Genomic DNA, 57,671 nt, shown 5'->3' with positions numbered 1-57,671 from the left:
GACAACTATGAATATATTTTAAATCTGGTTGAAATGAATCATTATGAACGCGGATTTTCTCATTAAAAGCGGAAATAGGATTATCCGCTTTTCATTTTGAGCATTTCACTACGCATTTTTCATAAGTAAATATATAATAGGATGTACATTAAGATTGAGAGGTATATTCTATGATCAAGTTAAGTGTATTAGACCAATCACCTATTTCAGATGGTAGCACAGCAGCCCAAGCTTTTTCACATACAGTTACGCTTGCACAAGAAATTGAAAAACTCGGCTTTACACGTTTTTGGGTATCCGAACATCATAATTCCGTAAGCTTAGCTGGTTCAAGTCCAGAAATACTTATTTCTCATATTGCCGCAAAAACAGACCGTATTAGAGTCGGTTCAGGTGGTGTTATGTTACCGCATTATAGCCCATATAAAGTTGCTGAGAATTTCCGTGTTCTAGAAGCACTGTATCCGAACCGCATCGATCTCGGTGTTGGTAGAGCTCCTGGTGGTATGCCAATAGCAACTCGCGCACTTCAAGAAGGGAAAATGGTCTCACTTGATCAATATCCAGAACAAATTGCAGACGTTGCAATGTACTTACATGATCAAGTACCAGAAAACCATCACTATGCAAACTTAAAAGCCACTCCAGTTATCCCAACATCTCCTGAAATGTGGATGCTCGGTTCTAGCGGAGAGAGCGCTAAAATTGCTGCAAACAACGGAGCTTCTTTCGCATTTGCGCAATTTATTAATGGCTTTGGAGGCCCTGAAGTTATGAGGGCTTACCAAGAACAATATCAGCCTTCATTTTTAGGAGATAAGCCTAATTCAATCGTTGCCATTTTTGTTATATGCGGAGAAACAAATGAAGAAGCGGAAAAAATTGCTTCTAGTTTAGATTTATCAATCTTATTATTAGAGCAAGGAAAACGAACTACTGGTACACCTTCTATTGAAACTGCTCAAAATTATTCATACAGCGCTTATGATTTATTCCGTATAAAAGAAAATCGTCAACGTATGATTGTTGGTGATCCGTCTTCTGTAAAAGAAAAAATAATAAACTTAAGCAAAGCATACAATACTGACGAATTTATGATTGTCACGATTACTCATCAATTTGAACATAAATTAAAGTCTTATCGCTTATTAGCAAATGCTTTTAATTTATAATTCTAAAAAGAGATGCATCACATATGATGCATCTCTTTTTCTTACTACTTATTGTTTTCATTTCCTATATATTCAATAGCTTCTTTTAATAGCTCTTCAAAGTTAATAGGATAATCATGATCTAAGTCAGGGACAACTTTATACTTATGTTCTATATTCTTCTCTCTTAATAGTTGTACAAATTGCTGCGTGGATTCGAAACAATCTTCATCTTGATCCCCGCATACTATATATCCTTTTATATGTTTATCCTGCAGCACTCTTAGCAACTCATCCCATTCTTCAATCTCGGGAAGCCATGGTGCCATAAAAACAAAACCATCAACCTCTATATCTTTTTGCAAAATCGTATATAAAGCTACTCTTGCCCCTGCAGAAAAACCACCAATGATTACATTTTCTACTGTATGGTTTTCTATAAACTTATTGTAATGCCCTTTTAATTCTTCTTTCCCTCTCTCTATATCATCCCAAACAAATCCATCTGAAAACTGAATTTGTGAAGACTGTGGTAAAGCTAACGTGTAATCTTGTGTCAAAACTGATTTCCAATATGGCTCTACTATTTGAATATTTTCTTGGTCACCGTGCAATGTAAGTAGTAGATTTCCTTCTTTCTTGCTGTATATATATTTCACATCTGGTCTTTCCTTTTTATGTGCTAATTCTTCTCTTTCATTACATAATTGCACCATTGTATGAAATTCTTCAAATTTATGTAGTGATTTTAAATCTTCGTCGGAAATTAAATACTCATTTCCATACCAGAATCCCTTTTCTATAATGGCCTCTCTCATTAAATGTAATGCTTCTTTTTCAAGTCCCGATGCACTTGCGAGTGCATACTTAAAATTATATATTTGCGCCTCATTCCCTATTACACCTGTAGCGTTTTCCATTATATAATTGTACGCTTCAAAACTTCCTTTATTTGCATAACAACGTAACGTTTCATTTAATAATTGAATGTAAGTCATGCTATTTTTCATGTACCAATTCCCCCGAAACCTTTTATAATATTTTTTGCGAATCTTTATACCACTTTGTATAACCCACGCTAACAATACCTTATTCTCAAAATGATGCTTAATAGTTACTCTTCCCTGTCCAATACATTTAGTATAAATAATAATAGACTGAAAAATCAATATTTTAAAAAACAAAAAAAGACAACAATATATGTATTGTTGTTTTCATTACATCTACCCGCTCTTTTGTTTTTTTCTATCTGGTTTACTTGAAACTAAATAATGTTTTTCTGAAATATATAAGTCTCTTTTTAAGCTACGATTTAAGTAAGGTCCTAGCTTCATTCCGCATATGAGGCGATCTTCGCTACCTTCAACAATTGGGAACATTTCTTTTTCTGTTACGTATTGGTCTACTGCTTTTTGTACGACATCAATTTCTTTCACTAGGCTTAAATTTTCTGCTGTATGTTCAAATACCTCAAGCGTTTCCTTCGTTATGAGAAAATCATTTGTTGGAAATGCAGGTAAATACGGTTTTAACAAATCATAATTTACTGTATAATCTTCATTTACTAATACTGTATAAACGATATTAGCATTCGTTTCTAAAAACTGAGCCATCGCTTGTTCTAATTCATCTTTCGTAATTTCCCGCTCTTCTTTTCCAGTTCTGAAAAAGCGAAACATCGCATCGCCTCCTTTTTACTATATTATAGCATAAAAGAAAACTGAAAAATCATAAAAAAACCCATTGAAATAATTTTTCAATGGGTTTCTATTATATTTATCGTTATTTTAAGAATGCACTTAGCATCCATACATGCTGTTCTAATGTTGTATGAATTGCTAACAGCATGTCAGCTGATGTTTCATCACCAGCTTCACCTGCAACTTCCATACCTTCTTTTAATTCTTGAATAAGTGCAGAATAATCATTCACTAATGTTTGCACCATTTCTTCTGCAGATTCTTTGCTTGTCCCTTCGCTGACACTAGATGTTGCGAGATATTCTTTCATTGTCGCTAATGGTTTACCTTCTAAAGCTAAAATACGTTCTGCTAACTCATCAATATACGTTCCAGCCTCATTATAAAACTCTTCAAATTTCTCATGTAATGTAAAGAAGTGTGGCCCTGTCACATACCAGTGATAATTATGTAGTTTAACATATAACACATTCCAGTTTGCTACCTGCTTGTTTAATACTTCAACAACATTTGTTTTCGTACTCATACAATCACTCCTCTTATCATTTTGTAATGTTTATCTTTTAATAACCCAATTACATTTTACCATACATTCCCTTTCCTTTCGAACAATTGGCTTATATGTAACAAAGTTTTAACACCTTTAATGCTTCCCTAATATCATTAAATTCATGTATTTTTTCAAACACTTCATACGTCTAATTGTCCAAGCTCATACATATGCATAATAGTACATCAAGCTCATCATAGTAGAAAGAGGGATAACATGGACAATCAACAATGGCAAGTAGCAAAGAAAGTAGCCGCTACTTATATCGGAACTGTCGTTGGAGCTGGATTTGCTACTGGACGAGAAATTGTTGAATTTTTCACAGTGAATGGATTATACGGGACCATTGGCATATGTGTAAGTGGATTTTTTTTTATTTGGCTTGGCACAAAGATGATGTTACTTTCATCACAAATCGGGGCATTTTCAGCGCAAGAATTTAACAAATATTTATTTGGGGATGTATTTGGGAATGTTGTAAACACATTATTATTACTCGTTTTATTCGGCGTAACGAGCGTTATGTTATCAGGGGCTGGTGCAGTATTTGAAGAGCAACTTCGCTTACCAAGACAACTCGGTATTCTTATTACAGTTATCGCTTGTCTTATTATAAGTAGCCGCGGATTACAAGGTGTTTTTGAAGTAAATACACTTGTCGTACCTATTATGATGATTTTTATTATCGGACTTGCTATTACAACCTTTTTTCACGGTACACCTTCCATTAATAACACTATTCCTGCAGAGAACTGGAATATGAAATGGATTACTAGCCCTATTACATATGTCGCCTTAAATCTTTCTCTCGCCCAAAGTGTTCTCGTCCCATTAGCCAGTGAAGTAAAGGACCGAAAAGCTATTTTTTGGGGTGGGATTTTAGGTGGTGCTGGACTTTCTTTAATTTTATTATGCAGCCATTTAGCAATCTTATCAGTCGATCAATTTTACCAATATAACATCCCAATGGCTGAAGTCATAAGAAGATTTAATGCAACTTTTCACTTCTTTTTCGTTCTCATTATTTTCGGTGAAGTTTTCACAACTTTAGTTGGTAATGTGTTCGGAATGACAAAACAGATGCAATCTATTACTGGGTGGAAAAATAACAATATTATTTTCTTCATTTTACTAATTAGTTATTGCTTTAGCTACATCGGTTACAGTGACTTACTTCACATTCTATATCCTATCATCGGATGGGTAAGTATTGTTATACTGCCAATCATTGCGTTTAAACAACTTCAAAAAACATAAAAAAGCATCCATGTTATTGGATGCTTTTTTACGCTCATTCACAATCATCACATACTTCCCAGTACGGTCCCATTTCTAATGCTAAATATGGCTTTAACTGCAACCGAATCATTCGACTAGGCATGCGCTCTAAAACAAATTGAATACCTTCTTCATCTTCGTCTAATTCAACTTTTGAAATCGCAATTCTTTGCATAGTCGTAATGGGAATTCCATCTTTATATAAAGTGATTTTCACCTCATCGTATTCATTAAAATATAATTCGACACTCATTTGATTTTTCAGTATTTCATCAACAATTTTAAATGTATTATTTTGTTCTTGGATTATATATTTCCATCCGCCTCTATCTTCTTTCGGAGCTGTTTGAAATAATGTCTCCAAATCCTCGTATAGCATAAGATAACCCCTCTCTTACTAAAAAACGATGAGTATTTTATATACCCTTTATCTCTATCACTATCCATAGCTATTGTACCATATATCAACGTTCTTACCGTATTCATTTGCTTCATACATACTTATAAAATAACTAATTCTATCTCCATTATTATGTATATTACCTCATTACTCCATACACTCTTACAAGTTCAAATAACGACAGACTTTAATCCATGCAAATATTGTCTACTCTCTGCTTTTATTAGCTCACAGCATTCACACTTTTATATATAGTAAGACTACCACAAATAAAAAAGGAGAGTGACTTATACCACTCCCCTCAAAAGACCTTCCCTATAGCTGCTAAAACTAATACGATTATTAAAATTGCAAATAATAATGAGACAATGAAACTAAAAATAGGTAACGCTTTCTTTTCATTCTTCTTAAATAGTAACTTTAAACTAAGAAAAATATTTACTGGTACAAATATAAAATAAAAATATTTAACAATTTGCACCGAGCTATTCGAAAGTGTTTTTAATATAAACACTTCAATTAGAAAAACAATAAAAAATGAAATACTTAGCCAAAATGAGACGTAACTAAGCCAAGAATGTCTTTTTGTCCCCCAATACACTCCCATAATACTCTCCTTTTATTTGTATTCTATACGTTAATAATTATACACAAAGCTAACAAATACCTCTATTTTTCGACAAACATTATGCAAAATACCATTTTAAACGTCATAAAGGAAGTTTACATCTCCATTTGATTTTACACAATAAAACAGACTACCCTCTATTGGCATAATGCTACTAGAGGTAGTCTGTTCTCTATTAGACTTTAAATCTGTCAATTAGTCCTTGCAACTCTTCAGCCATTTGAGATAACGTGCCTGCTGCAGATCCAATTTCCTCCATCGAAGCTAGCTGTTCTTCAGCTGAAGCCGCAACATTTTGTGTGCTTGTCGCATTATTTTGTGCTGTCATTGCAATTTGTCCTACCGAAATAGATACTTCATTTGCCCCTTTTGACATTCCATTAGCCGTTTCAACCATCGTCTTAATTTGATTAGCTATTTCATTTGTAGATTGTAAGATTTCAGCAAAGTTTTGCTTCGTTTCATTTGCGATAACAAGTCCAGATTGAACTTCCTCATTTACATGATTCATAGATTTGACTGTCTTACCCATATCATCTTGTATTTCACATATTAATTTACTAATTTCACTAGAAGATACGCTAGACTGCTCTGCCAATTTACGCACTTCATCTGCAACAATTGCGAAACCTCTTCCATGCTCACCGGCTCTTGCGGCTTCAATCGCCGCATTTAGAGCTAGAAGGTTTGTTTGATCTGCAATATTTTGAATTACTTCTAAAATATCACCAATTTGTTTTGATTTATTATTTAGTAATTGTATAACTGCATCTGATTGTGAAACCGATTCTGCAATAGACTGCATCTGGTTTACTGTTCTTCCTACTAGTTTCCCACCATCTTCTGCTTTTTCACGAGTATGTGCAGAAGCCGTATTAATAGATGATGAACTATTTGCTACATGTTGAATTCCTTCCGTTACATCAAACAGTAACATAGCGCCATTTTCTACGCTTGTTGTTTGCGTCGTTGCCCCACTTGATATTTCATCCATTGCGATTGTGATTTGCTCAGTCGCTTCACTTGCTTGCCTTACACTTGCAGTTAGCTCTTCTGATGCCGCTGCAACATGCCCAGCTGAATCGTTAATTCTTCCAATTAACGTCCGTAACGAATTCGTCATCTCATTAAAGCCTTTAGCAAGTTGGCCGATTTCATCATTAGAATGGATTTCAATTGTTTGCGTTAAATCCCCTTCGCTTATTTCTTTAGAGGTAACAACTAATCTCTTTAAAGGCTTCGTAATTGAAAGTGTCACAAAATAAATAAGTGCCCCGCCTACTACTAATGAGATAAGCATAACAATTAACATATTATAAAATACAGGTTGAGCAGCTTCAATTACTTCAGTTGCGTACATCGTCCCACCAATTTTCCAACCTGTTTTTACGTTTGTAGCAAATACCATATTCTTTTCACTACCACCATAAGAATATGTAAAAGCACCGTGATTATCTTCATAAATTTTCTTTGCCCAAGAATCAGCTGCTTTATCCCCTGATTTTTCTTGTGGATGAGCAATGATTTTTTGCTTTCCATCTAAAATGAAGGCATATCCTTTTTTACCAATATTGATTAACTTTGTTGTTTTTAATAAATTGTCTAAACTTAAATCTAGCGCAACAACCCCATTTTTATCTTCTGTTTGTTTTGCAATCGTTACGACAATATGTCCATTTCCTTTTGCCTTATATGGCTCGCTAACAACAATACCACCTTGTTTTGCCACTGCATCTTTATACCAAGGTCGTGTTGTTGGATCATAATCTGCTGCCATTTGTATATTTGGTTCCTGTACAAATTTCTTATCATTACCGGCAACATACACTTGTTCAACATCTATATTCAAATTGATATACTGAGATAATGTCTTTCTTAGCTCATCCTGATTATCCCCTTGATACATATTCCCTTGAATTACTCGTGCAAAGTTATTCACATCGTTAAATTTTGCTTCAATCATTTGATTGATTAAATTATCTAATATTTTTATATTATCGTTAGCACTACTCGTAATTTGTGATTCAAAATTCTTTTTAGCAGTTTGATAAGACATGCCCCCGATTATAGAAACGGCTGCAATTAAAATTACAAAGAATGAAATTAATAGCTTTTTTGCTACTTTCATATCACGAAACAAATTTAATAGTTTACCCATTATGAACCTCCTAATTTTCGAATTTAAAAGTTAAATTGAGTTAATTATGAATATTTCCCATTCCTTAATTATTATTTTCATAACCTATTATGGTGAATACTTTGTAAAGTTTAAACAATTAATTTCTCTTTGTCTATATATACGAATAATATTATTATAAAATTTACAAATAGAAAAAACCAAAGGGGCCCCTTTGGTTTTTACATTTTTTTATGTTGTTTAGAAATTTTCTTCCATTTATCACGCTCTGCTCTGGCAAGGATTGCATCTTGTTTCCTCATAAAATACGCCAGTTCTCTTTGTAATTTTTTATAGCTTTTCAAACGATCTATCGTAATAAGTCCGTTTTCAATTGCACTATACACCGCGCATCCTGGTTCATTCTCATGCTTACAATCACGGAAACGACATGTTGTCGCAAATTCTTCAATATCAGAGAATGCTGTTTGAATCGCTTCGCTGCCTTCCCAAAGTTGCAATTCCCTCATGCCAGGCGTATCAATCACGAGAGCGCCACTAGGCAATTGGAATAATTCTCGATGCGTTGTCGTATGCCTCCCCCTACTATCCTCTTCACGTATATCTCCCGTTTTTGCTACATCAATTCCTATTAGAGCATTTAACAAAGTTGACTTTCCTACCCCTGATGACCCAACTAAAGCAATTGTTTTCCCTGAAGAAACGAATTGTTTCAACGAATCAATACCTGTATGCTCTAAACTATCAACAACGAAAATAGGAACACCAATTGCTATAGCTTCCGTTTCTACAATTTTTTGTTCTACATCATTACATATACTACTCTTTGTTAAAACAATAACTGGCATAGCGCCACTTTCATACGCCAATAATAAATAACGTTCCATCCTTCTAACATTAAAATCATGATTAAGTGCATTCACTAAAAATAAATAATCTACATTTGCTGCTATAATCTGTTCTTCTGTTCTTGTTCCAGCCTCTTGTCTTGAGAAAGAACTTCTTCGCTGGAAAATACGATGAATAATCGCTTTCTTTTCATCTTCTATTTTCTTTATATACACCCAATCACCAACTGCTGGATAATCGCCTTTCGTAATCGCTTCATGCCGAAACTTCCCAGACAGTTCTGCCATATATTCACCATCATTACAAATAATGCGATATATATGCTTATGCTCAAGTAAAATACGACCTACTTCATAATTTTTCTCTGTAACTTGTTCTTCAAAAAATGAATCCCAGCCGAAAGATTCTAAAATATTTTGATTCAAATAAATATCCTCCCTAGTTTGTACTAAGTGGAAGGATTGCGAATTACCTTATATAATATCGCCCTTTCCATCCACCTTTGTATTTGGTTGATTATTCATATAAGTTATTTTCGCCATAATACATCACCCCGTTCTTATTTTAATTATTCTCATTATATGGAATTCTCCTATAAAAAGCTACATTATTTTACGTAATTTTCAAATAACTTGTTTTTGAGCATTCTAATTTGTTCTCGATGACTAATTTCATCTTCTAGCACATGAAACCATAGATAGTGCTGGTTATATGCTACACCGTTAGGCCACTTTCTTTCTGACATGAGCCACTCATCACCTTGTTCACTTAAATACTTCAGAGATTCTTCTCGAACACTTTGTAGAAGTTGTACATAATACTGTATTTCATGACCACGGATTGCTCTACCCGCTTCCCCTAAATACAGTGCATCTTCCCAGATTTCTAATTCTTCTTTTGTAAAGTCACGATCTTGAAATGAAATAAGCTGATGAACTTTTTCAATAGCTGCTATATGCTTTAATAAGGCGCCAATTGAATTTCCGCTGCTTTGCATAATTAAATCTAATTGCTCAACTGATAATTTTTTTACTTCGCCTAATGTTACAGCTCTCGTATGCTCAAGCAGGCTTACTAATTCCCCTATTTTTTTGTATAACCAACTACACTTCTTATTCGATAATCTATATTCATATCACGCACCCCTTTCTGCATTCATATTATTGTAAAAATGATTCATATAATAGACTGAAATATATCTAAATTTTCTGTTACAATTAATTTGAATACAAATTATACCCAAACAAACTTTCTCAATATGCTTATATGAAATATTAAAAGGAATCAATATAAAATAATCGAATCTTATTCACTAAAAGGAGTGGATTCGATGGAGATGTATCAATGGCTAACCGCTGTTCTCGTTGGTGGCATTACCGGCTTCGTTTCCCATCTAATCAATAACCAAGGTAAGTTATTGCTTCCACGCCGTTTGAAAACATTTTTTCATTTTGGATTTTTAACTGATATTTTTACTGGTAGCCTAGCCGCACTTCTTGGGCTCGTTTTATTCGATGTCACCGCAATAAAAGAAATTATAAAAGTATCCATTGTAACTGCTATTTCCGGTCAAACTTTTTTACTACATCAAGCTCTTGGTGGCGAACAGGCTAAAAATACGCAAATTGGGAAAGCTGATGAGAAGATTCAAGAAATTGACAAATTATTGCGACGTTAGTGTATACTTTCTTTTAAAATTATTGTTATAATGAGAAATAAATATTTTCTATTGCGTCGTTTGTCAGGAGAAAGGGTGTTTCGTATGACAAAAAAGAAAATAGAAGATTTCTTAACAAACTCCGAAAAAGAGGAACTGCTAGAAAACTATAAATGTTTACGAGAAGCCCGCACAAAAAGCGAAGCTAACTATTTTGGCGAAGCAGTAAACCATCTATTAAATAAAGCAAAACAACGAATTATTAAAGATGCAGGTATACATGATGAAAATGCTGCAACTGTTCAATCAAAGAGAAAAGCACTGTTTTAGCTACATTAGCTAAAACAGTGCTTTTTATTTAGAATTTTTTTCTTTCCATGCTATATTCTCTCCGCCTTTATACTTCCCATTTTTACAGTTTCAAAAGTCATCTAGACCTAAAGATCAAACTAATAATATTAGCCCACGCAAACCATTTTAATAATAGATAAAATAATTGAACTAGTAATGCTACAAACTAAATAAGTTTATTAAATCGCTTCTTTTAAATCTGAATGCGGATTTGGTCCGTATTGATTGTCATTTTCTTCACTTTCAATGATAAAAAATACAAGTAAAACAACGCTACCAAACGGTACAAAATTTAATAGTTGCCACCATCCCGTTTTCCCAATATCATGTAATCGTCGTGCACCAACCGAAAAACTTGGTATAATCATTACTAACATAAATAGCAACGCAATAATAGCAACTAACACCTCTGAAAATGATGATAAAAATAACAGTAGCCAAAAAATTACGATATTGGATAAACTAAAAATCCAGTACTCTTTTCGCGTAGCTCTACCACTAAAATTCCCATAATTCTTTAGAGCTTTCAAATACCATTGCATTTAAACCTCTCCCTTTTATCCCCAATAAAATTAAAATATGTAATTATTAACAGATAAGTAGAAATATAACACAATATTTATGTAAAATCCATATTCCCATCTAAATTGCCCTCTATTTAAATAGTTTTTTCCTTCGGCATTTTTCACATTACTTTCACATCTATTTCACAAATATAAGTAGTCCGATATGCTAAACTAAGTATATCCTTTTCCAAGGAACTATATGCCGATATATAAATCCCTATCTTTATAGGGATTTTTATTTTTTGATTCCTCATAACTTTGTTACAATACATTTCTTCTACTATTTCTATACTTTTAGTAACCACTTTAATTAAAAGCACATTCATGTATTCACACTCTTATTAATTCTGATTTGCGAAATATTTATACAAGCTTTATGATGCGATTCCTGTTTCACTATTTTCAGTAAGTTTTTCACTTTTTCTAAACAAAAATAAAGCTCCTATATATTGTAACGCTGTAAAACTACCTATAAGGATAAAATTGTGAGATATTGCAAATAACATTCCAGCTATTGCCGCACCAATCATTTGACCAATGTACATAGAAGCATTTGCAAGCGCGGCTCCTGTTCCTCTTGCTACACTAGATATGTTTTGTAAGTGCCTCATCATTAATACAAACAAAATTCCTGTCCAAAAAAACAAAGCAAAGAACGATAACTCCACCAATACAATGTTCTTTACATGTGGAAGTAATACATATAGCACTGCTGTAAATATAATTCCACCATAGAAAGAAAGGTTATAACCAATTTTATTTACGATTCTAGGACCAAAAATATTACCAGTTAAATTTCCTAACCCTAATACGAGCATAGCTGTACCTACTTCATGAACTTGTAAGCCAAATTGAATGGAAAGCCATACACCAAAAAATGAAAATGCAGCAAAATTTCCGGTTTGAAAAACAAAGTATGCAAAATAAGAAAGTGAAACCTTTGAATCTGTAAGTAATTGTTTATAACGCTGTAAAATCGCTTTTTTATTTCCACCTATATGAACCGACTGTATTTCTGGTAATACAACATAAATAAGAATGACAAGTAGTGCTGATAATATACCAATGAAATAGAATGGGATTGTATAATGTATCGTTGCTAAATAAGCTCCCAGTGGCAGCCCTAAAATTTGAGAGATTGATAACCCTGCTGTTGCAACCCCAATTGCTTTCACAATTTGCTTTTTCTCTATAAGGATCGGAATGGATGCCCACACTTGTGGAGATACAAAAGCTGCACTTACACCTGCTAAAAATCTAAATGTTAGCATCCATAAAAAACTCGGTGCAATTCCACAAAAAAATGTACTTATTGCAAAAAAACTCATACCTAGTACCATCACTTTTTTTCTGTTTAATCCATCTGATATAGGACCAGCAATAAGCGCAAATCCAGCATACCCTAAAGCATACGAACTCACCATCCATCCTGACAACTCAGTTGAAACATGATACACCTGTTGTAATGTCGGCAACAGTGGTGAAATTAAGAAAGTATCTGTACCGATCATAAACATTATCATAAAAAATACAGCTAGTACTCTGTTCATTTAGACCTTCTCCTTATATAAACAGAGGGTACTCTCCCTCTGTTTAACTAATCTTCTAAAATAGATTGGATTTCTTTCATGACCCTTTCATTCAATGCAACGTCTACCGCTTTCACACTTTCTCTTACCTGCTCTGCCCGCTTTCCACCAGGTATAACAGTATCAATTCCTTCTTTATTTAATAACCATGCTAACGCTAAATGAGACACTTCAATATCATTTTCTTTAGCTAGCCCTTTTAACTTATTCACTTTCTTAAAATTACTCTTATATGTATTTTCTTCAAATAGATTTACATTTTGACGCCAATCGACTTCATTTAATTTGAAATCTTCTGTATATTTTCCGCCTAATATTCCAAAAGCAAGAGGCCCATATGGAATAAATGAAATACCCGCTTCTATACAATACGGCAACAGTTCTTCCTCAGCTGTACGTTCTAACATATTGTATGGAGATTGTACAACATCTATATGACCATGTTGATTCGCCTCTTTTAATTGTTCTATGTTTACATTCGATATTCCAATTGAACGAATTTTCCCTTCTTCTTTTAAATGAGTAAGCTCTCCGATTGAATCTATGTAACTTGTTTCAGGATTTGTAAAGTGTAAATAATATAAATCAATATATTCAGTCTGTAATCTTCTTAAGCTATTTTCCACAGCATTCCTTAAGTAACTTGGTTCATTGTTAATATAAGTTTCTCCATTTAACAACGGTTGAATTCCACCTTTTGTAGCAAGTATAAACTCATGACGTTTTCCCTTTAATACTTCTCCTACTAATTCCTCTGATCTACCGAAACCATATGAATCTGCTGTATCAAAAAATGTAATCCCTTGCTGAATAGCTTCTTCTACTAATCGCTTTCCTTCTTCTTCATTCACATCAGCATATAAATTATGTCCCCCTACTGCATTTGTACCTAAACCCAACTTTGAAATATTTAATCCTGCCTTTTGCAATTTTGTATACTTCATTTTTTCTCCCCCTATATTTCTATTGTTCGAATATATTCGAACAATAGAAATATACCACTTTATATGTTATAGTGCAAATATCTTAACTTATACAAGTAGGTGAAATATGCGTACACTCTATCATCCAAATCGAGAAGAAATTCAATTTTCTTCTGTCTTATATGCACTTAGCGATCAAATTCGTTTACAAATTGTAAATATGTTACTAGAGAAAAATGAACAATCTTGTGGTGCTTTAAACATCCCTGTTGCAAAATCAACTTTATCTCACCATTTCAAAGTTTTACGTGAGTCAGGTGTTATGTACACGCGCCTTGAAGGAACACAACGTTTCATTTCAATTCGTGAAGAAGATTTAAATGCTAGATTCCCAGGTTTATTACAAGTTGTATTACATGCGACAGAGCCATATTAAAAAAACATCTCATATGAATATGAGATGTTTTTTTAATATGGCTATTCTTTTAATAAATCTAATAATCCATTACCTTCGGATGTACGTTCATACCCTAAAGGTACAGTTCTTTTAATAAGTTGTGCATATATTTCCGGCTCTGATAACTTTCGACCGTATTCTTTCTCACACTGTTTAATGAGCAAGGCAAGCGCTCCAGCAACATGCGGCGTCGCCATGGAAGTTCCACTTAACACTGCATATTTCCCATCTGGATACGTAGATAATATTTCATCACCTGGCGCTACTAGATCAATTTCTTGATTTGAATTACTAAAACATGTGATTTTCCGTTCTAAATTGACAGCGCCGACTTCAATTACTTCCGAGTAAGCACCTGGGTAATCTAGTTCCTCTGTATTATCATTACAATCTCCATTATTCCCAGCAGCACATACGACGAGAACATCCTGCTTTACCGCCTTTTGAATTGCTTCATGTAATTCTGGAACATCTTGCGGACCACCAAGTGACATTGAAATAATTCTCACTTTCTCTTGATTCGGCCCTCTCCAATTTACAGCATAATGAATTGCCTCAATAATTTGCTCGTAACTTCCAGAACCATCTCCCGCTAAAACTTTTAATACTAACATTTTAGCAAGCGGTGCAACTCCTAATACACCGACACCATTTTCAGTTGCTGCAATCGTCCCCGCGACATGAGTACCATGTCCGTTATTATCAAGATACACATTTGGATCAGCTTCATAATCTTTTGTGAAATTTCTTCCGCCGATAATACGATCTTTTAAATCTATATGATTAGTATCACACCCTGTATCTAATACGGCAACGACTACATCTTGCCCCTTCACACTCTTTTCCCATACTTGCGGAGCGTGAATCAGTTGTACACCTGGTGGAATTTCATTTACTTGTTCTACAACTTTATTTACGATAAATGGAATCAATTGTATACCTTTTTGTTTATTCACTGTACTACTCATCGTAATCCCTCCTGAAAATGTATTATTTTCATTTCAGACCACTTTTGAATACGTGTAAATGTAACATTCGTTTTATTCTTTTTGTTTTCCTTCTTTTCAAATATTTCTCAACATCATTTACTAACTCTATACTACTTTTGTATTTCCCCTATGATTTATAGGAAATAACAGCCTGGGTCATTCAACTAATAACCAAAATAAAAGGACCAATTAATGGTCCTCTTACAGTCTTTTAAAAGAATGATATGTAATTTGAAAAATAATATAAATTAAGACTAAACCTCACTCTTGTTTAAAAACTTTTCTATTTCTTTTACTAAATATTCCGCTCCCTCTATCCCAACAGTAATATTTCCATTTGCTAATGATATGTTCTGCTCTGAAACATCACCTGTGATTTGGCAAGCATTGTAAGGTTGATATTTTTGTAAAATGATTTTATCTGCTTCTACAAAAATTTCAAGCGGTGATTTGATTTGTATTCCCAATACATCGCGTAATTCTTTAGGGATAACAATTCGTCCTAATTCGTCTACTTTTCGAATAACTCCTGTTGCTTTCATATTTCTCCCCCCTTTCTCTCTATTAATTTTTTTCACCTCGCTTTTTCCATTTTATCACTTTTTGGCAATACTTGCCTCTTTTTAGAAAATTTTGTACTCGAGTTAAAAAAACACATTTAATGCATACGTAATCTCTCTTTCAATTGTTTTACATAACGGGATCTTATAAGTAAGAAGTATACAACTTGAATACCTATGAAAATACTTAATACAACTGTATTTTCTTTAAACAATGAGTACTCAAACATTTGCCCTAACGCCGTTAAGGCTACTGCCCCATGTAATGTTGCAACACCAATTGGAACGAAGAATAAAAGCGCCAATCGAATTGTAACTACCTTCGATAATTCCCTACTCGTCAATCCAACTTTTCGAATCATTTCGAACAAGCGAACATCATCCTCCAAATCGGAGAATAAACGGAAGTAAAGGAAACTTCCTGCGCAAACGAAAAATACTATACCAATAAAGAAACCTACAAATAAAATCGGTCCTGCAATTTGTAAACTTTGGTTTTGCTCGTACTCTTCCGCACTAAACGTTGAATATTCTTGATACGGTTTAATTTGATGCGTAAGCTCTTTACCAATTTCAATCTCATCTTTCGTTCTTTCAGTTTTATACATATAATCTTTTGTCTCTATAAATCCATCTTGTAATGAATCATATTGATCATTAGAGATTACATAAACATTTCCTCTTAATATTTTCCCCAATGAAGATGAAGTAACTTTTTTCACCTTTAAACTTTCATTCATATTAGGTAAAGTAATTTCTTTTCTTTCTTTCATCGCTGGCCCTGGTATATCAGCTGACAAAAATACAACCTCTTTATTTGCTACAGTATTAAATGGTTCTCCCGTTAACTTTGCATATTCCTTATAGTCTGATTCTTTTATAAAAGTGGCGCTTCTTAACGACTGTTCCTCCGTTTTCTTTGTCGAAATATTAGTTTTTGAAGCTTCTATATTATGTTTCTTTAATCCTTTGTCAATCATTTGTATATGTTGTGATTCGTTACTATTCCCTTGCTTAGAATGGTAATGAAACGCAATTGGTCTCTCCATTATACCTTTCGTCATGGATGCGAAGCCTACTAATGTCCCTATTGCGGAAAATGCTACAGTAGAAATAATGGTTACAATAAAGAACATTCTTGCGTTATCTCTCATACGATACGCTAAATCTGATAACGTAATAATATTAGTCTGTGTCCAATAGAAACGTTTACTTTTTTTACATAATCGAATAATAAAGACACTCAGCTGCTTGTACAACAAATACGTCCCGATAATAACTACCGTTGTAACAGGAATCATCATAATAAATACCATTGCTCCATGTGATAGAAGAGCTCCTACATAGCCAGCACTAAGCAATACTACTGCTAATATTGAAGAAATGATTGATGCTTTCGGTTCCGGTTTCGCCTCTGCTGATCCTCTAAACAACTTCATAATCTTATTTTTACGAATCATTCCTGCACTAAACAATGATATGATCATAAATAAAATAAAAAACATAATACCCGTTACAACAATTGCTTTCATCGGTATGTAATAGGATAAGGAGATATCTAGTTTCAATATCATCGGAGCGACAAATAGTAATACCCCTGAAAATAACATACCTGAAAGAATACCAAAAATAATTGCCCCTATTCCAATCATAATATTTTCAAAAAAGATCAGACGCTTTAATTGATATTTCGTCATACCTAGCATCATTAAAATTCCTAGTTCACGCTTTCTCGTTTTTAAAAACATTCCCATCGAATATAAAATAAAGAAGATTGTAAATAAGTAAATAATAGACTGTGCAAAAGACATACTTACGAATACGTACTGACCTAATTCTCCTGCACTTAATGCCGGATGAAACGCAAAAAATGAATACACAAAAAAGGCCATAATTGCAAATGCACTACTCAAAAAATAGGCTGAGTATGTCCGTCTATTTCGGGTTACATTCCGATATGCTAGTTCTCTAATGTTCATATTACTTCTCCGCCCTTCTACTATCTATGTTTTTATATTAGTAAAGTGCGGAAATATCTTCCATCGATTCAAATGACAAAAACCTTACATTTTTGAAAGGTTTAAAAAAATTGCTTATACGTAGTACTTTATTTATAATGACTACATTCATATTCATACACACATCCTATTGTATATTCGTTAGTTTTGCGAAATAATAAAGGATAGAAGTATGTACCATTATACATATAAACTTATTTACCGCTTTAATATGAATAGGAGGAAAACATAATGACATTACAAGAACAGATTATGAAAGCATTACATGTTCAGCCTGTAATTGATCCAAAAGTTGAAATTCGTAAACGAGTTGATTTCTTAAAGGATTATGTAAAAAAAACAGGCGCAAAAGGATTTGTACTTGGTATTAGCGGCGGCCAAGACTCTACATTAGCAGGACGCTTAGCACAACTTGCAGTTGAAGAAATTCGTAACGAAGGTGGTAATGTAACGTTTATCGCCGTGCGTCTTCCTTATAAAGTACAAAAAGATGAAGATGATGCACAATTAGCATTACAATTCATTCAAGCAGATCAATCTGTTGCATTTGATATTGCTTCAACTGTTGATGCTTTTTCAAATCAATATGAAAACTTATTGGGTGAATCACTAACAGATTTTAATAAAGGTAACGTGAAAGCACGTATCCGTATGGTTACTCAATATGCAATTGGTGGACAAAAAGGGTTACTTGTTATCGGAACAGATCACGCTGCAGAAGCTGTAACAGGGTTCTTTACAAAATTCGGAGATGGTGGTGCAGATTTATTACCATTAACGGGATTAACGAAGCGCCAAGGACGTGCATTATTACAAGAGTTAGGCGCAGACGAGCGACTTTACTTAAAAATGCCAACAGCTGATTTATTAGATGAAAAACCAGGTCAAGCTGATGAAACAGAGTTAGGTATTACTTATGATCAATTAGATGATTATTTAGAAGGTAAAGCAGTTCCAGCTGACGTTGCAGAGAAAATTGAAAAACGTTACACAGTGAGTGAGCATAAAAGACAAGTACCAGCGTCAATGTTTGATGATTGGTGGAAATAAATTAAACATAAAAAAGAAGCTAATCTTCATTTAGCTTCTTTTTTATATGTTAACGATATACCCCTACTCTTTTCTCCAATAAATCTTGCAGGCAATCTTCATGTTGTTTACAAAATAACGGTGGCATGTCGTCTAACGGGAAAAACTTCAAATCCAACGTTTCATCACCATCTACTTTTTTGTCACCTCCAACTATTGAGAATGAAAAGAACATCACAATTGACTGGGCCTTGTCTCCATTTGGATATGATTGAAAATATTTTGTATACACTCCAATAAGCTCATTTATTTCTACATCATACCCGGTTTCTTCTTTTATTTCCCGGATTGCAGTTTCCGCAGCTGATTCTCCTATCTCCATTGCACCACCTGGAAAGCCCCAAGCGTTAAAGTCTCCTCTTTTTTGCAGTAATACTTCTCCTTCTTTATTAAATACACAACCACCGGCAAAGTTTAAGAAAACATAATCATGTCCTACTTTTTCACGTAATTCTTTTATATAATTCGCCATTCTCATTCCCCTTTTCATACCTCTTCTATCGCTATTTCTTATCTTTTTCAAGCAATTCAATGATTCGATCTAGCTTCTGGTTCATATTAATCACGTGGTGTTTCTTTGCAGCACTGCTTTGTAATACTCTTCTAATAAACAAAGTAAATGATATGAAAAACAAAACGATAAGTCCGATTACTAAACAAGTATATATCAATGTAAAAATATCGCTTTCGAACAAGTTCATTCCACATTCACATCCTTATCCTTTTATTTTATCACATAATTCTTAACATTCAAAAGTAATCAATCAATAAATAAAAAAAGCACCTTTTACAGGTGCTTTTTCCCATTGCTTAATACGTAAATGTAATTGTCGCTAATGAATAACCCGCCAATGCACTATAAGGCGCTACTTGATAAGACACACGCTTTGCACCTTTTGGCCAATTTATTTCATTTAATACTTTCTTTATATCTTGCATCGTCCCATCCATGGACTGCTTATATCGCACTTCTACTTTTTCTGGTTTGGCTGCAAACTGTTGCTGCAACTTTTGCTTAAATTCATTATAATTTTCTGCTCCGTATTCTGCAGATAAGTATTGTAAATTTGTTTCTTTTAACATCTGCTCATATACGACAGTTTTTGAGCTACCAGCTTTTATTTTGTTTGTTAATTCACCAAAATAACTTGTAGTTGCTGCTGGATATTTACTACGATCCCAGTCGTGATCTTTACTTAACTGTTCGTCAGACATGTTAAAATATGAGTAAGTTACACGCCCTGCTTTATCTGGTACTGGATCATCAAATGTAGTATCTAGGTGATACCATTTGTTTTCAATGTTCACTAAATTCCACGCGTGAGCTTGTCCGTTTCCTGTGCCTGTTACAATATGGTTTTGAATACCTGCCTCTTTTAACAACTCATACGTTAATAATGTATATCCTTGGCAAACGGCAGAACGATTCGCTAATGCTTCATATGCTGTATACGCTTGATAAGACGTATCATAAGACACATGCTTAACAACGTAATCGTGAATAGCTTTTACTTTCTCATGCTCATCCATCCCTGGTTTTACAATTGATCCAACAATTGATTTCGCCTGAGCTTTTACATATTGAGTTTGTTCTTTTGATTCACGGTATTTTACTTGCAGTGTAAACGTATAGTCCCCTGGCATTCCTTTAATAGAATATCTAGTAGACGCTACATTATATTTTACATACTCATCAGCATCTACAATTTTATTAAACTCACCATACAATTGATCCATAATATTTCTAGCATTTCTATCTTTTGTTTTATATGTGATTGTAATATTTTCTTCTCGATTATCAATCTGTTTTTTTAATTCTTTTCTGAAATCATCTAATAACTTTACATCTGATTGTGCTGTCACTGTAGTCGGATTTGTAGCTGCATAAGATACAGATGACGCTTGCAAGCCTCCCATTACTATAGTTGAACAAAGTGCGGCAGCTGTCACATACTTACTTGTCTTTCCCATCTTGTCACTCCTTATATTCTATAACTATACGAAAAAGTATCGTATAGTTTCAGAGTATACAATACTTTTTCGTATAGGTCATATGAGATTATGCATATTAACTAATTCACATAAAAAGGTTGTTCTTTTTAAAAGAACAACCTTTTTTCATTAGCATGTTTGTAATACACAGCATGTATTTTCAAAACGTTGATTTTTCAAATCTTCATTACTAATACAGAAATATAGCATCCCTAGTTCTCCCCAAACCATATTACAATTTTTATGATCTGAATCAATTTGGAATAAAAGAGTCATTTGCTGCGGGTCTACTCCCATATATTCTCCTGTCTCATATAACACTTCTTCTTGTACAGAGAATGGCTCACCAAACATTTGATGGTTATCGTAGTTATCTGGAATTAGCTCTTCAAGTAATTGCAAGAAACGATCTGAATCAGCCTCATCTTCAATAAAAAGTTCTGGTAATTTGTATGTCAGTTCAAAAGTAATTGCACACTGGTTATATTTCGCTTGTATTTCATTTTCTCTTCGTAATTGCTCTACAGGAACATCATAATAAAGTACACGCCCAGCTTCTGTTAGATTCACATTTTCTTCAAAATAATTTTCAATGCAAAAGAAATACAGCATCCCCGTCTTAGGAAGATTGTGATCCATACCAACGTTTTGTAAATCACTTAAGTTAAATTGCGCGATAAATTGTAGTGGATTTCCTTTATGCTTTGGATATTCAAATAAAGCTGGTAGATCAGGAACTCCTCCCATTTTCGAACTACCTATCGCAACAGTTCCCTGCTGCTTTGGCACAACTTTTATACAAGGAAATACAGTATTAATAAGTTCTTCTTTCAAGTGTGTTAGTTCATATTTATCAATTAATACTTCAATTTTTTTATTCATAAATTCTCCTTACATTTACATACTTATTTATATCATAGTACAAAGATTATACTTCATTCTTTACAAAATCAACAAGCCTCCCAAAAACGGGCTTATCCTTCGTACGCGAACAAGTTTAAAAAAGCATACTATACATTGTTCCTACAAACACGATAGTTCTTTAGTTCTTCCAGTACATTTTCCCCTCGTTCATTTTTATTTTTAATATAAGGAGGAATTCCACATGGGTTACGGATATAGTTGCGGCGGTTACGGTTACGGCGGTAGCTGTGGTGGTTGTGGTTACGGAGGTTTCGCTTTATTAATCGTTTTATTCATCCTTCTAATCATCATCGGAGCTAGCTGTTGGGGCGGCTTTGTAGGCTGCTAGTAAACTTAAAAACCATTGTAAAAAAGCACGTACAATACGTGCTTTTTTGCCATTTCCAAATCTTTTATTTGAAAGGAAGTATGTTTAATGAAGATCGATGGTGTTTTTGAAGGAGGCGGTGTACGCGGTATTGCACATGTTGGAGCAATTTGCGCATTAGCCGAAAAAGGTTATGAATGGGAACGTGTAGCTGGAACATCAGCTGGTGCAATTATCGCGGCACTTGTAGCGGCAGGATATTCTTGTTCAGAGCTAAAAACGATTATAACTGATATCGATTATAACAAATTTACGAAGAAAACCTTTATTGACAAAATCCCCTTTATCGGAAAAGGACTAAGTGCATGGACTACTCTAGGTATATACTCTAATGTATTTATAGAAGAATGGATTGAAGAATTACTTCGAAAAAAAGGTGTTCATTTATTTACTGATTTACCGGATCTAAACAAACTCAAAATCATCGCTTCTGATATTAGTAATGGTAAAATGGTTGTCTTTCCTGACGACTTACCAAACTACGGATTTTTAAATTATCGCTTCTCTATCGCTAAAGCGGTAAGAATGAGTAGTACAATCCCCTTCTTCTTTGAACCCGTAAAATGGAGAACTCCAAAATGGAAGCAGCCTTGTTATATGGTTGATGGAGGAATTCTAAGTAATTATCCAATTTGGATCTTCGATTCACCTACCACTCCTCGCTGGCCGACTTTCGGATTTCATTTTGTAAAAGATGAGATTCAAGCTGATCCTGCTCACTATAACGAGCCTATTTCCATGTTCAAAGGACTATTTAAAACAATGATGCAAGCTCATGATTTACGTCATTTAGATAAGGAATCAAAAGCAAGAACGATTACAATTCCAACAGGAACGATTACAAGTACTAATTTTGAACTGACAAAGGAAGAAAAAGAATGGCTTTACAATTCTGGTTATAACTCTGCTAATAAATTTTTACAAGCTTGGAACTTTAGGCAATATATCGATGAATATAGAAAAGGAAATCAAGACCGAAAGACAAATCGATTTTTTCGTCAACTTGACTCATAATATTATTACTTTGCGTATAAATACGAGAACGTTTAACAACTTAATAATAAATAAGCCTAGTAATTTCTTATATTACTAGACTTATTTATTATTATATAATCTCGTACATTGTTTAAGGATACGTTAACCCTTCGGCTTCCTCTGCAGTAATAACTATGTAACGATTTCCCGTTCTTAATCCTAACAGTTCTGCTTTTTCAATCGCTTCTTGCTTCGTCTCTGCATAAGCAGCTAAATATTTTTCTCCATTGATCATTTGGCAAATTACATATTGTTTCATTACTTTCTCCTCTTACTTTTTCATTAGTTGTGCAAGTTTTTTTATACCTATTTCAATTTCTTCTAACGTTGCGTATGAATACGATAGGCGCAAAAATTGATTTGCACTTCTATCATATAAAGTACCTGGGTTTAATAAAACCTTTTCTTGCAGAGCTTTATCAAATAAACTGCGATATGAAATGGTTACTTTTATATGTACCCATATATAAAATCCCCCTGTTGGTTCATGCCAAGTTGCTATTTCACGAAGATATTTATCTAACATTAGTAACATAAAATCTCTTCGTTTTTTCAATTCACTTCTTACAAAGCGCAAATGCTCATCATATAGACCATTTGTAAACCACTCTGCTGCAATTTGCTGGGATATAGTGCTTGAACCATAATCTGTTTGCATTTTTATGTCTGACAATCTTTGAATTACTGGCTCAGGTCCAACAATCCATCCAATTCTTAACCCTGGACTAATTACTTTGGACATGCTTCCAATATGTAGTACGATTCCATTTTTATCATAGGCTTTTAAAGGTTTCGAACAAGGTGCATCAAACCATAAGTCTTGATACACTGCGTCCTCTATAATAGGTAATCCAATTTCATTACATATTTCCATCACTTCTATTCGTCTCTTCGCATTCATACTAAAGTTCGTTGGATTATGAAAAGACGGGATTGTATATAAAATAGATGCATTAAATTGCTTCTTATATTTTATAATATATGATGTATTTAAACCGTTCTCATCCATTGGTATTCCAATGAAACGCATTCCTGCGGATTGAAAAACATTAAGCGAATATAAATAGGATGGTTTTTCTAATAAGATGGATGCCCCTTTTGGAAGAAGCCCCATAGAGATAAGTTGCAGCGCTTGAATTGCTCCTGAAACAATTAATATAGAGTCAGGAGATACACATATACCATGCCCCTTTAAGTATTCGGAAATCTTTTCCCTTAAATAAAAATTTCCTTTCGGCTCTTCATACCCAAGCGTCACATTTGACTTTAAAAGCTTATTCATAATTTCTTTCATCTTTTTCTCAGGTAAGAGACCCGGCGCGAGCTCAGCTGTTCCTAATCGAATTACATGTGGATAAAATTCAGCTTGATTAATCTCCTGAATAGCTGGGAGATTCGGATAATGAAGTCCTGTTTCTACATAAGACTGCCAATTAGGCGGGGGTGCGTAAGTTGAAGCATTCTCATTATTATTTACAACAATTGTTCCTTTCCTGCCATTCCCTTCTATGTATCCCTTTGCAACTAGTTCACCGAAAGCCATTACAATTGTGCTTCGATTCACACCAAATGTATGTGCCAAATCTCTTTGTGAAGGTAATTTCGTTCCAACGGTCCATTCTCCATTAACGATCCTTTCTTTTATATACGTTTCTATTTGTTTATACAGAGGAGTCGCTAGAGACATATTCGGTTTCCAAACGAATCTTTCCATTATATCACCTTATATTCTTTTTGGTTGGTAACCTCCCCAACCATATGGATGGATACAAATTTTCATTTCTTCTATACAATATACACTATCATAATGAATTAAAATAGGAGGTAATATGATGAGTGAAGCAATTATTCATGGTATCATTCTTGCATTTGGACTTATCATTCCATTAGGTGTACAAAATGTTTTTGTCTTTAACCAAGGTGCGAGCCAACCAAACATTTGGAGGGCAGCCCCTGTAGTATTAACTGCCTCTATATGTGATACGTTACTCATATTGATTGCAGTGCAAGGTGTCTCCCTTGTACTCCTTACTTTTTCTTGGCTAACTAACTCGTTATATATAATTGGATTTTTCTTTCTCCTATACATGGGCTTTGTTATTTGGAGAAGTAACCCTTCCAACGATGTAAAACAAGAAAAAAGTATGCCCTTAAAAAAGCAAATCCTTTTCGCAGCATCCGTTTCGTTATTAAATCCACATGCTATTTTAGACACAATCGGTGTAATTGGAACAAATTCTATTCAATACATAGGAAGTGAAAAATGGGCTTTCACACTTGCAACTATTATCGTTTCTTGGATTTGGTTTATAAGCTTAGCGTTAGCGGGGAAATTTCTAAAAAGACTAGACTCAACCGGAAAGACAATTTTATTATTAAATAAATTTTCTGGTCTCATCATATGGGGTGTCGCGCTTTATATGTTAAAACAAGTTATTTATTCTTAATGAACGAAAGAGAATTGCATGTTACTCAAAACATCATGCAATTCTCTTACAAATTATGAAGTAGGCTCTGGTTTCTGTTTTACCGTCTTTGCATCCTTTGCTGGTTTAATCCAAGTGATTGCTATGATAGCACCAATGGCAGCGAAAATACTTGTCAAATAAAACACTTCATGGTCCGCCCCTTTCATGAAAAAAGAATATAAAGGTGGTCCAGCTGCTACACCGATAAATCGCATTGAACTATAAAATGACGTAACCGTTCCCCTTTGCTCCTTTTCAATTCCTTGTGTAATGAGGGCATCTAAACATGGGAGTGCCATACCAATCCCTATCCCCATAATAACGAGACAAAGAAGTAGTAAATAAATCCCTTTTATAAATAAAGGAATGATGACTGATGCAGCTGCCATTAAAAAACCAATATAAATACACTTCTTCATAACATTTTGATTATCTCCAATTTTTTTACCGGCCATATATGAACTAAGTGACAGTACAAGTAACGGGATAGCAAGCACACACCCTTTCCATATACCATGAATGTCATACTTTGATTCCAGTATAGTCGACAAATAAAAGAGAATTCCGAATAAAATAAGCATAATAATTGCACCTAATGCAAAAATGGCAATTAACCATCTTCCTTTTTCTCGAAACGTAGACAGAATAGATTTTATAAACTCTTTAAGTGGTGGTACTTCTCCTTCTTGTTTCTTTGCCTTTACTAGAACAAGCAACAAAACAATTGATATGACACATAAAACTGGAATCGCCCAAAATGGTAAGAACCATACAATGGCAGCAAGAGCAGATCCTAAAATAGGGCTCAGCACTTTTCCAAATGTATTGGATGTCTCAATAATTCCCAGGCCTGTACTAACTTGTTTTTCGTCTTTGTATAAATCACCAACACACGGTATAACAACCGGCATTGCCCCAGCAGCACCAATACCTTGAATCGCTCTACCGATTAATATCCAAGTGTAGGGATTATCAACTTTCCAAGATACCCAACCAGTTATAGCTCCTCCTATAGCCGCAATCAGCAAACTCGGAACCATTACCATCTTTCGTCCCCATCTATCTGATAAATAACCAGCAATCGGTATAAGTAAAATGGCTACGATAGAGTAAATTGTAATAATCATGGATACTTGAAACGATGAAATATGTAATTTCTTTTCAATTGTCGGCAAGATTGGAATGAGCATTGAATTCCCTAATGTCATGACAAGTGGAACTGATGCAAGCGCAATTAAACAACAGTTTTCTTTTTTTAACATGTTGATTTCGGAACCTTTCATCATATATTTCTTACCATATAATAGCCCTGCTGGAACATAATTTTCATTCCACCAGGGCTATTACATCTTTAATACTTCCCATTCACAACAAAAGAAATTGGGTAAAATATAGTATTACTTTTATTCTTTGAATTCTGTTCGCAATATATTCATACCAATTAATTGAAAAAAAAAAGAAAGGAAGAATCCTTCCTTTCTCCTATAACCTTCTACATTTAGCGAGTATATCCGCCACCAAGCTGTTGTTCTGCCATCGCTACTAGGCGTTTTGTGATTTCACCGCCTACAGAACCGTTTGCACGTGAAGAAGTATCAGCTCCAAGTTGTACACCGAACTCTTGTGCAATTTCATACTTCATTTGATCTAAAGCTGCTTGTGCTCCATGTGATGCTAATTGATTAGAATTACGATTTCTAGCCATTACCAATCACCTCCTTATTTATATATAAATTGTGTTAAATTCAAATTAAAATACATGGAAATTTTTGGTTATTTTTTACCATAAAAAAAGAGCCTCTAAAACGAGACTCTCACATCATTTCACATTACGAACTTACTACTTCTAATTTTCTATTTATTAATACTTTCATTTCTTCTTTTAATATCTCTTTTGAATTATGTCCAAACCATTCTAAGGAAGCAAAAAGATCCGTACCTCTCACTTCCTGAATAATCTCATCATAATTTACAATACCTTCAAATAACGGAACCATACCAATACGACTTCCTGCTGCAGCATATACATTATTAGGTTCAAACACATGCAAATAATCCGCTGAAGATATATTCTTAAAATGGTAATGTAGTGTCCACGGCTTTAATCGATGGAAACTGTCTATTGGATCTGCGCCAGACTCCCATATATGAAGAAAATCAAGATTTATTTTTAAATTCGGATGGTTTACTTCTTCTAATAACTCTATAGTAGAAGGCAATGTGTCCGTTAGTGTATTGGGATGTGTTTCTAACAGCACATACATATTGTTCTGAGCAAACACATCACAAATCTTACGTATTCGCTTCACATACTCTTTTCTCTCTTGTTCCGAGAAGTCCTTGCTCCCTTTTTGCCCAGCAAACGTGCGAATTTTATTCGTATTAAACCAATTAGCTAGTACTACAAGTTGTTCACTTTTCTCTATCGTTTTTTCAAAATCTGCTGATAATGATATATCTAAGTAATCACTTATCATCGTAATTTCTAAGTTTTTATCCTTTAGAAAATTCAATTCTCGTTCTGTCGTTTCACGTTCTTGCATGTACAAATTTTGTGCATGCGTCCCCCATAATTCAATTCCTTCAAAACCGTTTTCATATGCAAATTGAACAATATCAGTAAATGAAATTAATTGATGACGAAATGAAATGGTACATAGCGAATATTTCATAGTATTAAACTCCCCTATCTTAAATTCAGTTAGCTTATTAAAGAGTTGCGACAGATTGATTTGTTTTCATACCTTTCCATGATAGAAACTGTCTCTCTAATTCCTTCTTAATTTGCAGTTCAATTGCATTCATTTCATCCAGTTTTTCAATAATCGATACTAGCATACCTTTATTATTCGTCATTGCCATTTTAATTGCACGATACTGTACATTTGTAAATCCTTGTACAATATCCTCTACCCGATCACACCAATAATCAAATTCTTGCTCCGAATATTGCAACGTTTCACGGAAGTATGCAAAGGCATGCTCATAACTATATTTACGAATTGCAAGTACTGGTATTTGTTTTACTGCTGCTACAAGTCCAGAAAGCGCATATCCTTCTTCCTCATTTGCCATTTTTACAATTAAATTTTTCAGTTCCATAGTCAGTTCATTTTCGTTCTTTTTGAATGTTTCTGTGAAATAACTAGCTACTGTTTCTTGCGTTGGCTCCCCAATTCCTTCTATATCAATGAAATAACCTCCACCAAATGGGTTATCTTGAATAGAGTGAAGTACTTTTTCTCTTTCCATATTTCCTTCCCAACGAAAATCAGGATCTAGCATGAACCACTCTTCTTCTTTCTCTGTTTTTGATATCATTAAATAATGTGGAAACGGTTTTTGATGAAATTTATTTTCCCTCTCTGGTAATAGAGACATATCAACCATTACAATGACATAACGATTTTCCGGCTTGTTTTCTACTAATTCTAAAAACGTTTCTACATTGCTATCTTTATCTTTTGCATGATCATACCATTCGTTTACTTTAATACCGTACAATTTTTCAAACCAAAGTAAATAATGATCATGGTTAATGTTTTCAGAGTGATATGAAATAATTCCGCCTTGTGTTATATCAAAATCTCCATCCCATAGTCCAAAATAAAATGGACGAAAATCAATGTCGCTACGCCTTTTTATAATTTCACAAAAACAACTCACTAAACAGTGCACTTTAATTGAAGTCATACTCTCATCCACTTTCCTAAAGGTTAGTTATTCACATTTACTTCCTGTAACGGCTCTAACTCTTCCATAAAATCAAGCAAAGATCCTACAGTAAGAAATGCCTTTGGGTCTACCTCATCCTCTGGAACGCATAGCTTTACATCCATTTCTATGTATACAATAAGCTGTAACATCATTACCGAATCTATATATAAATCTTGATTTAAGCGCATCGTTTCTTCTAAATGCGTTACATTTTTCAGTTCCATTTTTTCTATCATAATTTTTAACACGGCATTCTTTAACGCTTCCCGTCTCATGTTGTAACCTCTCCCATCTCTAGTAACTTTCTACTTACTTTTCCAGTTTTATTTTTAGGAATTTCATTTACACTTTCAATTTCATGCGGAACTTTATAAGAAGGTAAGTGCTGAATACACCATTCTCTTATTTTCACTGGATCAACATGAGAGATCACTTTCGCTTTAACTATTTCGCCCATCACAGGATGTTTCCCCCGATATACAATTGCCTCTTGCACACCTTCCAATCGAAGCATCGTTTCTTCTACCTCTATAGGAAAGACTTTTAATCCTGAGACATTAATTACATCGTCCATACGCCCCATAAAATGAATGCCACGCTCAGATTTATACCCTAAATCCTTCGTGAAAATTTCCTTATCATTCATTTTCACGACGATTTCTTCCGGTGCATTTTCATCTGAACCTATGCTTATACTTGCATGAGGTAGAGGGTTTCCTAAATCTAAATGGCTTTTCATATCATGACATATACTAATACAACCTGCTTCAGAACAACCGTATTGCTGCATCATATATGTTGTCATTTTTTTTAGTTTATAAAATAGTGCTTCTGGCAAAGGCGATCCTGATGTCATAATTTTATGAAACTGGAACGTTCCTAATGGAAAACTCCCCATAATGTGTAACATAAGTGGTACTGCATATATAATATGTTTTTCTGTATTGCGAACTATATTTAATGCGAATTTAGGATTTTTGTTCGTAATGATTACAGGCTTGCTCCCCCTCGTAATTGCTGATAACGTACCACATATTAGTCCGTATGAATGTGAAACAGGAGCCATAACGATTGGCACTTCATCTACTTCACAGTTTAAAGCTTCATTATAGGCAGTAATTTCTGTATCAACTTCCGTCCATGCTCTACGAATCAGTTTCGGTTCTCCCGTAGTTCCCGAACTATATTGCAATAAAGAAGACTCTTCTAGTAAAAAGTTCCCTACTTCTAATTTTGTAAAATCGCCATATTCTCCATATAAAATCCCTACACAATTCGCACGCTTTGCCATTTCAATAGCCGTTTCTTTTGGCGTATCTTCATGTATAAGTAATACTGATGATTTCTTTTCTTTTAAGAAAAACACAAGCGTAATAATATCGAATGGATCTTTCAGACAAAGTGCAAATCTATTTCCTTCTGCTTTTTGAAATTGTTCCATTTCCTCATAAACTTGTAATCTCAATTCAAAATCACTTTTGCTATACTCTTGTTTATTAACGATTAGCATAATTTCCCCCTGTAACAGCTGATTTTTGTTTCATAAGTTGTCTTACTCTATACAATGGATTTGGAACTTCATGAACAAGCGATTCCACATCCATATATAATCGACGTTTCGTTAATTGTTCAGCATAGAATGTAGGTGCATATAATTGAATATTTTCAAATCTACCTTTCAAATGTGGATATATTCTTAAATGATTTTCAATTTCTTCAACAACCATCATCCAAAAATGTTCTTCTTTCAATCCATACTCATCCGCAAGTACGAATGCTAATTCTCCTAAATTAAACAGAAATAGTGCATCTAACACCATCTCTTGCAAACATTCAATGCGATCCATTTCAAAGAAATCATTCATTTTTCCATTCGCATATGTTTTATGCATTTTAGTAAAGTCGGGACATTTGTCAACTTCTTTCAAATATGGACGATAAAACTCAAGCCCTTCATGAAAATCCTTTAACGCAATACGAACAGGCACCCCTTCTTTATGGACTAGAATCATATTTTGTCCATGTGATTCCAGTGCGATGCCATGCTCTACAACAAGATGTATAACTGGTATTATCGCTTTTTGAATAAGTAATTGTAGCCAATCCTTCATTCCATATTTATTCAACCACGCATCAATAATTGGTGTACCATCTTTCTCTTTAGCGTATAAACCATTAAAAGGAATTGCATCCTCTTGTGCATCTAAATACTTGTGAACGCTTTCGCGCCAAATGCATCCTAATGAACCATATATAGCTTTCTTATTCGTGTCATACGTTACACTTGAAAACTCACTTAACAAGATTAAACGTGCTTCATCCATTAAATAGGCGTCATTACTTACAACATCATTTAACCAATTTGATATTACTGGTGCACTGACAACAGAGTATGGTTTCAGCGTACGAAGTGTTGAAGTGTTGAGTAAATTCATCGATAATTTAACGTACGGTTTCTTTGGACTCGTAATATTTCTTAACGTTCTCATTGACTGTTGCGCGCAATAATCGTCCTCTGATGTTCCTAAATAAATAATAAATTTACCCTGTATATGATCCGCATAATTTGAAATGATGAAATTCTCCCACTGCCATGGGTGAACAGGTATAAACACGTACTGTTTTGGATTACATCCCTTATTACGAATTCGTTCCATAAACTCTTCTAATTTACGATCGCCAATCTCCTCTTTTAAAATGTTGTTATACATCACTTCATTCTCATAACCTACAGTCGCATAATTCTTATGTGCTGCAATCCATATGAGTTTTATTGGCTGCATAAATTCATAACCATATTGAAAATTGTCACGATATTGAAATCCAACACGTGCTTTATAACTAGGATGATATGGATGGCCATCTATTAATTGGCTTTCAAACTCATCGTAAGATTTTTGAGTATATTCTCTCTTATTATTTCTTTCATATTGTGCAATCGTGTCTTTAAATATTGTTTGTTCTAATTCGTGCATAAAAGAATCTAATTTAGCTTGTTCTACACTAGTAACCCGAAAAACTTCTTCTAGAAATTGCGAGACAGACTGTATTTCTTGCTGTTCATCTTGGACTCTTACTATTAATGAGTCTAAAGAAATACGTCCAAATGTCATCCGTTCCCTGCCATAGCATTTGTACGTGACACTTTTGTCTTCTTCATCAAGTCCTTGTATTAGAAAAAGAATTTGTTCTTCTTTTTCTATGCGAACCGGCGTAATAATCCCCTCATAAATTAACGATTCTACTAATTGACGTAGCACTCTTCTTCGTACTGAAATGCAATCTTCTGATTCGAGCGCCTTCAATACTTTCGTATGATACATGTCCACTCTCATAAAACCCTCCACCTTATGACAAAATACCATTATTTGTATTACGTGAAATTTTAACGCTATTTATGAACGAACAGCCACTTCTCTAACGAGCGGATTATGTACTTGCACATAAATTGCTTGCTCTAATGGATTACTTAACTCATCGACATCGAAAAATCTCGTTAGTAAATTTGCTTTACACGCTAACTTATCTTCGTCCAATAATTCTCTTAAAAATGTTGAAGGTTCCCGGTTAGACGGAAGGAATGATTCAAGTACAGACCTTAATTCCGAGAGAAGAATTTCCTCCTTAATTAATCCTGCTGTGCCAAAACCATTAATGAGGCCAAACATATGATTGAAAATTAAGTAGTAACGAAATCTCTCATCCACAATATAGTCGTCATATAAATTTCCAGTACGTTCTCCAATACCAGCTAATTCATTATTAAGCTTTTCTTTCATTGAATTACAGAAATAAAATCCTTGATTATCACGGAAATAATATTTGACCGGATAACCATCTTTTAGCTGAACAACGCTATTTTGCTGATGAGCTTCTAATGCAACACCATACTGTAAATACATCCATACCATTGGCTTTAAAGAAATATTCATATATCGTCTAAACCACTCTAAGCTTACTTCTTCACAGCTTTTACTTTCTAAATCTGCTAGACGATGAATAATATTCGATAACCGCGTACGCTCTCCAGGTATAGCGTCTTGAACTAGCCCAGCAATTAATGTTGCGTCGTTTGCATGTTCACTATAAAAAGGATTCTCACGAATAATTACTTCAAATCCAGATTCTTGTGTTCCATAATTTAATGTAATAAAGGCTGGATCACAAATAAAATCAAATCCTGGAAATCTTTCTCGTACTTCACCAATAGCCGTATTTAACATTTCCTTCCCTTCAAGACCACTCTCAAGTTCTTTCAGTTTATTAATACGCATTGAATTCGTTACTTTCACCGGAAATGAAAACTTAAGCATATACTTCGAATCGGGATGATACAGTGTCCTTAGTGATGATGTTGCCATATAATACTTACCTACAGGTCCAATATACTCAAGCAATTCTTGAACTATCCAATCTTGTACGTAAGCTTGATGCAAGAGCCATTCTGCCTGAAGCGGATGAATTGGAATTAATGCATATTGATCTTCCTTACAGTACTTCGCTATAAATTCCTTACTAACCGTCTCATCATTGCTTAATTCTTCTTTTATAATCATTGTTGTAGAATCTGATAATAATGATTTTTCATTTACTATACTTTTATGTGCCCGAAAATAATGAAGCTGACATTCTCCTTTTAATTCTGGAGAATACATTGCACTTTTCCAATCCAATATCCCCTGTCTACTCTTTGGTGTAGGATGAGTTAAATGCCCAAATAATAAAGACTGCTCCGCTTCTATAAAAGTTGTATGGAAACCGTATAATGCGGATTTATCTTCTATTCTCTCTTTTGTAAATTCCTCAATATTTTGACAACTACGAATGACTCGAAGCATAAGTTCCGCAGGATTCGTTCCTTCTCCGTAGTTGATAGACATCTCTTTTATTAAAAATGTAATAACTGTAACGTAATCTGCTGTAATAACAGAATTACTATCTCCAATTTGATAATAAAATTGTTCTCCAAACAAATGGCGATCTGTTGATGATTTATATATAACTTCTCCATACAAAGTAACGTTCTGTGCCGATAGCCGACAACATAAATATGTGGGGACTGTATCTCTATTCAACGTATTACTGAAGATACTCTTCATTCTTTCATCCTCTGTAATCCATTCTCCACTCCCTGTTTCTCTTAAATAACAGTTTAAAAAGCTTTGTAATGTTGCATGTTCTGCGATTTGTTTCGCATGCTGCATGTTGGTCCTCCTCTTTATATTAACGCTATGAGAATTTCATATTACAATTGATAATTGAATATCGTTATCAACTATGATTCTAATTGATAATGATATTCAATTCAATAGTATATTTCAGAATTTTTTTATCTGCTTTAATTTTTATTGTTTTCCCTCTTTTCTTTAATCTAGTTAAAAATACACAAAAAAATACTCAGTTTCAAACTACATACTTACTATTTTTCATTAGTAATCTATCCAAAATGTTTAAACAAAAGAGGTATACCTTAATTGGTATACCTCTTTCAAACATAAAATTTACATAATAATATTATTTATATCTCTCCAGCAATATGCTGTCTCTTCTACCTGTAATCGCTCTAAAAATTTTGTATCAATTTTTTCTGGGTTAAATTTTTCATAAAACTTTTTAGAAGGATTATTCGTAACAACCCAAACTAAAAGTGATTGCATATCATTATTTATACAATCCGATAATAAAGCTTGAAATAACTTTTGTCCTATTTTCATTCCTTGATACTCTTGTAAAAGGTAGATTGCATATAATTCTCCATCACAATTATATGTACCAGTTCTTTCTACTCCCCCATCGATGAATCCAACTATTTCTCCATTTAAATTCTCTGCTACAAATCTAAATTGATGATTACCCTCTTTTTGAAAAATATCTTCCCATTGTTTTTCTCGTTTCTCATATGCTATATTATCTAGAATTTCGTCAGCAAATATCCCTTTATACGTTGCTTTCCAACTATCGACATGCACCTTTGCTATACCTTGTATATCATCCTTTATTGCTCTTCTAATATGTATTCCCATCATTTCTCCCCCTTTATTACTCATCATTATATCAATTTCATTCCTTAAAAATCCAAATAAAAAAGAGTGAATTCACTTCACTCTTTTTTATCACAATTATCTACTTTCCACTTCAACTGAAACTACTCGATCAATCTCTTTCAGGGAACTATATAATTCTGTTGTATATAAATCTTCTGGAGCTAAAATAACCATCTCTAGTTGCTGAAATGCTCCACTATCTATATCTTTAATTTTCACGCGTTTCACATGCATGCCTAAATTTTTAATTTGCTTAAATATACCATCTAACTCATGATGCTCTTTAACAGTAATTTTTATAGATAAATCCTTTTGTCTTAATGAATACGGTCCTGCAATTTTCACAAGTTGCGGAAGTACATTAATCGCTAAAATAATTAAAACCATAGCAACTGTCGCTTGTAAATAAAATCCCGCACCAATTGCGATTCCTAAAGCTGAAGCAGCCCACACCATAGAAGCTGTTGTTAATCCAGAAATAACGTCATTACTTCTTCGTAAAATGACACCTGCGCCAAGAAAACCAATTCCACTAACAATTTGAGCGGCCAGTCGCATCGGATCCATATTTGTATGTCCTGGAACAGAATATACATGCACAGATTCAATTGAAACCATCGTAATTAAACAACTTGCTACAGAAATAACCATACTTGTTTTCACACCAAGTGGTTTATTCTTTAGCTGCCTATCTATCCCGATGAATAATCCTAAAAAGAGTGCTAAACCTAATTTGAGTAAAAATTCATATGACATATTCCTATTCTCCTTACTTTACAATGTTTCCCTTAGAATAACTCACTATAACTCTTTTATGATATCAATTCCAGTCTTTTCTATTCATTTAACGTAAAAAACCGAAAAAACATTTATAACGATGTTTCTCCGGCTTTTTATTACACTTTAGATTCTTCTTTATTTCTGATCTTTAATCTTAATTTCTGCACCTTTGTAGAATGCTAATTTACTGTCATTATACTCTTTTGTAAATTTGTTAAACTGCTCTTTCGACTTTTGTGCTTCCACATTTAATTCATTAACAGTTTTAACTTTTTCACCGATTTCTTTTAATTTCGTTTCTTTTACTTTTAATTTTTCATACAGTTCTTTTTCAGTCGCTAACACTTTCGTGTAATTTTCATTCATCTTTTGGAATGCATCATAACGATTCTTATACAACTCTTCTACTGCTTTTGCTTGTTTTTGTAACTTCTTATCTTCAATCTTCTCTATATTACTTTGAACAGATTTCGTTTCCTTCTGTGCTTTTTCTAGCATTTCTTTCTCACTTTTCAATACTTTTTCACGATCATCTACATTTGCAGTAGCTTGCTCTATTTTCTTCACAACTGCTTCATTATGATCTTTACCTTCTTGCAAAATTTGAGCATATAATTCTTGCCCTTGTTTCTCTAACTGCTCTAATTTTTTTGCTTCATCCACTAAAGATTTTTCTTGTGTTGCTGCTGTTTCAAAAGCTGTATATAGATTTTCTTCTGGCTTTTCACCGAAACAACCTGTTAAAAGTCCTACTGATAATGCTCCAACTACTGCTACTTTTCCATACTTCAACGTTCATTCCTCCATTACATACGGTTATCATGCCAGAAGTTCACTGGGAAGTGACTCTCTTCATGATAAGCTTCAAACTCATAACCTTTTTCTTTTAGCCCCTTTAAAATTGCTGGCACAGCAGCAACTGATTGCGGGTGAATATCATGCATTAAAATTACTTCTTGTGGTTTTGTTGCGTTTGTTAATACGTTTTGAGCAATTTGTGCTGCAGCTGCATCAACTGGCATTTTATTGTATCTCCAATCTAATGAATCAATTGTCCAATCCCATACTTTAAATCCGCCTTCTACCACTTTATTTCGGAGACCTTCATTCAATCCAGGCATCGAACCATATGGAGGACGTGTTAATTTAGGTGATTTCCCAATAATATTAGCGATTAAACCTTGATCTTCTTTCATCTCATTTACATACTCGCCATTTTTATATAACTTTGCGAAATTATGTGTCATACTATGCATGCCTACATAATGACCCTCAGCATTTTCACGTTTCACTAAATCAGGAAATTCTTTTACATTCGCTCCAATTAAAAAGAACGTCGCCTTCGCATCATGTTGTTTTAGCGTATTTAATAATTCAGCCGTATATTTCCCTGGCCCATCGTCAAATGTAAGATAAGCAACTTTTCTTTCTTTTCCATTAAAACGACTTGGTGCCGTTTTATTCATTTCAACTTTCGGCTGTTCACTTGCAAGCTGCACTACATTTTCTTGTTTCGCAACAGCTTTTGCTGGTGAAGTAATTGATTGAAACATGTAATACCCAATAGCTACTGCGGCAATCGCTATTAAAACGACTACTATTTGTTTAATTTTTAAAGCTTTTTCCATTCTATCGAATTCCTCTCCCTATTAATCTTATATATAAATCGCCCAATATAATTATACATCTATTTATTTTTATTTCACCATATAAATAGATTTTATTTGTATTATAATGGGAGTTTTATCAAAATTGTTGTTCCTATTCCTTCTTTGCTTGTAACACTAAGCACACCGCCATGAAGCTCTACCATTTTTTTAACGATAGCTAAACCAATACCTGCACCTGCAGCATGATTATTAATTTGGTAAAATGATTGCTCAATATATGGTAAATGTTCTTTAGCAATTCCAATCCCTTCGTCTCTTACCTTAATCACTGCTTGTCCTTCTATTTTAGTCGCTTCAATGTGTATTGTACTTTTTTTATGTGAATACTTAATTGCATTTTGAACAATATTCAAGAAAACTTGCTTTAACCTATTTCGATCTCCCATCAATTCAATTCGGTCTATAGTAGTAATAAATTGAATTTCCTTCTCTTCCGATTTAGGAGTTAATTGCCAAATCGTCTCCTCTAGTATATCGTACAACTGCACCTTTTGTTTATATAAATTAAAATGATTTGATTGTAATCTTGAAAAATCTAGCAATTCTTCTACTAAATGAATCAATCTATCTGTCTCACCTGAAATAATGCCCATACCTTGCTTTATTTCTTCTTCTGTTAAATGATCTACTGTTTTTAACGTCTCACTCCAACCTTTAATTCCTGTTAAAGGCGTTCGTATTTCGTGCGAAATAGAAGCAATGAATTCATTTTTCATCTGCTCAGCCTTATCTATTTTATAGGCCATATAATTTAAACTATGTGCCAATTCACCTAATTCTCCAGGATAATCTTCTTTAATTTTTTGCTTTAATGTGCCTTCTGCAATTTGTGAAGAGGCTTGAATAATGGATTCAATTGGCTCAACAAATGAATTTGCCAAACGTCTACTAATTAAGAAGGCGACTCCCGAAATAACAATACCTACAGAAATAGTAAACGTAATAATTTCAATAATCTTTTTATTTACATTTGTTAAAACAGTCGTATATTTTAAAACACCAATAGTTTGTCCTTGATGTATAAGTGGGCTTAGCACCTCTAGTTGTTTTTTATTACCTTTCGTAGTAACTTGATTATATATTTCACCTTCTAATAATGATTGTGGAATATTCACTTTACCTTTTACCTTTTCACCACTTGAAGATTGTATAACCGAGCCGTGACGATCAATTAACTGTAATTCTGTTCCTTCTAATTGAAAGCTACTAATTATGTCACCACTATATTCTTGTAATCGAATAAAGTATAGTGAATTGTATTCTGAAAAAAAACGTGTACTCGTTTTCGCATGAGACTCTATATATTGCACAATACCATTATAATAGTATCGATAAATTGAGACTGAAAATACAACTTCAAATAATACAAGCATAAGTGTAATGACCGTCATAAAATATAAAGTCACTTTCCGTTTCATCTTATACTTTCCTTCCACACATATCCTTTTCCCCACACCGTAAGAATAAATTCAGGTTCTGATGGATTACATTCTATCTTTTGACGTAACCGTCTCATATTTACATCTACTACTTTCGTCTCACCTACGTAATTGGTTCCCCAAATCATATTTAAAATTTCATCACGCGAAACTGGCTTTGAAGCCTGATTCATTAAATACTGTAATATCATATACTCTGTAGGTGTTAAATCGACTAATTGTCCATCTTTATACAATCTTTCTTCTATAATATTTAACGAAAATGGACCTGACGTAACAATATTCGTTTTTTCTTCATGTACTTCTATTCTTCTTAATAAAGACTGTATACGTGCAGTTAATACTACTGGACTAAACGGTTTTGCAATATAATCATCTGCACCTATTCCTAGTCCTTGCACCTTATCTTCATCTTGTACACGTGCAGTTAACATAATAATACCCATTTTTTCATTTTCTTTCCTGATAGCCTTACAAACTTCTAAACCATCAATCCCCGGTAACATTACATCCAGCAGTGCTATATCAACAGTTTGTTCACTCAAAATTTGTAACGCTTCTTCTCCAGTAGTAGCTTCTATTACATAAAATCCAGCACGTTTTAAATTTAAAACAATAAAGCTACGGATCGTTAATTCATCTTCTAAAACTAAAATTTTTGACATAATTCCCACCTCCTACTCTTGTTGATAATCCGCTAGCGGTTTTATATATGCTTTCACTTTTTCAAATTCCGATTGCTTCGGTACTGCATATACGTGAGAAGCCGTTTTAATTGCTGCGCTGTAGCCTTTTATATTGAACCATTCTTTCCGCTTAAAAATATGAACTTCAAGCCATATTTTATTTGTTCTTGTATCCAAAAACTTTTGAGAATTTGATTCTTTTTGCTGATCTGGTATTGTAATTTTCCCTATTAACTCTTTAGGAATTTTCACATAATACCCTTTTTCTATATCTATATATCGTTCTTCAATTGGTTTAATTCCAGATTCACTCCACTGTATGTAACGTTCAAAAAGCGGACTATCACCATGTGATTTATCTTCCCAACCTTTTGGGCGTACAGTACGAACAAATTCAATAATGCCGTCTTCATTAACATCTTTACTTTCTACAACATATTCATTAAATAAATCTTCTTTCCCATCTATAGGTAATACTTCATAATGATCCTGATCAAATTTTGCTACATAAGTTATACCTGAATGAGCCCCTGTTCCCGCATCGATTACAACTGCCTTTAATGATTTAGAAATACGACCCATTTGTATTCTTTGAATACTATTTATATACGGATCAAATGTAACCTCTGACAATACCTTAAACTTTTCAATGAACTGAACCTTCAACTGTTCATCTTTCATATGCGAAACAAGGCTTATGTCTTTAAAACCATTTTTGTTTAAATCATCTATAAATAACTTTGTATACTTCTGTCTATAAAATTCCTTTATATCGTCACTCTCATCGGAAAAAACATACATTGTGTTTTCTAATAAATCACGATTGGTAGTTATTCCTATCAATAGTTCCCTTTTCCCACTCCCTGTGAAATCTCCTACCTCAACAATATCTACTTCTTCCCCATCAAATGTATAGGTTGACTTCATATTCCATCCATTATTTTTCTTCTCATATACGGCTAAATATATATGATAATCTTCATTAGGTATTTTATATACGATGACAGCTTCTTTTTTATTATCTCGCTCGAAATTCATTGACCATGTCGTCTGTTTATCTCTATTAGACATTGGAGTAAGTAAGCGATAATTAACAGGTAAATCTTTATCAATTTGTTCCTTTAATTCATTAATCCATTTTTCATTTGTAGGAGCTTCCATTAGACTTGTTGGAGCTTCAGACATTTTACATCCAGTCAATATAAAGATAATTCCCATCATACTTAACCATTTCTGCATATGATATCTTTCCTTACCACAAATTTTGAATATGTCCTTTTACTTTTTTACCTATCCATTATACTCATACATATGAGTATAATTTTTCTAAACTAAAAAATCGTTACAGAAAAGTTACAAATACATTCCAAAAAAAAAGATTGGCAAAAGCCAATCTTTTTTTATTATTCATTTCGGACTGATTTTGGCGTTACACCTAAATGATCATTTAATTTTTTTGAAATATCTTTTACATTTTTTTCATTTGGAATGTAATAATAAATACCACCGATACGTTTATCTGTGCCTTCTATTTGCAATTTTTCCATTTCCAAATTAGATCCTGCCATATTTTTTGTGATGGCAAGCATATCGTCAAATGTTAAGTTCGTTTTCATATTTTTATCAACCGCATCTAGTAAAGAGCCCATTTTGCTAATTGATTGAACAGACATCGCTTTTTTGGCAATTGCTTCTATTACAAGTTGCTGTCTCTGTCCACGCATTGCGTCACTATCAATTTTACGCGTTCTTGCAAGTGCAAGTGCTTGTTCTCCATTTAAATGTTGGTAACCTTTTTCTAAATGGATCATACCAGCTTGGTCTTTACTATCTTGTTCAGTGAAAGTAACTGGTACATCAATATCAATACCACCAATTGAATCGACAATTTGTACGAATGATTCAAAGTTAAACTTCACATAATAATCAACAGGGACATTTAAGAATCTTTCCACCGTATCGCGTGTGCTTTCTACGCCACCAAATACGTGAGCATGAGTAATTTTATCTAATTTTTTTCTAGTTGGAATATAAACACGTGAATCACGTGGAATACTTACTAGCTTAACAGACTTATCATCTTTATTAATTGTTGCTAATAAAAGTGCATCTGTTCGAACTGCTTCGCCATATTGGCTTTTTCTCATTTCACTTCCATCTACACCCATGATTAATATTGAAATATTATCCTTTAAAGGTTCAACTTCTTTATCACGCTTTGATGACTTTTCAATTTTCGCATACGCATCATTTACAACAGCTTTTGCTTTATTATATATAAACGAACCATATCCTACTCCTCCAAAAATAAGTAGGAAAAATGGAATTAATATGAACCATTTTATTGACTTTCTTTTAGAACGCTTTTTATTACTTCTCGTATTTTGTTCTAATTCAGAGCTCATACCCATTCGCCTCTCTTTCTCTTTACCAAGTATAATGTAAGTCTATTTATCTTCATATTGAATTTCCTTTCAGTAACCTTACAATTTTGTAAGGTTACTACTAAAACCCAATATGTATTCCATTTCACATTATACTCTCGTACTTATTTTTGGCAAGTCACTATTTACCAATTTCAAAAATTTAGCACTTCGCAACATGCAAATTTATAAATTCATTAACTCTTTCATTTTAAATTAGGATATCTTTTTCCAGATAAACGATATGAATAAAGAGTCCAGCTAATGATAAAACCTCTATGAATACAGTATATTTCACGTTATTATTTCTCAAACGGCGTATACATGCTTTTCTTCCCCTGATTATCAATAAAAGCCGACTTTGCTTTTATTTTCGTTTTTTCTACTTCCATGTCTTCATTTGAGAAGTTCACAATGATTTTAATATTTTTTCCATAAGAAACAGATTGTACTAGCTTATCTTCTGACAAATACGCAAAATTCGTCATCTCTTCTTTTACTGCTTTTTCATGAACTTCATTCCAAACTTTTAGATGCTCTGTAATTTCTTTTTTATGCTTATTCCACTCTACTTCATCTAAATGGTACAACGGAGGAACATTATACAATAATTCAGACAGCATTCGATTTCCAACTTCATCTTTTACCTTTAAACTTCCCCATTCCCAATGGTGCGTTGTAATAACGGAATCATTGTATACTAATTTATATAATGGTACCGAATATACTGGGTTTAAATACACTTGTTTATATTCTTCTTTCAATGGTACTTGTTTTGCATATTTTTCGGGAACATTTTGATTTGGTGACCAATATCCACCGACATAATACGGACTTGTTTTATTTTTCCGCATATCTTCATCGTCCCATTTAATAACAGGTGTTTCAATTCCGTGTGCAAATGCAATCGTACTACTAGCAAAATCATTTCCACCTTCAGAACCAACGACCATACCCTTTTCTTGCGCAATGTAGTCCATTCGTTTTAAACGTGCTTTTAAATCTTGCTCTTGTGTCGTTATATGTTTCGCTGAATAGTCATCGTAAATTTCACCTGTCGCATCACAATCAATAAACCATGAATTATATTTAGGACCATTTTGTAATATATCATTCATGCGTTCCTTTACACTAGGCAGCGATAAAGTCGGGTTTAACTTGCGACCTCTGCCTAAAAAGCCTTGCACCTTTTCTCCGTTTTTCTTCGTTACAGTAGCCTCTTCATATAATGATGGGTCATTAAAGGATGCTGTGTTCCAATTTTTATCACTTTTTTCGTGAATGGAATGATATGAATCATACGGACCAACTAAATACCCCATTTCCTTCGCTTTTGTCACGAAATTAGGTTGCATAAATCCTTGTTCCCAGTTCGGCAGACCAATCCACGCTTTTTCTATTCCTACCTCTTTCATTTCCTTTAGTATGTCCGTTCCATCTGCATTACCCCATTTACTTACCTCTTCAACCGCATCACCAAGTAGCGACTTTAATAAATGCTTATTTAAGCTATACAATTCTGTGTTCGTTAAGTGACCTACACCTTTCTTTAATAGCACACTAGCTTCCTGATCAACGTTTTGAAAAATATCCTCTTTATAAAATTCCTTCATGGATAATACTTCGTTTATATAACGTAAAATAACATTTTTTTGATACTTATCAATGAAATCTTGTTTACTTACTTGATCTAATACATTCAGTTCCCCAGGCTCTGAACTATTCTTTTGAATAAGTTCTTTTATATGACTAAACAGCGGGCTATTTATTTGCTCCCTTAGTTTTGGCCAATTTATATTATTTTCTGATAGACCATTTTGATTCCAAAAATAAAAATGCGCCGCTCCATATAACTTTTCGATTTCTTTATTTTTTCTAGCCTTTTCTTGTAATGTTTTAAATTCACCTTTTCGAACAATATCATCCTTATACAGTTTAGCAATGCTTACCGCATCATTATTTGTCACATATAATTGAAATCCATATGTTTTATTTTTATTTATGCTCGGAAATTCATGTGTAAAATCAAATCCTATTTTCGGATCCGAATGAAACTTCAATTCATTATTAAACATATTGTTTGCAATATATACAATTGAATATTTCGAACCATTTAATGCGAAAAACTTCATAGAAAATGATTCAGCAAATGAATATGCATCATCCTTTAAAAACTTCTTCCAATTCTCATCATTGCTCGGAATTTGCTTACCCTCCCATAACGGAAGTGTATAATTTTCAGCTTCTACTTTCGGCCATGTAAAGCTTTCTGCACCAGTCGATTCCACTTCAATGTTTAAGTGGTCTTTTTTCTTTTCTAATTTTATTTTTACTTTTTGATCTGGATATTCCCACGATGTACGATCCTTTTCTTTTTTTACATTCGATACCTTCATTTTCGGTAGGGGTCGTGATGCCTGTTCCTTTACCCCCTCATGTTCTACAGTTAATGTGAATGTTTCTGGATTTACATCATAAGTAAAATCTTTATACGTCGATTTCTTTATTTTAGACTCTTGTACAGCATTACTACCTTTTACGTCACAACCGACTAAAGTCGAAAATGGCATAGTTGTTAGAAGACATATCGCTATCATTTTTTTCATCCTCTGCACCTCCACCAATGAATATACAGGTGGTTTGTTACAGGAATGTGGCAAAAAATAATAGAGCTAGCATTTTGCTAGCTCTATTTGGATTATTAAAAGTTGATATGAACAACTATAACTTGCTTAGAAGATATGTAATACAGTAACTGCATTTTTTCTCAACAATTATGAAACTAAACAAATCAAAATTTTAACAAGCATTCTTTAACTGAAAAAATAAGTGTATACAATGTATCCTAAAAGTAGTACTAAAATGATTATCCCTGTACCTTTCCAATTCATACCGCCTGCTATATCAACTGGACTACCTGTTTCCGCTCTATTGAGTCCGTCATGTAAAGAACCCGTAGGATTACTTTTTAATTCAATTTGTCTCATACGCTCTCTTTTTTCTTCTGGTGACTCTTTATTCATTTAATCACCTCCAAAATGAATGCACTCTTTACTTACATTATTCAAAATCAACATTTGTTTTATATTTTTTTCCGAAAAAACCTAATTTAAAATAGGTTTGCAACGTAAAGAGAGCTAGCCATGCCAGCTTTCTTTACGATCCAATATGCTCTTCCTTATTTACAATAATACCTTTATGGTCGATTTCAAGCTCACATACTTTCATATCTGTAAATACTCTCGCTAATTGCTCAGCGATTTCTTGACGTTTCTCATATGGCGTTAATATAAAAATAGATGGTCCCGCACCGCTAAGTGCTGTACCGTACGCACCAAATTCTTTTGCGCATTTACGAATAGATGGTAATAACGGTACGAGTTCTAAACGATATGGCTCGTGAAAATGGTCTCTCTCCATCATTTCCCCTACAACTTCCCACCGCTTTTGACATAATGCAGCTACTAATACGTTACTTATCGCACTAGCTTTAACTGCCTCATGAAACGGAAACATCTTTGGTAATACAGATCGACTTTCATCTGTATTTAATTCTTCATTCGGAATAAGAGAAATTACCCCTAACTCCTTGCTCTCAATTCTTACGACGGAAATATCCTTTCCATCAAGTGCTCCGATTACAGTTCCACCTAATATAGAAGCAGCAACATTATCAGGATGTCCTTCAAAATTTGTAGCAATTTGAACTTTTTGATCAGCAGTTAAGTTCAAATTGCCTAGTTGATTCGCAAGTTCTATCCCAGCTACAATCGCTGATGCACTACTTCCTAGCCCTCTTGTTAATGGGATATTACTAGTAACTTCTATTATATGGGGTGATATAGAAGGACAGACTTTACATGCCGTGCTAACGATTAAATTTTTATCGTCTGTCGGAATTGATTCTTCAAAGGAATGGATTACTTGCCATTTATCAGCTTTTTCTTTAACCACCACATCTAAATACAATGACAAAGCTATTCCAACTGAATCAAATCCAGGACCAACATTTGCCGTACTAGCAGGGACACGAACACTTAATGGTATCACGACATAATCACCCCTTTAATATGATCTTTAATCTGTTCTATATCATTTGACAAACTTGCGATGTCTAGTTGATTTGAAGAAATAGCGATATCAGGATCCTTCAAACCATTTCCAGTTAATACTGCAACAACTGTTTCTCCCTTTTTGATTTTTCCAGATTTAACATGTTTAATTACGCCAGCTAATGAAGCATTTGATCCCGGTTCAGCGAAAACTCCTTCAGTTTTTGCCAATAACCTATACGCATGTAAAATTTCTTCATCTGATACCATATCTATTTCACCACAAGACTGCTCGGCAGCCTCTACTGCATACGACCAACTTGCTGGGTTACCAATGCGAATTGCTGTTGCAATTGTTTCAGGCTCTTCAATTACATGCCCTTTTACAATTGCCGCTGCTCCTTCTGCTTCAAAGCCATGAATTCTTGGCTTCTTATAACCTTTTTCTTTCTCATATTCACAGAAGCCTTTCCAATATGCTGTAATATTCCCTGCGTTCCCAACAGGGATAGCTAGAACATCTGGTGCATTTTGCAATTGGTCACAAATTTCAAATGCTGCCGTTTTTTGTCCTTCAATTCGATAAGGATTCACTGAATTTACTAATGTAATCGGCTCTTCTGCAGCAATATTTCTTACAGCCTTAAGTGCATCATCGAAATTCCCTTCTATTGAAATAATTTCAGCTCCATAAGCGACCGCTTGCGCTAATTTTCCATGCGCAATCTTTCCTTCAGGGATTACGATTATACATTTCATCCCAAGACGTGCCGCATATGCTGCAGCTGATGCTGATGTATTACCTGTTGATGCACAAATGATTGCTTCTGAACCTTCTTCTTTCGCCTTAGCAACTGCCATCACCATACCACGATCTTTAAAAGAACCTGTCGGATTCGCTCCTTCGTACTTACCATATAGCTGAATCCCTAATTGCTTGGATATATTTAATAACGGAATAAGAGGTGTATTTCCTTCCATTAAACTGACATCAGGTGTGTTTTCATTCACCGGTAAATAAGAAGCATATTGTTTTAATAGTCCTTTATACATATTGTTTTTCCTCCTCAATAATGTAGTAACTGTTTATTTCACTTGCGACAGCTTCTATCGCTCCTAAAACTCGTTCGAATTGATACTTGGAAGTTCGATGTGTCACAACAACAACTTCTGCCAGTTCACGGTTTAAAGGTAATTGAATAACTTCTTTTAAACTTACAGAGTAATTAACGAAACATTCTGTTATTTTTTGTAACATCCCAGGCTCATCTCGTAATGAAATACGCAAGAAATATTTCGAAACTACTTCTTCATCACCTTGTAATTCATAAGGAACTGGTTCTTTTAACGCACTTTTATTTTTCGGCACTTGATTCATATTTTTAACAATGGAAATAATATCACTTACTACAGCAGAACCAGTTGGCAACTTTCCAGCTCCAGGTCCGTAAAACATTACTTCTCCTACCGCTTGACCGTGAACATATACTGCATTAAATTCATTATTCACATTTGATAATGGATGCTGGCTCGGTAAAAGCGTCGGTTCTACACTTAAATGAATGGCTGATCCTTGTTTTTCTGCTTTCCCAATTAACTTCATAGTAAATCCTAACTTTTCAGCCATTTGTAAATCTTCTTTTTCGACCTTTCGAATCCCTCTTACTTGCACATCATCTAATGAAACATTCATCGAAAAACCTAAGTTTGCAAGAATTGCTACCTTTCTCGCCGCATCTAGTCCATCTACATCTGCTGTCGGATCCGATTCTGCAAAACCTAATTTTTGCGCTTCCTGTAAAGCCTCTTCATAAGACCACCCATTTTGACTCATTTTTGTTAACATATAATTTGTTGTACCATTTACAATTCCCATTATTTTTTCAATTTGATCTGATGCTAGCCCGTCAGTTAGTCCTCTTAACACTGGAATACCGCCTGCTACGCTCGCTTCATAACATAAATCACAATCATTATCGTTCGCCAGTTGAAGAAGCTCTGCACCGTATACAGCCATTAAATCTTTATTTGCTGTCACGACATGTTTCTTATTTCGTAAAGCCTTAACAATATGCTGCTTCGCTTCTTCAATTCCGCCCATTACCTCTACTACAATATCAATATTCGAATCATTTAGAACTTCATCTGCATGACTTGTGACTGCAATCCCGTCAATACAAACATCGCGTTCTTTTTCCAAATCACGTACAACGACTGTTTTCACTTTCACTTCGTATCCTGTATCAAGAGCGATTTTTTTATAATGTTCTTTCAAAATATGAACAACACCACTTCCGACCGTACCTAAACCTAATACTCCAACATTTATAACGTTATTCATCTTCTAATCTCCTCCTAAAAGTTTAATTGTTACACCTATAAATCACCTTACTCTGCTTTTTTGTCATGCAGGTGGTGGTTATTTCCGTACTTATAAATCGTTTCATGTTACCGCACCTCCCTTCAAAGTAATAAAAAAAACACACCCATCCCTAGGAAAGGGACGAATGTGTTTTCGTGGTTCCACCCTTGTTCCAATCTAGACGTATTTCTCCCTAGATTGCTCAAGTTCAGATAACGGCTGATACCGTCAATAATTACTAGATTACTCGTTCACTATTGAAGTTCAAAGGTGGTAAAATCATTTCTCGTGTTAGGAAGCTCACACCCTTGGCTTCCCTCTCTGTAAACCGTAAAAATGATTTCTTGTCCTTATCGTTACTTTTTCGTTCATGTTTATTTGTTAACTCATTATACTCGCCTAAAAAACAAAATCAATACTATTTTTTAATTATTTTAAATTTTCAATCTCTAAATCCGTAAAAAAACACACTCATCCCTAGGAAAGGGACGAATGTGTTTTCGTGGTTCCACCCTTGTTCCAATCTAGACGTATTTCTCCCTAGATTGCTCAAGTTCAGATAACGGCTGATACCGTCAATAATTACTAGATTACTCGTTCACTATTGAAGTTCAAAGGTGGTAAAATCATTTCTCGTGTTAGGAAGCTCACACCCTTGGCTTCCCTCTCTGTAAACCGTAAAAATGATTTCGTGTCCTTATCATTACTTTTTCGTTCATGTCTATTTGTTAACTTATTATAGTTATCAACTTTTTAAAAAGCAAGCCTATTTTTACTAACTATTTTCAAAATAACTTTTTATTATATTTCACAATAGCATTATGCAACTGCCACTCAATTTACCTATTTTGTCATTTCTCCAGTTTATAAATCAACGGTTCATATATAAAGTGAGACTTTAATCAGTGGGGATTTTGTTCATCCCCACTGATTATTAGCCTTCACCAATCGGGCTTTTACGGGCAGTTGATCCCCACCTGACTTCTTTGTTTTCGCTGAATTTTGAGGTAGGGGTGTTACTGCCCGTTAATGCGGGATAAATCCCCATTCTAAAACCCGTACATACTCACCTTACAAAATTATATCAATAAAATTTTTAATACAATCTTTTTGTATAACTTTCTTCTAAAGAACGTGCAACATCTTCTTCTGAAGCATTCACTTTCGCATGCTCCAGCAACATTTTTGCTGCTGATGGTAACTCTTTTTTATTTAACCAAGATTCTGGATTCCACATCTTAGAACGAATAAACGCTTTTGCACAATGAATGTAACACTCTTCTATTTCAACAACAATTCCAAGCAACGGATTGCGTCCATTCGCCTGCATTTCTTTCAAAATTTCTTCATCGTTTGTAATATACGCTCGGCCATTTATTCTAAGTGTCTCCCCAAGACCTGGAATAAAAAAGATTAGTCCTACACGTGGATTTGAAATAATATTCAAAATGGAGTCTATACGACGATTTCCTGGCCTTTCTGGAATGATAATTTTATTATTATTGAGTACGTATACAAATCCAGGTGCGTCTCCTCTCGGCGAGGCGTCACACTCCCCCAACTTATTTGCAGTAGATAATACTAGAAAAGGAGATTTAGAAAGGAAATCTACACAATGGTGGTCTAATGATGAAATAACTTTTTTCAATGCTCGCTCACTTGGTTTCCCCAATATTTTCCGTAACTCTTCCTCTGTTGAAATAATCGATTTTATTTCCATACGCTCTATCTCCACTTATAATCGCCCCTTTTTCTTTATTTTCCCAAAATTCAATACGAATATTGTATAATAAAATTTGCAGAAAGGGGAATTAAAATGACAGAGTGGTTAACAATATTTGATTATGAAAGAAATACACTTGGGAAGAAATTACGTGATGAAGTGCATCGTGACGGTGATTGGCACGAAACATTTCATTGTTGGTTTGTAGAAAAAGATGCTAAAGATATATTCTTATATTTCCAATTACGCTCTAAAAATAAAAAAGAAGCTCCACTTATATGGGATATTACTTCAGCTGGACATATTATGCATGATGAAGATGTACAAATTGGTGGTCTTCGTGAAATCGAAGAAGAATTGGGGCTTTCCTTTCAAACTACTGATTTAGTATACAAAGGAATCTTTAAAATAGATTATGAAATTTCAAATCTTACTGATCGTGAATTTTGTCATATGTATTTTCACAATGTCATCAATCCACTTCCATTCGCACCAGGTGAAGAAGTAGACGATGTGATGAAAGTACATGCAACTTCTTTTCTACAACTATTAAAAGGAGAGATTTCATCTTTAACGACTATTTCAGTCTTAAACAATACACCGATTACGATAACATTTGAAGATATTTATCCGTATGATCTTGCATACTATGAATTTGTTATAGAGCAAGGAAAAGAATTATTAAAAAATAATAGTTTATAAATAAAATAGGACTCCTAGCATAATATTGCGTAGAGTCCTATTTTTTATTATTGTTCAAGGATTTTTAATCTACTCTCTACTTGTATAAATAAACGAATCATTAATAACAGCATAGCCACTATAATCACTATTATTGTATGTGGATATCTAAACAGTATACTAATAACACTTCCAATTAACATCATGATAAATCCGTTTTGCTTCATCACTTCTGCACTATACCTGTTACCCGCATCCCATAATTCCTTATTTTTCATAGATCGTTTCGTACGATAACCATATGCCGCATTAATATCGGTCGGTGGATTTTTTTGAAGAATAATTGCCGCAAGTATAAAAATAATACCAATCAATATGCTTATTCCTATGTTTACTAGTGCATCAATCAATTATATCCCCCCCTAACTTACACTTTCATTATACGACACAACCCTTATTTTTCCAATTTATAACACATTCACTTTCTTTCTTTTGATGTCTGGAACATACTTGGAAGTGTTACAAAACGTGCCCCTTTCGTTTTTAACTGCGGAATGATTTTGTCTAGTGCATCAACAGATCCTTGTAAATGCCCACCTGGAGTAGAATGCTGCAGTATGACACTACCTGGAAATGAATTCCCTAACACATTATTTGTAATCGTATCGGCACTTACACCTTTCCAATCAACTGTATCAACACTCCACTGTACAATCATAAAATTTTGCTCAGTTGCCCAATTCAATTGATTTTCAAGTATTTCACCATACGGTGGACGTATAAATTTAGGGGCATAGCCGGCTAAACGTTTTAATATTTCTTCCGTTTTTATAATTTGATTACGGTACTCAGCGTCATTTACTTTCGCTAAATTCGGATGACTGTACGTATGATTACCAATTACATGCCCTTCATTTGCAATACGCTTTACTACATTCGGAAATTTTTCTGCGTTTTCACCAAGTAAGAAAAAAGTAGCTTTTACATTATGTTGTTTTAACTTATCTAATATTTTTGGCGTGAATTCTGAATCTGGTCCATCATCAAATGTAAGAGCTACTTCCGCTTTATTATACGGTCCTGAAAATGCGTACGCATATTTTTCAACCCATGTAAATGGTGTCCACGATCCACGATCATCTGCTTTCATTTGTACTTCATAGCTTTGAGGGATATATGCGTATGGCAATGCGCTTATATAATCTCCATAATAAAATGAGTTATATGGCATATAAGCATACGAAACATCTCGTTCTAGTCCCCATTGATATGGAGCAAACATTTCTGGCGAATAAAAATAATACATGATAAAAAACCTCCCTAAATTTTCATATGTGATTCATCTGCACTTTGTTAGAGAAATTGTTATTCATAAACAAAAATAAGACTGTCCTTAATTAGGACAGCCTTACTACTTTATATTATTAATAAATTGATGTACTATCTTTTGGCAAAGCTTTCACATGTTTTAAATAGTTCGTCACTTTATCATCATCTTCTTGCGGATATTGATATTCATACGTGTTAGCGATTTCGTTCGCCACTTCCCTAAATAAATCACTCATGACAAAGAATGACTCCCATATGTTTTCATATTCAGCATTAGAAAATGTCCTTTTAAATTGCTCCCACATATCTTCTTCAATATATTGCTCGAAATGCTTTCCAAACTTCCCTGTATTAACTGTAAAGTCTGTTTTCATACCAATATGCCATTCTAGCATTACGATGAACATATCTCGCACTGGTCCTTCAAGCATTCCTTTTGCATAAGAAAGTTCCTCTCTCCATAACCCTTTTGCCACATTTGTACTACACCACCAAAATTCATTACAGCAATCCAAAAACTCTTTTTCTGTAGGCTTTTTTATTAAGTAATCCTTATCGCTTGCTGGCGGGAATCCTTCCATACAATTATCTTTATCAAGAAGCAGTTTACTTAAACTATCTTGTCCAACGAACTTTTTTATTAACTCAACTGGAACTAGCGTTAAATCAATCCGATTCCCATCCATGAACTGCATTAAATATGGAAACTTCCCATCTTCATCTGGTTGAACTAACGACATTTCTTCTGGCATTTGTACTATCATTATTTCTCCAAATCTATGAACCCAATTATGATTAGACGTAAAAGATTGTATATCATTTACAACATACATAATATCATAGTCTTGAAAACAATCTCTTTTCACATTTGGATTTACACGCGATCCATTCATGATAACTGCTCGAATTCTTTCATCCTCTTTTGCTATATTTATAATTACGTCTAACATTTCTTTTTCAGTTCTCATCTATTTATATCCTCCAATTTTTTAATATATAATATAGTGTTATGTATATTGGAGGTCCACGAGCTAATCTCGTTATACACGATACATGTTATAATTTTTGAAACTTCTTTTTCATCCCTTGTTCCTCCTTACATCACTCTTTTACAACTGCCATCCCTTTCAATTTCCCAATGCTTTCTACCATTCACTTTTAATTATACCGAAAATTCTGTCTCGAATACAAAAAATAAAGAAAGGACATCTACCCCTTACAGAATAGATATCCCTTCTTTTAAAGTTAAATTTAATTCCTATGGATTAGTAGACCAAAGCCCAGCAGATTTAATAAATGTACGTTTATTTAATTTCAGCTGCGCTACGATAAATTCTGCAATATCTTCTGCTTGCATTACTTTATCAGGGTTTCCATCAGTTAATCCTAAATCTACAGCCATATCAGTTGCTACTGTACTTGGAGTTAAAGCTGTTACACGAATGTTATGTTTGCGAACTTCCATCGCTAACGATTCTGTTAAGCCAAGGACACCAAATTTAGAAGCACTATATGCACTTGTTACAGGTGCACCTTTTTGTCCTGCTGTAGATGAAATGTTAATGATATCACCAGATTGTTGTTCAATCATGCTCGGTAAAGCTGCACGAGTTGCATAGTATACACCCATTAAGTTTACTTGAATGATTTTTTCCCAATCAGCAACGTCTAGTTCTAAAAACTTACCGAATTTAGAAATACCAGCGTTATTAATTAAAATATCGATAGATCCTAAACCATTTTTTAACGTTTCAATCGCAGTTGTTACTTCTTCATATGAAGAAACATCAGCAGTTGCAATAACAGCTTTTACACCTTCTGCTTCTACTTCTTTTGCTACAGCTTTTAAGTTTTCTTCTGAACGAGCTAATAAGCCTACATTTACGCCTTCTTTCGCTAATGCGATTGCTACAGCGCGACCAATCCCTCTACCTGCTCCTGTAATTAAAGCATTTTTACCTTGTAATAATTCTGCCAAGTATAACACTCCTTAATCATCTCAGTTATGTATTATATTAAAATTGTATCTATGTTTATGTAAAAAGGCAATGATGCACTTTCATGTGCGTAGGTTACTTGTAGGTAACTATAGAAAGTTTTTATTTATAAGTTTCATTTTTTTACCATTATTCATGTAAAATAAAAACAAATCCAGCATAGGGGAGTGTATGAGTATGAAAAGCGAAGGAAAAGCTTTTCAATATAATTGCAGTAACGGTAAATGCATTTTTAAAGAGAAATAGTGTTAGAAGGTTCTCCTTCTAACACTATTTCTCTTCATGATTCGGCATACGCACAATAAATTCAGTACCTTTTCCTTCCTCACTCTCCACTTTTATCTCTCCTTGATGAAGGTCGAGTACTTTCTTTACAATAGCTAAACCTAAGCCACTTCCTCCATAGGCACGATTTCGTGAAGAATCCGCTTTATAAAAACGCTCAAAAATATGTTGTTTCTGTTCTTCTGATATACCAATTCCTGAATCACGGATACGCACTTCCACTACTGTCTCATGTTCCTTTAACTGAATAGTAATCGTACCACCGCTTGGAGTAAATTTAATACTATTATGAATTAAATTAATCCACACTTGACTCATACTTTCTTGGTCAGCAATAACATATACTTTTTCTAAATCTAGTTCTAACTCAATTTCTTTTTCAGCCCAGAGTGGTTCACTATTTAACACAATTTGCTTTAATTGTTGATCTAATCGATAGCTCACTCTTTCTGGTGTATACTCTTCTGATTCTAAAAGAGTTAGCTTTAGTAAATTTTGACTTAGTTTAGATAATCTCGTTGTTTCAGTTTCAATAATGGTAAGATAATGCTTTCTTTTTTCCTCAGAAAGATTATCGTCTTGTAGTGCTCTAGCAAATCCTTTTATAGAAGTTAACGGTGACTGTATTTCATGAGAAACATTCGATACAAACTCTTGTCTCATTTTCTCCATCGTATTCAGTTCATCTGTCATATCATTTATACTTTTTACGAGCACGCCAATTTCACCATCATACTTTTCTTCATTTCTTATTTTTACGGAGAAGTCTCCTTTTGCAATTTTTTGTATCGGTTCAATAATAGTCCAAATCATCGCCTCTCGTTTTGGTCTCATTAATATTCCAATCAATGTCCAAATAAGAATAATAAAGACAAAACCGACCATATCACTAATTAGAAAGGCAACAAACGGCGATACGTTTACGTCAAAAGCATTCAATAAACTAGTTGCTACATAAAATGCGATAGACCAAATGATAGTAAGAAAAGAAAAGAGCGCTAATACCGCTCCAAATACTTTCAGCATCTTCAACTTACTCATTCGTTTTCTTTTTCTCATTTACTTACCTCTAAGCGATACCCTAATCCTCTTATTGTTTTAATACTAAATTTCGACTGCTCTTCTTGAAACTTCTCACGTAACCGATTAATATGAACGTCTAGTGTACGTTCATTCCCTTCAAAATCATATCCCCATATTTCTTCAATTAATTGCTCTCTCGAACAAGTTCTTCCCGATTTAGACCCTAAAGTAAAGAGCAGCTCAAATTCTTTTAACGGTAATGTAACCGTTTGTTCTCCAGATGTAACTTCGAATGTTTTACGATTTAATAATACATTTCCAACTTGAATCGATTGGGAAACTGTAATTTGGTAACGTTTCAATAATGCCTTTACTCTCACTACTAATTCTATAGGGTCAAATGGTTTTACAAGATAATCATCTGTCCCAAGGTGAAATCCTTTTACTTTTTGTGATGTTTCCCCTTTGGCAGTTAGCATCAGAACCGGGATATCATAGTATTTTCTTAATTCAAAACATACATCAAATCCATCCATATTTGGCATCATGATATCAAGAATAACCATATCGACTTTTACGTCATCCATTTTCTGAAGTGCATCTACTCCATCAATTGCCTCATATGTTTGAAAACCTTCTCGTTCTAAAAATACCGAAACGAGTTCTCTAATGTGTGGATCGTCATCTACTATTAAAATTTTAGGTATCAAAGGAACCATTTCCTTTCTACTTAGCATCTAATATATTTTTTAAAAATGAATCATCAGTGGAGTAAACTTCCCGCTGATGATTCATTTTATAATGCACCCTCTTTAATTTTCAATTGTTGCGTTGCAAACTCACGATACATATCATGCGTCTGTAATAATTCATCATGCGTACCACTACCTGTAAGATTCCCTTTTTCAATAAAGACAATTTTATCTGCATCTACAACAGTAGAAAGTCTATGCGCAATCACTAACGTTGTTCTGCCTTTCATTAAGTTATTTAACGCTTTTTGAACGACAGACTCAGATTTACTATCTAAGCTTGAAGTCGCCTCATCTAGCATAAGAATTTGCGGATTTCGAAGCAACGCTCGGGCAATGGCAATTCGCTGTCTTTGTCCCCCAGAAAGCTTCACACCGCGTTCTCCAACTTCTGTTGCATAACCGTTTGGTAAGTCATGAATAAATGCATCAACATATGCCATTGCTGCTACTTTTTCAATTTCTTCATCTGTTACTTCGCCCTCAACGCCGTAACAAATATTATCACGAATCGTTCCATCAATTAACGGACTATCTTGTGATACGTAACCGATTTGACGTCGCCATGACTCTAATGAATAACTCGTAATTAATTCTTTTCCTAATTTAATGGCACCACTAGTTGGCTCATAAAAACGTTCCAGTAATGAGAATAACGTTGTTTTCCCACTACCACTTGGTCCTACAATTGCTGTCACTTTTCCAGATTCAATTGTGAAATCAATATTTTTCAAAACTTGCTCTTCTTCGTTATACTCAAAATGTACATTTTCAAGAACGATCGGTTGCTTAGCATTTGTCACTTTCACACCAGTTTCATGATCTTCTACTTCATATTCTAAAATCGTACTAATTCTTTCCGTTGCACCAATTGCCTTTTGGAATTGTGTAAAGAACATAGATAATTGACTCATTGGCATTACAATTTGAACTAAATACAAAATAAACGCTACAAGTTCACCGGTTGTTAATGCACCGCTAGAAACTCGCATCCCGCCATACCCTACGATAATAACAAGTAGTGCCATTA

At 34.0% G+C, this 57,671-nt stretch carries 60 protein-coding genes, 2 pseudogenes and 2 other annotated features (2 of these 64 only partly in view); of the genes and pseudogenes, 12 read left to right on the top strand and 50 right to left on the bottom strand.

What is annotated here, in order from left to right:
- Both ACTFRM_RS06120 and ACTFRM_RS06115 read left to right on the top strand, forming a co-directional pair.
- Positions 1-66, top strand: the end of a protein-coding gene (locus ACTFRM_RS06120) for a DUF3896 family protein (protein ID WP_000683358.1). 126 nt of this gene lie to the left of the window's left edge; 66 of the gene's 192 nt are visible here — the last part of the coding sequence; its start codon lies beyond the left edge, outside the window; its stop codon occupies positions 64-66.
- Positions 67-170: 104 nt separating this feature from the next.
- A complete protein-coding gene (locus ACTFRM_RS06115; RefSeq protein ID WP_000594029.1) occupies positions 171-1,172 on the top strand; it encodes an LLM class flavin-dependent oxidoreductase in 1,002 nt (333 codons plus the stop codon).
- A gap of 44 nt (positions 1,173-1,216) precedes the next feature.
- On the opposite strand, the gene ACTFRM_RS06110 is transcribed toward ACTFRM_RS06115, so the two are convergent.
- From ACTFRM_RS06110 to ACTFRM_RS06100, 3 genes are all read right to left on the bottom strand, one after another.
- On the bottom strand, positions 1,217-2,161 hold the full coding sequence (locus ACTFRM_RS06110; RefSeq protein WP_000798324.1) for an alpha/beta hydrolase: 945 nt from the start codon (positions 2,159-2,161) through the stop codon (positions 1,217-1,219).
- Between the two features lie 213 nt (positions 2,162-2,374).
- On the bottom strand, positions 2,375-2,830 hold the full coding sequence (locus tag ACTFRM_RS06105) for a DUF3939 domain-containing protein (protein WP_000488210.1): 456 nt from the start codon (positions 2,828-2,830) through the stop codon (positions 2,375-2,377).
- 103 nt (positions 2,831-2,933) lie between these two features.
- Complete coding sequence (locus ACTFRM_RS06100) at positions 2,934-3,377, bottom strand: Dps family protein (RefSeq protein WP_000105199.1); 444 nt, start codon at positions 3,375-3,377, stop codon at positions 2,934-2,936.
- Between the two features lie 240 nt (positions 3,378-3,617).
- Here ACTFRM_RS06100 and ACTFRM_RS06095 point away from each other — a divergent pair, with 240 nt between their 5' ends.
- Entirely contained in the window at positions 3,618-4,658 is a 1,041-nt protein-coding gene (locus tag ACTFRM_RS06095; RefSeq protein ID WP_000370204.1) for a YkvI family membrane protein, read from the top strand.
- Between the two features lie 34 nt (positions 4,659-4,692).
- Here the strand turns inward: ACTFRM_RS06095 and ACTFRM_RS06090 are convergent, their stop codons facing one another.
- From ACTFRM_RS06090 to ACTFRM_RS06070, 5 genes and pseudogenes are all read right to left on the bottom strand, one after another.
- Positions 4,693-5,058 carry a DUF3979 family protein gene (locus ACTFRM_RS06090; RefSeq protein WP_000965068.1) on the bottom strand — a complete coding sequence of 122 codons (366 nt, stop codon included), beginning with the start codon at positions 5,056-5,058 and terminating at the stop codon, positions 4,693-4,695.
- A gap of 322 nt (positions 5,059-5,380) precedes the next feature.
- Complete coding sequence (locus tag ACTFRM_RS06085; RefSeq protein ID WP_000539569.1) at positions 5,381-5,686, bottom strand: hypothetical protein; 306 nt, start codon at positions 5,684-5,686, stop codon at positions 5,381-5,383.
- Between the two features lie 196 nt (positions 5,687-5,882).
- Positions 5,883-7,865: a methyl-accepting chemotaxis protein gene (locus ACTFRM_RS06080; protein WP_000517290.1), complete on the bottom strand. Its 1,983-nt coding sequence runs from the start codon at positions 7,863-7,865 to the stop codon at positions 5,883-5,885.
- A gap of 200 nt (positions 7,866-8,065) precedes the next feature.
- On the bottom strand, positions 8,066-9,118 hold the full coding sequence (gene rsgA / locus ACTFRM_RS06075) for a ribosome small subunit-dependent GTPase A (RefSeq protein ID WP_001073076.1): 1,053 nt from the start codon (positions 9,116-9,118) through the stop codon (positions 8,066-8,068).
- Between the two features lie 182 nt (positions 9,119-9,300).
- A pseudogene (locus ACTFRM_RS06070) lies at positions 9,301-9,827 on the bottom strand (DinB family protein).
- Between the two features lie 196 nt (positions 9,828-10,023).
- On the opposite strand from ACTFRM_RS06070, the gene ACTFRM_RS06065 reads away from it, so the two are divergent.
- Positions 10,024-10,371, top strand: coding sequence for a DUF4257 domain-containing protein (locus tag ACTFRM_RS06065; RefSeq protein ID WP_000426317.1), 348 nt, complete (start codon positions 10,024-10,026; stop codon positions 10,369-10,371).
- An 84-nt stretch (positions 10,372-10,455) separates the two neighbouring features.
- Positions 10,456-10,680, top strand: coding sequence for a hypothetical protein (locus ACTFRM_RS06060; protein ID WP_000162602.1), 225 nt, complete (start codon positions 10,456-10,458; stop codon positions 10,678-10,680).
- A gap of 200 nt (positions 10,681-10,880) precedes the next feature.
- Here the strand turns inward: ACTFRM_RS06060 and ACTFRM_RS06055 are convergent, their stop codons facing one another.
- The 4 genes from ACTFRM_RS06055 to ACTFRM_RS06040 form a co-directional block, all read right to left on the bottom strand.
- Positions 10,881-11,243 carry a DUF805 domain-containing protein gene (locus ACTFRM_RS06055; protein WP_001198796.1) on the bottom strand — a complete coding sequence of 121 codons (363 nt, stop codon included), beginning with the start codon at positions 11,241-11,243 and terminating at the stop codon, positions 10,881-10,883.
- A 143-nt stretch (positions 11,244-11,386) separates the two neighbouring features.
- Positions 11,387-11,593 (bottom strand): hypothetical protein, encoded by a 207-nt coding sequence (locus tag ACTFRM_RS06050; protein WP_001101741.1) that lies wholly within the window; start codon positions 11,591-11,593, stop codon positions 11,387-11,389.
- A 48-nt stretch (positions 11,594-11,641) separates the two neighbouring features.
- Complete coding sequence (locus ACTFRM_RS06045) at positions 11,642-12,817, bottom strand: MFS transporter (RefSeq protein ID WP_440043125.1); 1,176 nt, start codon at positions 12,815-12,817, stop codon at positions 11,642-11,644.
- Between the two features lie 47 nt (positions 12,818-12,864).
- Positions 12,865-13,800 (bottom strand): aldo/keto reductase, encoded by a 936-nt coding sequence (locus ACTFRM_RS06040; protein WP_000877965.1) that lies wholly within the window; start codon positions 13,798-13,800, stop codon positions 12,865-12,867.
- Positions 13,801-13,906: 106 nt separating this feature from the next.
- Between ACTFRM_RS06040 and ACTFRM_RS06035 the strand changes: the two genes are divergently transcribed.
- Positions 13,907-14,215, top strand: coding sequence for an ArsR/SmtB family transcription factor (locus ACTFRM_RS06035; RefSeq protein ID WP_001259906.1), 309 nt, complete (start codon positions 13,907-13,909; stop codon positions 14,213-14,215).
- A 41-nt stretch (positions 14,216-14,256) separates the two neighbouring features.
- Here ACTFRM_RS06035 and ACTFRM_RS06030 read toward each other — a convergent pair whose 3' ends face one another.
- The 3 genes from ACTFRM_RS06030 to ACTFRM_RS06020 all read right to left on the bottom strand — a co-directional run bounded on the left by ACTFRM_RS06030 (position 14,257) and on the right by ACTFRM_RS06020 (position 17,764).
- Positions 14,257-15,204: a serine protease gene (locus ACTFRM_RS06030; RefSeq protein WP_000099746.1), complete on the bottom strand. Its 948-nt coding sequence runs from the start codon at positions 15,202-15,204 to the stop codon at positions 14,257-14,259.
- 275 nt (positions 15,205-15,479) lie between these two features.
- Complete coding sequence (locus ACTFRM_RS06025) at positions 15,480-15,767, bottom strand: AbrB/MazE/SpoVT family DNA-binding domain-containing protein (RefSeq protein ID WP_000648324.1); 288 nt, start codon at positions 15,765-15,767, stop codon at positions 15,480-15,482.
- A gap of 116 nt (positions 15,768-15,883) precedes the next feature.
- The gene (locus ACTFRM_RS06020; RefSeq protein WP_440043123.1) at positions 15,884-17,764 is read right to left on the bottom strand and encodes an FtsX-like permease family protein; all 1,881 of its coding nucleotides are present in this window, start codon (positions 17,762-17,764) and stop codon (positions 15,884-15,886) included.
- A gap of 270 nt (positions 17,765-18,034) precedes the next feature.
- On the opposite strand from ACTFRM_RS06020, the gene nadE reads away from it, so the two are divergent.
- A complete protein-coding gene (nadE, locus tag ACTFRM_RS06015) occupies positions 18,035-18,853 on the top strand; it encodes an ammonia-dependent NAD(+) synthetase (RefSeq protein WP_000174904.1) in 819 nt (272 codons plus the stop codon).
- Positions 18,854-18,902: 49 nt separating this feature from the next.
- On the opposite strand, the gene ACTFRM_RS06010 is transcribed toward nadE, so the two are convergent.
- The 4 genes from ACTFRM_RS06010 to ACTFRM_RS05995 form a co-directional block, all read right to left on the bottom strand.
- Entirely contained in the window at positions 18,903-19,364 is a 462-nt protein-coding gene (locus tag ACTFRM_RS06010) for an NUDIX hydrolase (RefSeq protein WP_000024999.1), read from the bottom strand.
- Positions 19,365-19,395: 31 nt separating this feature from the next.
- Positions 19,396-19,593, bottom strand: coding sequence for a DUF4083 domain-containing protein (locus ACTFRM_RS06005; RefSeq protein ID WP_001048091.1), 198 nt, complete (start codon positions 19,591-19,593; stop codon positions 19,396-19,398).
- A 109-nt stretch (positions 19,594-19,702) separates the two neighbouring features.
- Positions 19,703-20,863: a transglutaminase domain-containing protein gene (locus tag ACTFRM_RS06000; protein ID WP_000520862.1), complete on the bottom strand. Its 1,161-nt coding sequence runs from the start codon at positions 20,861-20,863 to the stop codon at positions 19,703-19,705.
- A gap of 150 nt (positions 20,864-21,013) precedes the next feature.
- Entirely contained in the window at positions 21,014-21,766 is a 753-nt protein-coding gene (locus ACTFRM_RS05995; protein WP_001034844.1) for a YwqG family protein, read from the bottom strand.
- A gap of 223 nt (positions 21,767-21,989) precedes the next feature.
- Between ACTFRM_RS05995 and ACTFRM_RS05990 the strand changes: the two genes are divergently transcribed.
- Together ACTFRM_RS05990 and ACTFRM_RS05985 are read left to right on the top strand one after the other, a co-directional pair.
- Positions 21,990-22,136 (top strand): YjcZ family sporulation protein, encoded by a 147-nt coding sequence (locus ACTFRM_RS05990; protein WP_000540425.1) that lies wholly within the window; start codon positions 21,990-21,992, stop codon positions 22,134-22,136.
- 87 nt (positions 22,137-22,223) lie between these two features.
- Positions 22,224-23,189 (top strand): patatin-like phospholipase family protein, encoded by a 966-nt coding sequence (locus ACTFRM_RS05985; protein ID WP_000686794.1) that lies wholly within the window; start codon positions 22,224-22,226, stop codon positions 23,187-23,189.
- Between the two features lie 112 nt (positions 23,190-23,301).
- On the opposite strand, the gene ACTFRM_RS05980 is transcribed toward ACTFRM_RS05985, so the two are convergent.
- Both ACTFRM_RS05980 and ACTFRM_RS05975 read right to left on the bottom strand, forming a co-directional pair.
- Positions 23,302-23,469 (bottom strand): DUF3933 family protein, encoded by a 168-nt coding sequence (locus ACTFRM_RS05980; protein ID WP_000816389.1) that lies wholly within the window; start codon positions 23,467-23,469, stop codon positions 23,302-23,304.
- A gap of 12 nt (positions 23,470-23,481) precedes the next feature.
- Positions 23,482-24,924 (bottom strand): aminotransferase-like domain-containing protein, encoded by a 1,443-nt coding sequence (locus ACTFRM_RS05975; RefSeq protein WP_000439419.1) that lies wholly within the window; start codon positions 24,922-24,924, stop codon positions 23,482-23,484.
- 118 nt (positions 24,925-25,042) lie between these two features.
- Here ACTFRM_RS05975 and ACTFRM_RS05970 point away from each other — a divergent pair, with 118 nt between their 5' ends.
- Positions 25,043-25,657: a LysE/ArgO family amino acid transporter gene (locus ACTFRM_RS05970; protein WP_001287303.1), complete on the top strand. Its 615-nt coding sequence runs from the start codon at positions 25,043-25,045 to the stop codon at positions 25,655-25,657.
- A 53-nt stretch (positions 25,658-25,710) separates the two neighbouring features.
- On the opposite strand, the gene ACTFRM_RS05965 is transcribed toward ACTFRM_RS05970, so the two are convergent.
- The 22 genes from ACTFRM_RS05965 to ACTFRM_RS05860 form a co-directional block, all read right to left on the bottom strand.
- A complete protein-coding gene (locus ACTFRM_RS05965; RefSeq protein WP_002182665.1) occupies positions 25,711-26,940 on the bottom strand; it encodes an MFS transporter in 1,230 nt (409 codons plus the stop codon).
- Positions 26,941-27,176: 236 nt separating this feature from the next.
- A complete protein-coding gene (locus ACTFRM_RS05960) occupies positions 27,177-27,383 on the bottom strand; it encodes an alpha/beta-type small acid-soluble spore protein (protein WP_000113545.1) in 207 nt (68 codons plus the stop codon).
- A gap of 124 nt (positions 27,384-27,507) precedes the next feature.
- Positions 27,508-28,350 carry a sugar phosphate isomerase/epimerase family protein gene (locus ACTFRM_RS05955; RefSeq protein WP_000877685.1) on the bottom strand — a complete coding sequence of 281 codons (843 nt, stop codon included), beginning with the start codon at positions 28,348-28,350 and terminating at the stop codon, positions 27,508-27,510.
- Between the two features lie 37 nt (positions 28,351-28,387).
- Positions 28,388-29,371: a DUF6005 family protein gene (locus ACTFRM_RS05950; RefSeq protein ID WP_000200730.1), complete on the bottom strand. Its 984-nt coding sequence runs from the start codon at positions 29,369-29,371 to the stop codon at positions 28,388-28,390.
- 23 nt (positions 29,372-29,394) lie between these two features.
- Positions 29,395-29,670, bottom strand: a complete 276-nt coding sequence (asbD, locus tag ACTFRM_RS05945) for a petrobactin biosynthesis protein AsbD (protein WP_001250560.1) — start codon at positions 29,668-29,670, stop codon at positions 29,395-29,397.
- Positions 29,667-30,905 carry an AMP-binding protein gene (locus ACTFRM_RS05940; RefSeq protein ID WP_000909575.1) on the bottom strand — a complete coding sequence of 413 codons (1,239 nt, stop codon included), beginning with the start codon at positions 30,903-30,905 and terminating at the stop codon, positions 29,667-29,669. Before ACTFRM_RS05940 ends, asbD begins: the two co-directional genes overlap by 4 nt.
- Positions 30,892-32,730: an IucA/IucC family protein gene (locus ACTFRM_RS05935; RefSeq protein WP_001261812.1), complete on the bottom strand. Its 1,839-nt coding sequence runs from the start codon at positions 32,728-32,730 to the stop codon at positions 30,892-30,894. The genes ACTFRM_RS05940 and ACTFRM_RS05935 overlap by 14 nt, the downstream gene beginning before the upstream one ends.
- Positions 32,731-32,790: 60 nt before the next feature.
- Complete coding sequence (locus ACTFRM_RS05930) at positions 32,791-34,599, bottom strand: IucA/IucC family protein (protein WP_001163349.1); 1,809 nt, start codon at positions 34,597-34,599, stop codon at positions 32,791-32,793.
- A 297-nt stretch (positions 34,600-34,896) separates the two neighbouring features.
- Positions 34,897-35,418, bottom strand: a complete 522-nt coding sequence (locus tag ACTFRM_RS05925; protein WP_000511208.1) for a GNAT family N-acetyltransferase — start codon at positions 35,416-35,418, stop codon at positions 34,897-34,899.
- Positions 35,419-35,514: 96 nt separating this feature from the next.
- Positions 35,515-36,195, bottom strand: coding sequence for an MgtC/SapB family protein (locus ACTFRM_RS05920; protein WP_000119510.1), 681 nt, complete (start codon positions 36,193-36,195; stop codon positions 35,515-35,517).
- A gap of 159 nt (positions 36,196-36,354) precedes the next feature.
- Positions 36,355-37,011, bottom strand: coding sequence for a YkyA family protein (locus tag ACTFRM_RS05915; RefSeq protein ID WP_440043122.1), 657 nt, complete (start codon positions 37,009-37,011; stop codon positions 36,355-36,357).
- A gap of 14 nt (positions 37,012-37,025) precedes the next feature.
- Positions 37,026-37,847 (bottom strand): peptidoglycan-N-acetylglucosamine deacetylase, encoded by an 822-nt coding sequence (locus ACTFRM_RS05910; RefSeq protein WP_000409484.1) that lies wholly within the window; start codon positions 37,845-37,847, stop codon positions 37,026-37,028.
- Positions 37,848-37,948: 101 nt separating this feature from the next.
- Positions 37,949-39,307 (bottom strand): sensor histidine kinase, encoded by a 1,359-nt coding sequence (locus ACTFRM_RS05905; RefSeq protein WP_440043121.1) that lies wholly within the window; start codon positions 39,305-39,307, stop codon positions 37,949-37,951.
- Entirely contained in the window at positions 39,304-39,993 is a 690-nt protein-coding gene (locus tag ACTFRM_RS05900; RefSeq protein WP_000036068.1) for a response regulator transcription factor, read from the bottom strand. Before ACTFRM_RS05900 ends, ACTFRM_RS05905 begins: the two co-directional genes overlap by 4 nt.
- A 12-nt stretch (positions 39,994-40,005) precedes the next feature.
- Complete coding sequence (locus tag ACTFRM_RS05895; RefSeq protein ID WP_001174871.1) at positions 40,006-41,253, bottom strand: hypothetical protein; 1,248 nt, start codon at positions 41,251-41,253, stop codon at positions 40,006-40,008.
- 164 nt (positions 41,254-41,417) lie between these two features.
- Positions 41,418-42,419, bottom strand: coding sequence for an LCP family protein (locus tag ACTFRM_RS05890; protein ID WP_002182662.1), 1,002 nt, complete (start codon positions 42,417-42,419; stop codon positions 41,418-41,420).
- A 320-nt stretch (positions 42,420-42,739) separates the two neighbouring features.
- Positions 42,740-45,043 (bottom strand): glycoside hydrolase, encoded by a 2,304-nt coding sequence (locus ACTFRM_RS05885; protein WP_000738105.1) that lies wholly within the window; start codon positions 45,041-45,043, stop codon positions 42,740-42,742.
- Positions 45,044-45,250: 207 nt separating this feature from the next.
- Positions 45,251-45,460, bottom strand: coding sequence for a DUF6366 family protein (locus ACTFRM_RS05880; protein WP_001031473.1), 210 nt, complete (start codon positions 45,458-45,460; stop codon positions 45,251-45,253).
- Between the two features lie 133 nt (positions 45,461-45,593).
- Positions 45,594-46,487, bottom strand: coding sequence for a homoserine kinase (gene thrB / locus ACTFRM_RS05875; RefSeq protein ID WP_000612682.1), 894 nt, complete (start codon positions 46,485-46,487; stop codon positions 45,594-45,596).
- Entirely contained in the window at positions 46,484-47,542 is a 1,059-nt protein-coding gene (gene thrC, locus ACTFRM_RS05870; protein ID WP_000276434.1) for a threonine synthase, read from the bottom strand. The genes thrB and thrC overlap by 4 nt, the downstream gene beginning before the upstream one ends.
- Entirely contained in the window at positions 47,535-48,830 is a 1,296-nt protein-coding gene (locus tag ACTFRM_RS05865) for a homoserine dehydrogenase (RefSeq protein ID WP_016124457.1), read from the bottom strand. The genes thrC and ACTFRM_RS05865 overlap by 8 nt, the downstream gene beginning before the upstream one ends.
- Positions 48,831-48,985: 155 nt before the next feature.
- Positions 48,986-49,217 (bottom strand) — a binding site (T-box leader).
- A 115-nt stretch (positions 49,218-49,332) separates the two neighbouring features.
- Positions 49,333-49,564 (bottom strand) — a binding site (T-box leader).
- Positions 49,565-49,947: 383 nt separating this feature from the next.
- The gene (locus tag ACTFRM_RS05860; protein ID WP_000402134.1) at positions 49,948-50,586 is read right to left on the bottom strand and encodes a pyridoxamine 5'-phosphate oxidase family protein; all 639 of its coding nucleotides are present in this window, start codon (positions 50,584-50,586) and stop codon (positions 49,948-49,950) included.
- A gap of 81 nt (positions 50,587-50,667) precedes the next feature.
- Here ACTFRM_RS05860 and ACTFRM_RS05855 point away from each other — a divergent pair, with 81 nt between their 5' ends.
- Complete coding sequence (locus ACTFRM_RS05855; protein WP_440043120.1) at positions 50,668-51,276, top strand: NUDIX hydrolase; 609 nt, start codon at positions 50,668-50,670, stop codon at positions 51,274-51,276.
- A 47-nt stretch (positions 51,277-51,323) separates the two neighbouring features.
- Here the strand turns inward: ACTFRM_RS05855 and ACTFRM_RS05850 are convergent, their stop codons facing one another.
- From ACTFRM_RS05850 to ACTFRM_RS05835, 4 genes are all read right to left on the bottom strand, one after another.
- Positions 51,324-51,662, bottom strand: coding sequence for an SdpI family protein (locus ACTFRM_RS05850; RefSeq protein ID WP_440043156.1), 339 nt, complete (start codon positions 51,660-51,662; stop codon positions 51,324-51,326).
- 71 nt (positions 51,663-51,733) lie between these two features.
- Positions 51,734-52,561, bottom strand: a complete 828-nt coding sequence (locus ACTFRM_RS05845) for a peptidoglycan-N-acetylglucosamine deacetylase (RefSeq protein WP_000291203.1) — start codon at positions 52,559-52,561, stop codon at positions 51,734-51,736.
- 118 nt (positions 52,562-52,679) lie between these two features.
- On the bottom strand, positions 52,680-53,552 hold the full coding sequence (locus tag ACTFRM_RS05840; RefSeq protein WP_001258540.1) for an aminoglycoside 6-adenylyltransferase: 873 nt from the start codon (positions 53,550-53,552) through the stop codon (positions 52,680-52,682).
- A 290-nt stretch (positions 53,553-53,842) separates the two neighbouring features.
- Positions 53,843-54,562, bottom strand: coding sequence for a 3-ketoacyl-ACP reductase (locus tag ACTFRM_RS05835; RefSeq protein ID WP_000818985.1), 720 nt, complete (start codon positions 54,560-54,562; stop codon positions 53,843-53,845).
- Positions 54,563-54,758: 196 nt separating this feature from the next.
- On the opposite strand from ACTFRM_RS05835, the pseudogene ACTFRM_RS05830 reads away from it, so the two are divergent.
- A pseudogene (locus ACTFRM_RS05830) lies at positions 54,759-54,827 on the top strand (DUF3139 domain-containing protein); the annotation flags it as partial.
- A gap of 24 nt (positions 54,828-54,851) precedes the next feature.
- Here ACTFRM_RS05830 and hitS read toward each other — a convergent pair.
- The 3 genes from hitS to ACTFRM_RS05815 form a co-directional block, all read right to left on the bottom strand.
- Positions 54,852-55,925 carry an envelope stress sensor histidine kinase HitS gene (hitS, locus tag ACTFRM_RS05825; protein ID WP_001231627.1) on the bottom strand — a complete coding sequence of 358 codons (1,074 nt, stop codon included), beginning with the start codon at positions 55,923-55,925 and terminating at the stop codon, positions 54,852-54,854.
- A complete protein-coding gene (gene hitR / locus ACTFRM_RS05820) occupies positions 55,922-56,599 on the bottom strand; it encodes an envelope stress response regulator transcription factor HitR (RefSeq protein ID WP_000612414.1) in 678 nt (225 codons plus the stop codon). Before hitR ends, hitS begins: the two co-directional genes overlap by 4 nt.
- Positions 56,600-56,685: 86 nt before the next feature.
- Positions 56,686-57,671 carry the 3' portion of an ABC transporter ATP-binding protein gene (locus ACTFRM_RS05815; protein WP_000453869.1) on the bottom strand. The gene runs 775 nt beyond the window's last position, so the window shows 986 of its 1,761 coding nt (coding positions 776-1,761); its start codon lies off the right edge, out of view; the stop codon is at positions 56,686-56,688.

This window comes from Bacillus cereus group sp. MYBK227-1, from assembly GCF_051916325.1.
Lineage (GTDB): Bacteria > Bacillota > Bacilli > Bacillales > Bacillaceae_G > Bacillus_A > Bacillus_A cereus.
The sequence above is the reverse complement of the archived record's forward strand: the minus strand, read 5'-3'. Positions and strand labels throughout refer to the sequence as shown.

Excerpts from the sequence above, each read along its gene's own strand:
- ACTFRM_RS05840 (WP_001258540.1), bottom strand. The coding sequence starts at position 53,552 with ATGAGAACTGAAAAAGAAATGTTAGACGTAATTATAAATATAGCAAAA.
- nadE (WP_000174904.1), top strand. The coding sequence starts at position 18,035 with ATGACATTACAAGAACAGATTATGAAAGCATTACATGTTCAGCCTGTA.
- ACTFRM_RS05925 (WP_000511208.1), bottom strand. The coding sequence starts at position 35,418 with ATGGGAATACATATTAGAAGAGCAATAAAGGATGATATACAAGGTATA.
- ACTFRM_RS06045 (WP_440043125.1), bottom strand. The coding sequence starts at position 12,817 with ATGAACAGAGTACTAGCTGTATTTTTTATGATAATGTTTATGATCGGT.
- ACTFRM_RS06095 (WP_000370204.1), top strand. The coding sequence starts at position 3,618 with ATGGACAATCAACAATGGCAAGTAGCAAAGAAAGTAGCCGCTACTTAT.
- ACTFRM_RS06020 (WP_440043123.1), bottom strand. The coding sequence starts at position 17,764 with ATGAACATTAGAGAACTAGCATATCGGAATGTAACCCGAAATAGACGG.
- ACTFRM_RS05855 (WP_440043120.1), top strand. The coding sequence starts at position 50,668 with ATGACAGAGTGGTTAACAATATTTGATTATGAAAGAAATACACTTGGG.
- ACTFRM_RS05880 (WP_001031473.1), bottom strand. The coding sequence starts at position 45,460 with ATGAATAAAGAGTCACCAGAAGAAAAAAGAGAGCGTATGAGACAAATT.
- ACTFRM_RS05950 (WP_000200730.1), bottom strand. The coding sequence starts at position 29,371 with ATGACTTCAATTAAAGTGCACTGTTTAGTGAGTTGTTTTTGTGAAATT.
- ACTFRM_RS05975 (WP_000439419.1), bottom strand. The coding sequence starts at position 24,924 with ATGGAAAGATTCGTTTGGAAACCGAATATGTCTCTAGCGACTCCTCTG.
- ACTFRM_RS06100 (WP_000105199.1), bottom strand. The coding sequence starts at position 3,377 with ATGAGTACGAAAACAAATGTTGTTGAAGTATTAAACAAGCAGGTAGCA.
- ACTFRM_RS05895 (WP_001174871.1), bottom strand. The coding sequence starts at position 41,253 with ATGCAGAAATGGTTAAGTATGATGGGAATTATCTTTATATTGACTGGA.
- ACTFRM_RS05940 (WP_000909575.1), bottom strand. The coding sequence starts at position 30,905 with ATGCTAATCGTTAATAAACAAGAGTATAGCAAAAGTGATTTTGAATTG.
- ACTFRM_RS05955 (WP_000877685.1), bottom strand. The coding sequence starts at position 28,350 with ATGAAATATTCGCTATGTACCATTTCATTTCGTCATCAATTAATTTCA.
- ACTFRM_RS05995 (WP_001034844.1), bottom strand. The coding sequence starts at position 21,766 with ATGAATAAAAAAATTGAAGTATTAATTGATAAATATGAACTAACACAC.
- ACTFRM_RS06055 (WP_001198796.1), bottom strand. The coding sequence starts at position 11,243 with ATGCAATGGTATTTGAAAGCTCTAAAGAATTATGGGAATTTTAGTGGT.
- ACTFRM_RS05885 (WP_000738105.1), bottom strand. The coding sequence starts at position 45,043 with ATGAAAAAAATGATAGCGATATGTCTTCTAACAACTATGCCATTTTCG.
- ACTFRM_RS06110 (WP_000798324.1), bottom strand. The coding sequence starts at position 2,161 with ATGAAAAATAGCATGACTTACATTCAATTATTAAATGAAACGTTACGT.
- ACTFRM_RS05890 (WP_002182662.1), bottom strand. The coding sequence starts at position 42,419 with ATGAGCTCTGAATTAGAACAAAATACGAGAAGTAATAAAAAGCGTTCT.
- ACTFRM_RS05920 (WP_000119510.1), bottom strand. The coding sequence starts at position 36,195 with ATGTCATATGAATTTTTACTCAAATTAGGTTTAGCACTCTTTTTAGGA.
- ACTFRM_RS06025 (WP_000648324.1), bottom strand. The coding sequence starts at position 15,767 with ATGAAAGCAACAGGAGTTATTCGAAAAGTAGACGAATTAGGACGAATT.
- ACTFRM_RS06040 (WP_000877965.1), bottom strand. The coding sequence starts at position 13,800 with ATGAAGTATACAAAATTGCAAAAGGCAGGATTAAATATTTCAAAGTTG.
- ACTFRM_RS06035 (WP_001259906.1), top strand. The coding sequence starts at position 13,907 with ATGCGTACACTCTATCATCCAAATCGAGAAGAAATTCAATTTTCTTCT.
- asbD (WP_001250560.1), bottom strand. The coding sequence starts at position 29,670 with ATGAGACGGGAAGCGTTAAAGAATGCCGTGTTAAAAATTATGATAGAA.
- ACTFRM_RS05970 (WP_001287303.1), top strand. The coding sequence starts at position 25,043 with ATGAGTGAAGCAATTATTCATGGTATCATTCTTGCATTTGGACTTATC.
- ACTFRM_RS05935 (WP_001261812.1), bottom strand. The coding sequence starts at position 32,730 with ATGAGAGTGGACATGTATCATACGAAAGTATTGAAGGCGCTCGAATCA.
- ACTFRM_RS05965 (WP_002182665.1), bottom strand. The coding sequence starts at position 26,940 with ATGTTAAAAAAAGAAAACTGTTGTTTAATTGCGCTTGCATCAGTTCCA.
- ACTFRM_RS06050 (WP_001101741.1), bottom strand. The coding sequence starts at position 11,593 with ATGAATGTGCTTTTAATTAAAGTGGTTACTAAAAGTATAGAAATAGTA.
- ACTFRM_RS06065 (WP_000426317.1), top strand. The coding sequence starts at position 10,024 with ATGGAGATGTATCAATGGCTAACCGCTGTTCTCGTTGGTGGCATTACC.
- hitS (WP_001231627.1), bottom strand. The coding sequence starts at position 55,925 with ATGAGAAAAAGAAAACGAATGAGTAAGTTGAAGATGCTGAAAGTATTT.
- ACTFRM_RS05980 (WP_000816389.1), bottom strand. The coding sequence starts at position 23,469 with ATGAAACAATATGTAATTTGCCAAATGATCAATGGAGAAAAATATTTA.
- ACTFRM_RS06080 (WP_000517290.1), bottom strand. The coding sequence starts at position 7,865 with ATGGGTAAACTATTAAATTTGTTTCGTGATATGAAAGTAGCAAAAAAG.
- ACTFRM_RS05930 (WP_001163349.1), bottom strand. The coding sequence starts at position 34,599 with ATGCAGCATGCGAAACAAATCGCAGAACATGCAACATTACAAAGCTTT.
- ACTFRM_RS06010 (WP_000024999.1), bottom strand. The coding sequence starts at position 19,364 with ATGGCGAATTATATAAAAGAATTACGTGAAAAAGTAGGACATGATTAT.
- ACTFRM_RS06115 (WP_000594029.1), top strand. The coding sequence starts at position 171 with ATGATCAAGTTAAGTGTATTAGACCAATCACCTATTTCAGATGGTAGC.
- ACTFRM_RS05960 (WP_000113545.1), bottom strand. The coding sequence starts at position 27,383 with ATGGCTAGAAATCGTAATTCTAATCAATTAGCATCACATGGAGCACAA.
- ACTFRM_RS05905 (WP_440043121.1), bottom strand. The coding sequence starts at position 39,307 with ATGAAACGGAAAGTGACTTTATATTTTATGACGGTCATTACACTTATG.
- ACTFRM_RS05845 (WP_000291203.1), bottom strand. The coding sequence starts at position 52,561 with ATGTATTATTTTTATTCGCCAGAAATGTTTGCTCCATATCAATGGGGA.
- ACTFRM_RS06000 (WP_000520862.1), bottom strand. The coding sequence starts at position 20,863 with ATGGGAAAGACAAGTAAGTATGTGACAGCTGCCGCACTTTGTTCAACT.
- ACTFRM_RS06090 (WP_000965068.1), bottom strand. The coding sequence starts at position 5,058 with ATGCTATACGAGGATTTGGAGACATTATTTCAAACAGCTCCGAAAGAA.
- ACTFRM_RS05865 (WP_016124457.1), bottom strand. The coding sequence starts at position 48,830 with ATGAATAACGTTATAAATGTTGGAGTATTAGGTTTAGGTACGGTCGGA.
- thrC (WP_000276434.1), bottom strand. The coding sequence starts at position 47,542 with ATGTATAAAGGACTATTAAAACAATATGCTTCTTATTTACCGGTGAAT.
- ACTFRM_RS05990 (WP_000540425.1), top strand. The coding sequence starts at position 21,990 with ATGGGTTACGGATATAGTTGCGGCGGTTACGGTTACGGCGGTAGCTGT.
- ACTFRM_RS05900 (WP_000036068.1), bottom strand. The coding sequence starts at position 39,993 with ATGTCAAAAATTTTAGTTTTAGAAGATGAATTAACGATCCGTAGCTTT.
- ACTFRM_RS06030 (WP_000099746.1), bottom strand. The coding sequence starts at position 15,204 with ATGAGTAGTACAGTGAATAAACAAAAAGGTATACAATTGATTCCATTT.
- ACTFRM_RS06085 (WP_000539569.1), bottom strand. The coding sequence starts at position 5,686 with ATGGGAGTGTATTGGGGGACAAAAAGACATTCTTGGCTTAGTTACGTC.
- ACTFRM_RS05985 (WP_000686794.1), top strand. The coding sequence starts at position 22,224 with ATGAAGATCGATGGTGTTTTTGAAGGAGGCGGTGTACGCGGTATTGCA.
- ACTFRM_RS05910 (WP_000409484.1), bottom strand. The coding sequence starts at position 37,847 with ATGGAAAAAGCTTTAAAAATTAAACAAATAGTAGTCGTTTTAATAGCG.
- ACTFRM_RS06005 (WP_001048091.1), bottom strand. The coding sequence starts at position 19,593 with ATGAACTTGTTCGAAAGCGATATTTTTACATTGATATATACTTGTTTA.
- ACTFRM_RS06105 (WP_000488210.1), bottom strand. The coding sequence starts at position 2,830 with ATGTTTCGCTTTTTCAGAACTGGAAAAGAAGAGCGGGAAATTACGAAA.
- ACTFRM_RS06060 (WP_000162602.1), top strand. The coding sequence starts at position 10,456 with ATGACAAAAAAGAAAATAGAAGATTTCTTAACAAACTCCGAAAAAGAG.